Genomic DNA, 57,101 nt, shown 5'->3' with positions numbered 1-57,101 from the left:
CAGGTAATAAACCTTCGTTAGCCATTTTTCTTAAACAAATTCTACATAGACCAAAATCTTTATAAACTGAGTGAGGTCTTCCACAAACAGAACATCTAGTATATGCTCTTACAGCAAATTTAGGTGTTCTTTGTTGTTTAGCGATCATAGATTTCTTTGCCATTACGCTCTTCCTTTTGAAAATGGAATTCCAATTAACTCTAACAATCTATATGATTCAGCATCACTAGTAGCTGTTGTAGCAATAGAGATATTCATTCCGTGTGTTTTAATGATGTTATCATAAACTACTTCTGGGAACATCAACTGCTCATCAAGTCCGAAGTTAAAGTTTCCTCTTCCATCAAATCCATTTCTATTTAAACCTCTAAAGTCTTTAACTCTTGGTAATGCAATAGTGCATAGTTTGTCTAAGAAGTTATACATTTGCTCACCTCTTAAAGTAACTTTAATACCAACAGGCATTCCTTCTCTTACTTTAAATCCAGCAACAGATTGTTTAGCAATAACTTTAACCGCTCTTTGTCCAGCAATTAAAGAGATTGTATCTTGCATATTTTGGATTAACTTAGTATCTTTCATAGCTTCACCAGCACCAACAGAGATAACAACTTTATCAATTTTTGCTGTTAAAGTTTTATTTTTTGGAAACTCTGTTTCAAGAACTGGTTTAATCTCAGCTTTATATTTTTCTAATAATCTTGATGCCATATTTTACCCTTCCACTTTTGCCACATTTGAAATATCAATTGGCATCTCTTTGTTTATAAATCCACCATCTGGATTTTTTTCTTGATCAGGTTTAACAGTTTTTTTAGCAACTTTACAATCTTTTACGATTACTTTGTTTACTTTTGGTAATACTTGTAAAACTTCTCCAGTTTTTCCTTTGTCATCACCAGCGATGATTCTAACTGTATCACCTTTTTTTATTTTTAATTTAATAGCCATTATAGTACCTCCGGTGCAAGTGAAACGATTTTCATAAATCCTGAATATCTAACTTCTCTAGCAACTGGTCCAAAAATTCTTGTTCCAACTGGCTCTCTTTTAGCATCTAAAATAACAGCTGCATTGTCATCAAATCTAATTAATGAACCATTTTCTCTTTGAACTTCTTTATGAGTTCTTACAATTACAGCTTTAACAACTTGACCTTTTTTAATTTTTCCAGTTGGAAGAGCTTTTTTAACAGACGCAACAATAACATCACCAACAGTTGCATATCTTCTTTTAGAACCACCTAAAACTTTGATACACATAATCTCTTTAGCTCCTGTATTGTCTGCTACGTTTAATCTTGTAAAACTTTGAATCATTATTTAACTCCTGTAGCAAGGATCGTTTTTAATCTAAAAGATTTAGTTTTAGATAGTGGTCTGCACTCAACAGCAATAACACTATCACCAACATTTAACTCATTTTTTTCATCATGAACTAAATATTTTTTAAATCTTTTTACAGTTTTATGATACTTTGGGTGTAAAACTGATCTAGTTACTAAAACAGAAGCTGTTTTATCACCTGATCTTTTTACTACTACACCTTGAATCTCTCTTTTATGTGTCATACTTAGATCCTTAGTTAGCATTTAGAGCTGTCATAGCAGTCTGAATTTTAGCAATATCTTTTTTTGCTATTCTTAATTCAGATGTATTTGTTAGCTGCATAGTTTTTAGCTTAGCTTTTAATTCAAAAAGAAGCACCTTTTTTTCTTTTAATAACGCTTGTAATTCACTCAAGCTTTTATCTTTAATTTCAGTATAGTTCATTTTCGCTATCTCTTGTTACAAATTTAGTTTTAAATGGTAGTTTATGCATAGCTAAAGCTAAAGCTTCTCTTGCTAAACTTTCATCTACTCCAGCCATTTCGAAACAAACTCTTCCTGGCTTAATGTTCATTACCCATTTATCAACACTTCCTTTACCTTTACCCATTCTTGTTTCAAGAGGTTTAGCAGTTAGTGGTTTATCAGGGAATACCATAATCCAAACTTTCGCTTGTCTTTTTACTTTTCTTGTCATAGCAACCCTAGAAGCTTCAATTTGTCTTGAATCTATTCGTCCATGCTCAACAGCTTTAATTCCAAAATCTCCGTATGCTAAAGAGTTACCTCTATGAGCTTCACCTCGATTTCTTCCTTTCATCATTTTTCTAAATTTTGTTCTTTTAGGCATTAACATAATTAGTTACCTCTTTTCTTTGCTGGTCTTCTTTTTGGTTTAGACTCAGTAGATTCAGATTTTTCAGTAGGAATTCCTTTTGCAAGAACTTCACCTTTGAATATCCAAACTTTAATACCAATACAACCATAAGCTGTATGAGCCTCTGCAAATCCGTAATCAATTCTAGCTCTTAATGTATGTAAAGGAACTCTTCCTTCTAGGTACCACTCAGTTCTTGCCATTTCAGCACCACCAAGTCTTCCAGAAACAGATACTTTAATACCTTTTGCTCCACCTTTAAGTGCATTTTGCATAACTCTTTTCATAGCTCTTCTAAATGCAACTCTTCTTTCTAATTGTTGAGCAACGTTTTCAGCTGAAAGCAATGCAGAAGTTTGAGGTTTTCTCTCTTCTTTAATATTTACAGCTATCTCTTTCCCTACAAGTTTAGATAAAGAGTTTTTTAGTTTTTCAACATCTGCACCTTTTTTACCAATGATAATTCCAGGTCTAGCAGCTACAACAGTAACTCTAACTTTTTTTGCAGTTCTTTCAATCACAGTTTGAGCAATTCCAGCATAATATAACTCTTTTTTAACAAACTTTCTTATTTTGTCATCTTCAGATACATTTGCAGGCATTGTTTCAAATTTTGGAAACCATCTAGACTCCCAATTTCTATTAATACCTAATCTTAAACCTATTGGATTAACTTTTTGACCCATTACTTGTCTCCTTTTGTAGATGCAGCTACTTCAATCATGATATGCGCAGTTGGTTTATGCTTTGGTGAAGCTGAACCTCTTGCTCTTGGAGTAAATCTTTTAAGAACTGGTCCTTTATCTACTCTAGCACTTGTAATTACTGCATCAGCTGAATCCAACCCTGAGTTTGCAACAGCAGAAGCTATTACTTTAGATATAATTCCAGCAGCTTTGTTTGGAGTAAACTGTAAAGATGCAATTGCATACTCTGCATTCATTCCTTGAACTTCTCTTGCAATTAATCTTGCTTTAATAGGAGAAACTCTAATAAATTTTAATATCGCTCTTGCCATTATTACGCCTTTCTTTGAACAGAACCTTTATGGCCCTTAAATGTTCTAGTTGGTGCAAACTCACCTAATTTATATCCAACATGGTTCTCTGTAACATTTACAGGAACAAAGTTTCTACCATTATGTACATTAAATGTTATTCCAATCATATCTGGAAGAATTGTAGATCTTCTTGACCATGTTTTAATTGGTTTTTTATCTTTTGAACTATTAGCAGCCACAACTTTTTTTAATAAGTGTGCATCTACGAAAGGTCCTTTTTTTATTGATCTTGCCATCTTAAACCCTTACTTCTTTTTTCTTGAAATGATTAGTTTATCACTAGCTTTTTTCTTTCTAGTTTTATAACCTTTAGTTGGCATACCCCATGGAGTAACAGGATGTCTTCCAGAATTCGTTTTACCTTCTCCTCCACCGTGTGGGTGATCAATAGGGTTCATCGCAGATCCTCTTGTTTGAGGTCTAATTCCTAAGTGTCTTGTTCTACCAGCTTTACCAATTACCATATTTATATAATCCCCGTTTCCAACTACACCAATAGTAGCCATACAAACACTAAGGATTTTTCTCATTTCACCAGATGGTAATCTTAAGATAACATACTTATCTTCTCTTCCCATAATTTGTGCATATCCACCAGCTGATCTAGCAAATTGTGCACCTTTTCCTGGTTTCAACTCAATATTATGAACCATTGTTCCAATAGGAATATTTACCAATCTCATTGCATTTCCTGGTAAAATATCAAGTCCTGAAGCAGCAGCTTGAACTTTATCTCCTACTTTTAATCCAGCAGGTTGAATAATATATCTTTTATCTCCATCAGCATAAGAAATTAAGCTAATTCTACAATTTCTATATGGGTCATACTCAATAGTTGCAACAGTACCAACAACATCGAATTTATCTCTTTTGAAATCAATAATTCTGTATAGTTTTTTTGCACCTGCTTCTTTGTGTCTTGAAGTAATTCTTCCGTTATTATTTCTACCAGCATTTGCTTTTACTCTTACAAGTAAAGACTTAACTGTTGGTTTTGAAGTAATATCAGAGCTATCAATAACTGACATAAATCTTCTAGCAGGAGTTATAGGTCTAAATTTTTTAATTGCCATTTTTCACTCCTTATGCTGAAAGGTTCGCAATTGCTGCGCCTTCTGGTAATGTTACATAGAATTTTTTAAAGTCAACTCTTTTTCCAAGTTTCCCTTTAAATCTTTTAACTTTTCCTTCTTGTCTTAAAGAGTTAATTTTTGTTGGAACAACGCCAAAATACTCTTTGAAAACCTCTTTTAAACCCGTTTTAGTCATTCTAGGACTAGTTTGAACAACGATTACACCATTTTCTTGAAGCTCGATTGTTTTTTCTGTATATAAAATTGATTTAATATCTGTTATATCTGCCATCTTAAGCCTCTTTTATTAATGCTTCTAGTACTGATTTTTCAATTAGTACAGAGTGATATACAGCAATTAAGTATGCATTTACTTCTTGCTTTTCAATCATATAACAGTTTTTAATATTTCTAAACGCTAAATAAGTTTTTTCATCAATTGTATCAACAACAATTAATGTATCTCTTTTGTTTAATTTACTTAAAACTGCAACCGCATCTTTAGTTTTACCTGATTCTAATTTAATTGAATCAACAGCAAAAAGTGAACCATTACTAGCTTGTGCATTTAAAGCATATTTAAGTGCTAAAGCTTTTTGTTTTTTATTTACTTTTTGCTCGTAGTTTCTTTTTGTAGGACCAAAAGTAACTCCACCGCCAACAAATAAAGGTGATCTTTTAGATCCCCATCTTGCTGCTCCACTACCTTTTTGTGCTTTAGGTTTTTTACCACCACCACTTACTTGTGCTCTAGTTTTAGCAGCTGCTGTATTAGATCTTAAAGATGATAAATACGATTTTACATATAAGTATAAATTGTGTTTATTTATCTCTTCATAATTAGCAGGTAAAACTACTTCACCACTATTTTCAAATTTTGTATTTAATACTATTGCTTTACTCATTTAGCAACCTTTATTTTTCCTAATGAACCATTTGGACCAGATACTGAACCTTTAAGAACTAAAACTCCAGCCTCCGCATCAAATGATAAAACTTCATTCTTTACAGATACATTCGTATTTCCGTATTGCCCTGGCATTTTCTTACCTGGTTGAACTCTTCCTGGGAACTCACAGTTACCAATTGAACCTGTTCTTCTACCCATTCTATGTCCGTGAGAACCTCTTCCACCAGCAAAATTCCATCTTTTTACAACACCAGTAAAACCTCTACCTTTTGTTTTAAAAGTTGTTTTAACAATTTTTGCTTCACCTAAACCAGCAACATCTAAATCTCCAGCTTCACTATTTGCTACAGTAATTGTTGCAAATCTGTTAAACTCTTTAGATAGGTTATATTTTTTTTGTTGTCCCTCAATAGCTTTGTTAATTTTTTTACCGCTGCTATAAGAAACTAGTGCTACACCATCAGTTACTTGACATACTTTTGTATCAATAACTTTTAAAAGTGTAACCGCTGTACTAGGAACAGATACTGTTCTACTCATACCGATTTTTTGAACTATAAATTCCATCTTGTATTACCCTTTCTACTTATTCTTGACCCATTGATCTTACTTCAACATCAACCTCTGGAGCTAAGTCTAGTTTCATTAATGAATCAACTGTATCAGCTGTTGCTGAAATAATGTCTATAATTCTTGAATGAACTCTAATCTCAAATTGCTCTCTTGAATCTTTGTTTACGTGAGGACCTTTGATAACTGTATATCTTCTGATTTTTGTAGGAAGAGGAATAGGACCTCTTAAATCAGCACCAGTTCTTTTAACAGCTTCAACTATTGAAGCAACACTTCTGTCTAAAACTCTATGATCATAAGCTTTTAGCTTTAATCTGATTTTTTCCATATATTTTTTTCCTTTAAAGAACTCGTTAGACACCAAAAAATGGCTCTAACCACATTAAGTGGACGCGGATTATAACTTATGTACGGTTAAATGTCAATAATTATGGGGCTTTTAGAAATAAATTAATAAATTTATTTCCTTTAATAAAGGAATAGAAGTAGGTTTTTAGCATAAAATAAGTTACTATTAAGAATAGGAATAATCTTCTCATTTAATACTATTTTCAAATAATTACATATTTTATTGTTAAAACATATAGCTATTTGAATCATAAATTTTTGAGTTATTATTTAAAGTATTTCAAAGAATTACCTTTTAGTTTTTCAAAAATATCATTAAAATCAGCTGGATAAACTCTTGTTTGAGCTATTGTTGTAATAAAATTTGTATCTCCAATCCATCTTGGAACTAAATGATAGTGTATATGCTGTTCTATTCCAGCACCTGCTGCTTTCCCCAAGTTCATACCAATATTTACACCTTCACATGGCATAACTTCTTTTAAAAGCCTTACTGCTTGTTGTACTCTAATACTCATTTGTAACCAAATAGTTTCATCCAAATCTTCAACATTACAAGTATGAAAATATGGAATAACCATAATATGTCCAGGGCTATATGGAAATTTATTCATAACTACATAACAATAATCATCACTAAATATTACTTGTAGTTTTTCATCTTTTAAGTTTTCACTAATATGACAAAATATGCACCCTTTGACTTTTTCATCAGTTACATAATTATATCGCCAAGGTGCATAAATATGTTCCACTTTCTTATCCTATATAAAATTTGGTGCATCATTTGCAAACAATATTAAATCACCACTTTTTGTAGTTCTTGCTAAAGTTGTTTCTAACATTGTTTTATCTTTTAGCACAAAAACTTTCTCTTCATTTATATTTGCTTTTAAAATATTTGCATTTAAAGTTCCAGTTATTATTACAAAATCAAAAACTTTGTCTATTTGTTTTGCCAACAAAATATTTGCACTATCAGTAGATTCTACAAGTCCTGGAGTTATTATTACTTTTCTTCCAGTATGATTTGATGAGATATTAATAGCTTCTAACATTCCTTCAAGATTTCCATTAAAAGAGTCATCTATAATGATTTTACCGTTTGCTTCAATTTTTTGAAGTCTGTGTTCTACTTGTGGTAAAGTTGCTAAAGCTTCATTTATCTCTAAAACACTCATTCCTAAATGAGTTGCTACTAAAACAACTGCTGCTAAATTTATAGCATTGAAACTTCCCAAAATTGGAGCATAAAAATGCTCAATTTTTCCATTTAACTCCATATCAAACCAAAGTCCAGCAAGATTACTTTTTACTATATGAAGATTGTTTGGAAACTCCTCTATTTTTTCACTTTGAATAATATTTGCACTGCTATGAACAAATGCTTTTTGTAGTCGAGGGGATAACAAAAGTTCTTTTTTTGTATTTTTAATATTTTCTAAAGTTTTAAAATATTCAATATGTTGTTCTCCAACACTTCCTATAATAGCAATTTGTGGCTCTAAAAAGTTTGCTATCGTTTTTATATCACCTTTTACTCTTGCTCCTGCTTCTGCTATATATATTTGTGTATCTTTTGGTAAATCTCTATTTACATCAAGAACAAGCCCTACAATTGTATTTACACTTCTTGGAGTTTTATATGTTTTGAAATGATTTTTTAAAACATGGTGTAAAAAGTTTTTTATAGATGTTTTTCCATAAGATGCTGTAATTGCAACAATTCTTAAATCTTTATTTTCTAATAATCTGTTTTTTGCCCTACTTTTGAAAATTAAGAAAAATATTTTTTCAATAATATTTGAAAATATCAATGCAATAAAAAGAGTAAAAAATAGAGTTACTTTTGAACAAAAATCATCATCTAAGCATAATGAAATTTGAACAAAAAGAGTTATTAGTAAAATAGCCAAAAATCTTTTTACTCTACTTGTAAGAACTAAACTTCTATCAAGTCTTCTGTTCCATAAAATAAAGCTTACAAAATATAAAAGAAAAAAGTATATATCAAAATATGGACTAGGAATTAGAAAAAACAGAACTATTGGAGAAATAAAAAATGTTAAATGCCATTGCCATTTGTGGTGTTTAAATATAACTCTACTCAATTTATAGTTGTACCACTGCAAGTTAGTAATCAAATACCAACCCAAACTTATAATTAAAACAATTTTAGTAACTATACTAAGATATTCCATTTTCTACTCTTTCACATATATTTTTTGCGTGTTTTAAGAAAAAATAGTGGTCACCACTATATGAAGTAAAAACTGATTTTTTAATCAAACTTGCTATTTTTTCTCCAGATTTTAAAGATGTAGCAATATCATCTTCTCCCCAAAAAATCAAAGCACTATTTTTGAAATTTGAAAAATATAAAGAGAAATCTTCATCTACAACATTTTTAAAAGTAGAATACATATTTTCACTCATTTTATCCACATCTTTACTTCTAAAAACTTTTGTAAAGTTTTTTAAACCTAAACTATTTAAAAGTTTTGCAAAAAATATTTTTATTTTTACCTTTATTGGTTTCTCTTCCAAAATTCCAGCACTACTTAACAAAACTAAGTTTTTTGGATCAATTAAAGTAGCTACTTTTCCACCAAAAGAGTGACCAAAAATAACTTCACAATTTGAATTTATAGATTTTAAAAACTCTTTTGTAATTTTTGAGTAATCATTTGTAGTCAAAACGTAGTTGTTTGGGCTTTTACCAAAACCTGACATATCAAGATAAATATGTCTATAATCTTTTAAATAAGCAGAAAACGCACTTTTCATAATATCTTTATTTGAACCCCACCCATGCAAAAACAAAATATCTTCTGTTTTTGTAGGATTAATCAACTCATAAGATAAATCAAAATTTTTACCATCAACTACGATATTTTTAATAGCCAAATTTATTTTCCTTTTGCAACTTGAATTTTATTTACATATTCAAAATTTATAGGTATATCTTTTTTAGTTGGAAGAGTTGAAGCAACTTTTGAAAATAACTCTTGAAAATCAGAAAACAGATAGTTTGCCATAGATCCTGGAATTGAATTTATTTCATTTAAATAAACCTTATCATCTATTACAAAAAAATCACATCTTATAATTGAACCTTCAAAAAGTGTGTTATATAAATTTTTGAAACTCTCTTTAATTTCTAAATTTAATTTATCACCCAAATCAACCTCTTTTGCTTTTGAAGTTCTTGAGAAATCTAAATATTTTTTATCAAAGTCTAAAAACTCAGCTTTTTGTGGCTCTTCAATAATTGAGAAAACAAACTCTCCATTTACTTTTGTTCCAGCTAAATTATACTCTTTTACTCCACTTATAAATGGCTCAATTATAATAGCATCATCAAATTCAAAAGCAACATCAAGTGCATAAGATAGCTCTTCTTGACTTTTTACTATAGAAACTCCTATAGAACTTCCTAGTTTAACTGGTTTTAAAATAACTGGAAACATATCAACTTTTACGCTGTCTTTTTTTGTAAAATATTTATAATCTAATACATTTACACCAACACTTTTTGCATAACCTTTTGTTATGAATTTGTTTGAACTAACAACACAAGCTTCTGTTCTTGGAGCTATAAAAGGAATATTGTAAAAATCCAAAATAGATGATAAAATTCCATCTTCTCCATCTCCGCCGTGAGATAAATTTAAAACTACATCAAAATCTATATTTTGCTCTTTTTTAAATAATCCAGAAATTTTATAAAAACCGCTTTTTTTGAAGTATACTTTATCAAATTTTTTATACTCTCCACTACTAAAAAGTTTTGAATTTATCTTATTTGTTGGAATTTCATAAATATCTCTTTTTGCATCAATATAAAAATATATCAACTCGTCTTTTAAAACATCTTTCATAGAAATAGAGCTCACTATTGAAATCTCATGTTCAAAACTCAAACCACCAAAAAGTATTGCTATTTTCATAATTATTTCCTTTTATCTATTTTTGTAATTTTCTAAGTGCTTCACGAACTAACTCAGATGTAGTTGTGCTTGTACAAGATTTCAAAATTGTTGTTACAATATCTTTTTTAAATCCTAAACTTTCCAAGGCTAAAGCTGCTTCTATATTTATATTCGTAGCTTCATCACTACTTCCTCCATCTACAATAAACCCACTAAGTTCAACCAAAATTCTACTTGCACCCTTTGGTCCAATTCCAGGAACTCTTTTTAGCATATTTACATCATTTGAAGTAACAATTTGTGCAAATGAACTAGGAGTAAAAGTTGAACAAATTGCAAGTGCTACTTTTGGACCAACTCCATTTATTTTTATAACTGTATCAAATAATTTTTTCTCATTACTATCCAAAAAACCATATAAGTTGTGTGCATCTTCTCTTATTATTTCTGTTATTTCAATAGTTATTTCATCTGAAATAATTTTTGAACTACAATTTAAAGATACAAAAACTTCATATATAACACCACCAACATTTAGTTGAAGTGATGTTGGTTCTTTTTTAACAACTTTACCAACTAATCCTACTATCACTATGTTCTCACTTTATTTTTATTATAATTTTCACAAAGAGTGCTTAATTTAGAAAACTAAACTCTTATTTAATACTTTTTAAATATTTTAAAGTATATAATAATTCCACTTAAAAAATAAGGGTTTTAATATGCTTGATTTTATAACAAAAAAGATTAGCAGCAAGATTATATTTGCACTATTTTTACTAATGTTTATTAGCAGTTCTATTATTGTTTACTCTACAACAACCAAAGTAACAAAAGATTCTATAGCAAATGCAAAAGAGAATTTAGAAATGTTAAATGCATCCATATTTCAAACCTTAAGAAATACAATGAACACTGGAGATCCAGCACTTATACAAAAAGCAGAAGATGAAGCAAGAGAGATAAGAGGTGTGAAAAACCTAACAGTTGCAAAAAGTAAAGAGCTAATGGAGCTCTACGCTGTTACAACTCCATTTACAAATGACCCACAAATATTAAAAAGTTTTGATTCAAAAGAGAATCAAATAATTCAAACAAATGATAAAAATGGTCATACTATAAGAATGATAAAACCAATGATTGCTACACCTGAATGTATGGCTTGTCATGCAAACCAAAATGTAGGAGATGTAATTGGAGTTATGGACCTTACTTTTTCTCTTGAAGAAACAGATAAAAGAATTCAATCACTTCTAAAAGAGATCTCTTTTACTTCTGCTATTTTGGGATTACTTACAATTATTTTAATATTTTTTATTGTAAGAAAAGCAACAAACTCTATAGAGATATTAAAAGAAGGTTTTAGTAATCTACTTCATTCAAATGATACAAATATTACTTTAAAAGTAAAATCTAATGATGAGATAGGAGATGTTGCAGCACTTTTCAACTCTTATATGGATAAAGTAAGAGAAGGTTTAAAACAAGATGAAATTGTAATTGAAGAAGCAAATGATGTAATAGAAAAAACTGCAAATGGATTCTTTGTATATAAAGTTCAAAATACAGCTTCAAATCATCATGTTGAAGATTTAAAAAATAAACTAAATGTTATGATTGAAAAAACAAAAGATACTCTTGACAATATAAATGAAGCATTAAGACAATATGCTGAGTCAAAATATGATTATGTATTAAAAGATGATACTATTTTTGGAAATTTAGGCTCACTTACTAGTGGAATAAATCTAGTAGGAAATAATACATCAGAACTTTTAGCTATTGTTATGAATACTGGAAATAGTTTAAAAAATAGTACTCAAACACTTTCAGATACATCTTTAGAGCTTAAAAGTTCTTCAAGTAAACAAGCTGCTAGTCTTGAAGAAACTGCAGCTGCTCTTGAAGAGATAACAGCAACAATTCAAGCAAATACTCAATCAACAATAAAAATGTCAAAATTGGCTCAAGAGCTAAGTGTTTCAGCACAAAAAGGTCAAGAATTGGCAAATCAAACTGCTAAATCTATGGATGATATTAATAAAGAAGTTAGCTCTATAAATGAAGCTATTGAAGTAATTGACCAAATAGCATTCCAAACAAATATTCTTTCACTAAATGCTGCTGTTGAAGCTGCAACTGCTGGTGAGGCTGGAAAAGGATTTGCTGTTGTTGCACAAGAAGTTAGAAATCTAGCAAATAGAAGTGCTCAAGCTGCAAAAGAGATCAAAGATATAGTTGAAAAAGCAAGTTCAAAAGCAAACAATGGAAAAAATATAGCAAATAATATGATAGATGGTTACTCTGAGTTAAATAGTAGTATTTCAAATACTTTAGTAACTATAGAGAATGTTGCAACTGCTTCAAAAGAGCAAGAAGGTGGTATCTTACAAATAAATGACGCAATTAACTCTTTAGATGCTTCAACACAAAAAAATGCTCAAGTAGCTGAGCAAATATCTAATATGGCAACATCTATTGCCTATACATCTAACTATTTAGTAACTGCTTCTTCAAGAACATCATTTATACAAAATAGTTTAGATAAGGTTGATAATGTTGATTTGGTATATGATACTGCTTTACTAAAAACAAATCTTTTGAAGAAAAAAGATGAAGTTTACTCAAAACTAGGAGATTATAAAAACTTTAATGTTGTTGATGATAACTCGATAAAAGATTGGTTAAATTCAAACGATAATGCAAGCAAAATTTTAGATAAAAATCTTTTAGAAAATATAAAAGTATTGGATACAACATTTTATAAAAATCTTCAAGACTTAGTAAATTCAAATACAAATGGCGATAAACCAGAGATTCTAAATACTAAAGCAAGTGCAGTTGAAAAATGTACAAATGAAATCTTTAAAAGTTTAGATGATATTAAATTTAGTAAAAAAAGCTAATAAAACTAAAAAAGCCTAAGCTTTTTTAGTTATTTTGCATACTTTGTATTAAAGCTGCTAACTCATCTTCACTTAAAGAATCTTCTGTAGCATCTATTGTTTTTGCAGTTGGTGCTAAGTTATATTGAGCTTTATCTATATCATTTTTGTCACAAACAAAATTTACAACTCTTTCTATTTTTTGTCTATGTAAATCTTGTCTTTGTAAAAGCCCGTAAATATTTGATAATAAATCTTTAAGTTTTTCCCTTTTATGAATAGGAATTTTAATATTATCTATAATTTTAGAAATTCCATCAGTATTATCAAAAATTCCCTCTGCATCGTTTTCTGTCTCTTTTATAACTTCGCATAACTCAGTTATTAGTTCTTCGTATCTCATTTTATCCCCTTGTGTAGTCTAAACTTGATACTAGCAAAAAAGCACTTAAAAAAATTAGTGTAAAATCTCAGCAATTAACTCAGTTGCATACGAACCTTTTGGAAGATAAAAATTAAGTTCCATGTGATTTTTATCCTCTTTATAATTACTTTGCAAATTTTCTGGAAAAACAAAAGCAAATCTTCTAGCTCCATCTTCACTCATTTGTACTTCAAAATCTTTTTCAATATCATATGCAAGACCTTCTGATCTTTTTACTCTTTTTCCAGATAAAAGACCTGTTGGTACTCTATCTTTTTCAAAAAACTTTTGACTTTCTGTTTCTAAATCATCTATTATAAAAATCTTCCCAAATGGATAATGACTTAATAAATCACCAGTTAGTATTTTAAAAGGATGTGGTTGTTTTTTAGCTCTTTTTACCTCATCAAGTGGAAGATTTAGTTTTTCACAAATCTCTTTTGGCTCAAAAGCTTCAATCAACTTTGATATTTCTATTCTTTTAGATAACCATGAATTAAAAAGATAGCTTTGATAAGCATTTATAAACATCTGCTTTAAATTTCTATTTCTCTCTTTTAAAGTTCCTTCAACTATCTCTTTTCCTTTTTTATAATTCTCTCCATCTATTCCAAATCTTTGGAAACCAAAATAATTTGGCATTCCAAAAACTGCAATTCGTGAAAATGCCTCTTCTATTTTTTGTTTTTCAACAAGTCCAACTCTTTTTAATCTTATAAAAAAGTTGTTTCCTTTTAAATGCCCTATTTTTATCTTATTATTATGATAAGTTGTTTCAAGAATTTTAATATTTTCATGACTAAAACTTTTCAAAGCATCTTCATATTTTCTGTGTACAGAAATATGTTGAACAGTCATTGCATTTTTATCTTTAAGACCTGCATATCCAAACTCTCTAGTGCTACATTTTAGATAATTTGCCAAAATTTCTATGGCATCCCAAGTAGCTAAATCTTTTTTTCTAAGTTTTAAAATAAGGTGCTCACCCTCATTGCTAAAATCATAAAGTGGTACTTCATTTACAACAAAATCATCTTTACTTTGTTTAAAATATACATCAATTTGTGAGTGATTTAGAAATCTTTGTGGTTTCAATTATTATCCTTTTATTAAGTTTTATATCTTTTTTAATCTTTAAAATGATGGTTTGAAAAACTACTTTTGTAGCTTCCTGTTACTGCTTTTGCAAAAATATTTAATTTTATTTCATATTTTTTTGCAATATCTGCTATCTTTTTTAAATTTTTTTGATTACAAGAAAAAAGTATCTCATACTCTTCGCCTGAAATTCCAACTTCTTCTTTTATCTCTTTAAAAAATTCAAATCCAATATTTGAAGAGTTTGAAAGTTTTTCTAAATCCAAAAAAAGACCATCTGAAATATCCATTGAAGCATTTATATATTTTGATGCTTCATAAAAAAAATCTGATCTTAAAGTTGGTTTTATAAATTTTGAAGATTTTTTTATCTTTTTTCCAGATAAAAGAGTCTCTAAATCTTTTTTACTCTCTCCTAGTTTCCCAGTATAACAAAGATAATCACCCTCTTTTACACCATTTCTAAAAATAGGATTTTTTGTCTTTGAAACTATTGTTATACTAATATCTAGTTTTGAATTTTCAATAGTATCCCCACCAATAATCTCGAAGTTAAAATCTCGAGCAGCTTTTTTAAAACCACTTGCAAGCTCTTCTAAATCTTCATTTGTATAACTTTTTGGAATTGCTATTGAAATAAGTGCATATTTTGGTTTTGCATTCATAGCTACTGCATCTGAAATATTCACAAGCATTGACTTATAAGCTATTTGCTTTAAGCTCATAATTTTTTTATCTATCCACTCTTTTTTGAAGTGCACATTTTCAAAAAAAGCATCCATTGAGTAAACATACCCATCTACAAATGCTCCATCATCGCCATTGTATTTGCTATTTGATATCTGTTTTATAAAAAAATCTTCTTTATTCATAAGGCGAAGTGTATCAAAGTTTTGCAAAATATATTTAGATATTAAAATTTAACTAGGCTTGAAACTACTTTTTGTTTTGCAAACTTGTGGGAAGTAGCATTTATCACAATCAGGTTTAATAGCTTTGCAAATATATCTTCCAAACAAAACCATAGCTTGATGAAAAATATGTAAATCATCACCCTTTAGTTTTTTTACTAAATCAGCTTCAGTTTTTTCTACATTTTTTGCATCACTTAGACCTAGACGGTGGGAAACTCTAAAAACATGTGTATCAACAGCCATAAGATTTTCTTGTTTATATTCAATCATAAAAACATTTGCTGTTTTGTTTCCTACACCTGCCAGTTTCATTAGCTCTTTTTGAACATGTGGAATATTTCCTTCATAATTTTCTACAACACTTCTTGCCATTTTGATAATATTTTGTGCTTTGTTATTAAAAAACGAGCAAGAGTTTATGAGTTTTTTTACATCATCAAGATTTGCAAGGCTTAAATCAAAAACAGTTGGATATTTTTCAAATAAAGCTGGAGTTATTATATTTACTCTTTTATCTGTACATTGAGCTGATAAAATTATGGCTATTAAAAGTTCATAATCATTTTTATAATTAAGCTCTGTAACAGCATCACTATAATTCTCTATAAATGCTTTTTTAATAATCTCTATATCATCCTTTGTTGCTTTTTTCACTTTTTAAAGCACTCTTCTTTTAAGCTATTAAAGTTTACAAAAATATACTCATTTTTTATTTTATTAATTTCAACATTGTTTAGAGTACATAAAAATTCGTTCTCTTCTTTTAAAACTGTGTAGGTAAATTTATATACAAATTTATCTTTACTACTTACAACTTTATTGTTTAAAAGCTCATAATCTAGGCTTTTTATTGTAGTTTTGTACTCTTGTTCATATTTTTCAACAAACATATTTGGCAAATAATTCTCTTGTTTATTTTCATAGTATAAAAAGCCAATTGTTGCCAAAAAAATTGTTGATAAAAATATAATAAACTCTTTTTTTTCAAATTTATCATTTACTTTATAAATAATAACTGTAGCAATTATAAGTAAAAGTGAAATCGTAATAATAATCTGCATTTTAAACCTTTTTTTCTAAATAATTTGTAATGAAATACGATTATATCAAAGCTTTGCAAAATTTATAAATAATTAATAAAAAATTAACACATCTTTGCAATACTTCTAAAATTTTTAAAAAGGGAAAAATTATGAAAGTAAAAAAAATTACTCTATTATCGTTTGTGGTTGCTACAGTTTTAAATGCAAATGAAGCAACAACTTTAAATGAAATAACGATAGTTGAAAAATCAAACTCAAAACTTATAAAAGATATAAATAGTGAAGAGTTAAAAAGTGCTGATTTAGCTGAAGCTTTAATGAAAAACTCTCCAAATATTTCAATTGTAAGAAGAAATGGTATTGCAAATGATATTATTTTACGAGGGCAAAAAAAAGATAATATTAATATCTTAATTGATGGTGCAAAAATCTATGGAGCTTGTCCAAATAGAATGGATCCACCAACTTCTCATGTGGTTACAAATAATATTAAAAGTGTAAAAATTATTGAAGGTCCTTTTGATGTTGAGAATTTTGGAACTTTAAGTGGCTTAGTAAAAGTTGAAACAAAAGATCCAAAAGAGGGTTTTCATGGTGAATTAAATTTAAATGCTGGAAGTTTTAACTATAAAAAAGCGAGTGCAACAATTGAGGGTGGAAATGATAAAGTTAAAGCTTTAATCTCAGCTTCAACAGAAGAGAGTAAAGCCTATAAAGATGGAAATGGTGATAACTTTTTAGAACAACAAAGAAAAAGAGGAGTTCCTCTTGCAACTCAATATAGAGATGGGAATATTGATGCATTTGAAAAAAAGAGTGTTTTAACAAAACTTCAATTTAATATTACAGATGATCAAGATTTAAGACTATCTTACACTGCAAATAGAAGTGATGGTATTTTATATCCAGCAGGTCCCATGGATGCAGATTGGGATGATAGCGATATTTATACTTTAGGTTATACAATAAGAGATTTAGGTGCTTTTTCAAAACAGTTAGATTTGGATTATTACTACTCAAAAGTTGATCACCCTATGAGTGGAAAACTAAGAAATGGAAATGGAACTTCATATATGACAAACCATTTAAAAACTTCAATTTGGGGAACAACTGTTAAAAACTCTTTAGAAGTTGCAGATAGTTTAGTAACAGTTGGGCTTGATACAAGTGTAAGAAACTGGAGAGGACAAATGCACTCTACAAATATAGCGACAGGTGTTATTACTCCAAATCCTACAATGAATAGAATGTATGATACAGATACTAAAAATAAAGCAATTTTTACGAAAGTTGAAAAAACTATTGGAAACTTAGATATTGAAACAGGTATTAGATATGACAATACAAATATAGATACACAAAGACCAAATGTAGATGATAAAAAATATATAGGAATAAATGGATATCTGTTTACAGCATATAATTTTGATGAGAAGAATAAGGTTTTTGCAGGTATTGGAAAATCTTCAAGAGTTCCAGATGCAAGAGAGTTATATCAACAAACAACTTCATCAAATCCAAACTTAGATCAAACAAAAAACTATGAGGTAGATTTAGGATTTGAAAAAACTATTGGAAACTTTAATATCAAACCAAAAATATTTTACTCTGAGCTAAAAGATTATATTTATAATAGTTCAAAATTTGAAAATATAGATGCAAAAATTTATGGAGCAGATGTAAGTGGTTACTACTACTTTACAGATGATTTATCACTTGATTTTGCACTTGCTTATTTAAAAGGGGGAAAAGATGGCAACTATAGTGGAAATGATAAAGATTTAGCAGAAATTCCACCACTTAAAGCAAATTTTGCTTTAAACTATGAGTATAAAAAAGCAAAATTTAAAGCAGAAGTAATTGCTGTTGATAGATGGGATAGTTATGATTCAAGTGCAAAAGAGCAGGAAATTGCTGGATATGCTGTTACAAATTTAAAATATACTCAAGAGCTATTTAAACATTTTGAAATAACTTTAGGAGTTGATAATTTGTTTGATAAAGTTTATAACTCTACAAATACTTATCAAGATGTTAGATATGTTGAAGTTGGAGGGGAGCAAATACTATTTAATGACCCAGGAAGATATGGATATGTAAATTTGAAATATAGTTTTTAATTAAACAATAAAAAAGCTAGAAATTCTAGCTTTTTTTAATAAATTTTTGATTATCTAAGAAGAAGCTTATTTGTAATATTATATAAAGCATTTATATCTGTTTTTCCAACAAATCCATCTATTCCTACTCTAGTCATTTTACCTTTTACTGCATCTGTTGTCATTGAAGAGTTTACAACAACTGGAATATGCTGATATTTACTACTGTTTTTTACAAAAGAAGCAACCTGATATCCATCAGTTCCTGGCATCTCTATATCTGTTATTATCAAACCTATTTTTTCAGGATCAAGCTCTTCTATCCTATCTATAAGCTCTCCACCATTTGGATATATTTCATACTCAACTTCTATTTGACTAAAAAATTTGTGTAAAACTTCTCTTGCAACTGCTGAATCTTCAGCTGCAAGTATTTTTTTAGAAGAATGGATTTTCCCCTCAACATATTTTTTAATATCTCTTCCACCATCATCTGTCCACTTAATATCTCTTAAAAGTTGCTCCGCATTAAAAACTGTACAAAGTTCGTCTTTGTTGTTTACTTTTACATATGTTGTGTAAGTTATTTTTGAGTTTGTCTCTTCTGTATGTCTTAATTCTTGAGTCGTTTTTTCAACAATATCAAGCATATCTCTTACTAAAAAACCTATTTTTTTATGGTTGAATTCACAAAAAATGATAAGCTTGTACTCTTGAGTATCAAATGGTTTAAGCCCTAACCATGCATCAAGATTTATTAAAGTAACTGGTTCCCCTCTTATTGTAGCAATTCCTGCAATTATATTTGTATCTTTTGGAGTATCATTTATAGCAACCTCTTCAGTTATTATAAAAGCTTTAACTTTAGCTATGTTTATTGCATAAATATTATTATGACCAGTGTAAAATACTGCTAACTGTTGAACATTTCGTAAATGTCCCTGTGTCATTTGTTCAACACTACCACCAATACCGCTCATGAAAATCCTTTTTTAGTGTAAAGTCAATTATTATATATCTTTTTAACTTTGACTATCTTTAACTAAACTTAGCTTTTTTACAATTTTTTGAATAGTCACAGATGCCATCATAAGCCCAAAACTTGCAGTTACTCCTTCAAAACTACCTTTGTCTATACAAAGAGGAACTTCACTTGAATATATAACTTTAAATTTCTTTTTAAAACCTTGTTTTTTAAGTTCTTCTCTTACTTTTTTGATAAATTTATCATTGTAGGTTTCCCAAATCGAACTATATTTTATCTGTAAAGGATCAATTCTTTTTGCCCCTCCTCCTGTACTTATTATTTTTGTAAAATGTTTTTTTATGAGATGAACTTTTGGTTTTACATCATCTATTGCATCTAAAATATAATCATATGATGAAAAATCAAAATTATCAATCCATTCAGGTGTTATTTTGACACAAATTGGTGTTACATTTGGATATCTCTCTTTTAAAACTTCAACCTTTTTTCTTCCAATATTTCCATGACTTCCAAGCTGTCTATTTTGATTTGAATCTTCATATTCATCAAAATCAACTATTGTGATATTTGTAACGCCTGTGTTATACAAAGCATCTAGTGCAAAGCTTCCTATTCCACCAACTCCAAAAAGTATTATTTTTGTATCTTGAAACTTTTTAAAGGCATCTTCTCCAAAAAGTATTTTAGTCCTACTATATTGCATATTTACATCTTCTTTACAAATTTTTAGATATTATAACACAAAAATATTTATGGGAGATGTTATGGACAAAGAACCAATGACACTTGTAGGTTACAATAAAGTAACAAATGATTTAGAGTTTTTAAAAAGCGTTGAGAGACCAGAAACTGTAATTGCACTCGATGAAGCAAGACAACTAGGTGATTTAAAAGAGAATGCTGAGTATCACAGTGCAAAAGAAAAATTAAAATTTATAGATGTTCAAATAGCAGAATTAAGTAACACAATTTCAAAAGCAGTTATAGTAGATCCATCATCTTTACCACACGATAGAGTAAGTTTTGGTTCAACTGTAAAACTAGTAGATGCTGAAACAGACGATGAATTTACTTATACAGTAGTTGGTGGAGTTGAGTCAAATGTTGAAAAAGGGCTAATATCTTTTAACTCACCTTTAGCAAAACAGCTTATGGGAAAAGTTGAAGGAGATGAATTTATTGCAACACTTCCAGGTGGGAATAAAACTTTTGAAATTTTAAAAGTATATTACAAAGAGTTAGAGCTATAAATTTGGGTTTTATTTTGAAAGATGAGGCTATTTTTATAGCCGATTCTCACTACAATAAAAAAAATCAAGAGTTTAAAATAATCTTAGAAAAAATAAAAAATGGTGAAATATTTTGTAGCCAAATTTTTTTAATGGGTGATAATTTTGACTTTATATCAGGTGAGTCAAGATATTTTGTAAAAAAATATCAAAATTTAATAGATAATATAAACACTCTTTCAATAAGCCATGAAATTTTCTATTTAGAGGGAAATCATGACTATAATTTACAAACACTTTTTCCAAATATAAGAGTTCTAAAAAGAGAGAAACAACCTTTACTTTTGGAATATGAAGATAAAAAAATAGCTCTATCGCATGGTGATAATTTTATAAATTGGCACTATAATTTGTATTGTAAAATTATAAGAAATAGCTATTTTCTTTATTTTCTAAATCTTTTGGATATAAATTTTTTTATAAGTAAAAAAATAGAAAAATCTTTAGAAAATAAAAATATTTGTCATAATTTAACTTATTTTGAAGAACTTGTAAATAAAAGGGTGAAAAACTATAAAGAAGATATTGTTATTGAAGGGCACTATCATCAAGCAAAATCCTATAAAATAGGAAATCAAGATTATATAAATATTCCATCTTTAGCTTGTCAAAAGAGTTTTACAAGATTTAAAAATGGTAAATTTTTAAATGAAAAATTAGAAAATTAAAAGGATATTTTATTTTGGCAAAATTTGAAGTAGTAAGTGAGTATAAACCAGATGGAGACCAACCAAAGGCTATTGAGGTTTTATCTAAAAGTATAGAAGAAGGTAACCAGTACAATACACTTTTAGGGGTTACTGGAAGTGGAAAGACTTTTACTATTGCAAAAGTGATTGAAAGAGTTCAAAAACCAACTTTAATTATGACTCATAATAAAACTTTAGCAGCACAATTATACTCAGAATTTAAACAATTTTTTCCAAATAATCATGTTGAATATTTTATCTCTTATTATGATTATTATCAACCCGAAGCTTATATTCCAAGAAGTGATTTGTTTATTGAAAAAGATAGTTCAATTAATGAAGAGTTAGAAAGATTAAGACTTAGTACAACTGCATCACTTCTATCTTTTGATGATGTAATTGTAATTGCATCCGTATCTGCAAACTATGGACTTGGAAATCCAAGTGAATATAAAGCAATGGTTCAAAGAGTTGAAGTTGGTTTTTCTTACTCTCAAAAAGAGTTTTTATTAAAACTTATAGAGATGGGTTATAAAAGAAATGATAAGTTTTTTGATAGAGCTGATTTTAGAGTAAATGGCGATGTTATAGATATTTTTCCTGCATATTATGAAGATGAGTTTATAAGAGTTGAGTTTTTTGGGGATGAAGTTGAAACTATATCAAAACACGAATATTTAACAAATGATAAAATTAAAGAATTAAAAGAGGTAATTATCTACTCTGTTAATCCATTTGTTGTAACACAAGGTAATCTAGCTCGTGCAGTTAAAGAGATAGAAGAAGATCTTGAAAAAAGATTAAACTATTTTAAAAGTGAAGATAAACTTGTGGAGTATCAAAGACTTAAACAAAGAGTTGAATTTGATTTAGAGATGATTGAAGCAACTGGAATGTGCAAGGGAATTGAAAACTATGCAAGACATCTAACAGGACAAAAACCAGGAGAAACTCCATACTCTTTACTTGATTATTTTGCTCAAATGGACAAAGATTTTTTACTAGTTGTTGATGAATCTCATGTTTCCTTACCACAATTTAGAGGAATGCATGCAGCTGATAGAAGTAGAAAAGAGGTTTTAGTTGAGTATGGATTTAGGCTTCCAAGTGCGCTTGATAATAGACCTTTAAAATTTGATGAATTTATAAATAAAGCTCCAAATTACATATTTGTAAGTGCAACACCAAATGAGCTTGAACTAGAGCTAAGCTCTGCTGTTGCAGAACAAATTATAAGGCCAACTGGGCTTCTTGATCCAGTTATTGATATAGTAGATAGTGAATTTCAAGTTGAAAAACTTCACGATGAAATAAAAAAAGTGGTAGCTTTAAATGAAAGAGTTTTGGTAACCGTTTTAACTAAAAAAATGGCTGAAGAGTTGGCAAGTTATTATGCTGATTTAGGAATAAAAGTAAAATATATGCATAGTGAAATTGATGCAATTGAGCGAAATCAAATAATAAGAGAACTAAGACTTGGAACTTTTGATGTTTTAATTGGAATAAATCTTTTAAGAGAAGGTCTTGATATTCCTGAAACTTCACTTGTTGCAATTTTAGATGCTGATAAAGAAGGGTTTTTAAGAAGTCGTACTTCTTTAATTCAAACTATAGGAAGAGCTGCAAGAAATGAAAAAGGAAGAGTTATATTGTTTGCAAAAAGAGTTACAGCTTCTATGCAGTTTGCAATAGATGAGACAAATAGAAGAAGAAAAATCCAAGAAGAGCACAATATTTTACATGGAATTACTCCAAAATCAACTACAAGAAAACTAGACAAGAATTTGAAAGTTGAAGAGTACGATACGGTTGCTCTAAAAAAACAGCGACTTGAAAAAATGCCAGCAAGTGAGCGAAAAAAACTATTAGTTGAGCTAAATAAACAGATGAAAAAAGCTTCAAGTGAGTTAAACTTTGAAGAGGCTATTAGAATTAGAGATGAGATTGCAAAAATTAAAGAGCTATAATCAATAAAAAGTGTAGTCTTAATTAACTACACTTTTTTCTTATCAAGCCTTTGATAACCACTCTTTAAAATAATCAATTTGAACTTTAGTCTGTTTTGTAGAAGTTCCACCAAATGAATTTCTACTATTCATAGAGTTTTCTAAGCTTAAATACGAAACTATCTCTTCATCTATATTTTCAAGCTCTTTTGCCGAACTTCTAATCTCAGATATATTTAACTCGCTTATATCTTTGTTTAGACTATTTGCTTTTTGTACAACTTCTTTTGTAATATAGTAAGCTGTCCTAAATGGCATATTTTGTTTTGCAACCAAATAATCAGCCAAGTCAGTAGCTGTCAAATGCCCTATTTTAGAAGCATTTTCCATGTTTTCTTCTTTTACAATCATAGTTTTTATAACTTCATTTAAAATATTAAGTGAGATTTCAATAGTTTCAACAGAATCAAAAACTCCCTCTTTATCCTCTTGTGTATCTTTATTATAAGCTAGTGGAAGTGATTTCATAATTGTTAAAAGTGAGATTAAGTTTCCATATACACGACCTGTTTTTCCTCTTAAAAGTTCTGGCACATCTGGATTTTTCTTTTGAGGCATAATTGAGCTTGTTGTTGCATACTCATCACTTATTTGTATAAATCTAAACTCGTAAGAACTCCATAAAACAAGCTCTTCTGAAATACGGCTAATATGCATCATTATTGTAGATATATTAAAAAGCAATTCCAAAGCAAAATCTCTATTTGAAACACTATCCATAGCATTTTGTGTTGGAGCATAAAATCCTAAAAGTTCTGCTGTTTTAAATCTATCAATATTATGTGGAGTTCCTGCCATTGCAGCACTTCCAAGAGGTGAGTAATTATTTCTTATATATGAGCTTTCAAATCTTTCAAAATCTCTTTTAAACATATTTGCATATGCCATCATATGAAAACCAAAATTAATTGGTTGGGCATGTTGCAAGTGTGTCATTCCTGGCATTATAGTTGTTGTATGTTTTGAAGCAATTTCAACAAAAGTAGATATTAACTCTTTTATTTGCTCTTGAATAGATTTTGTTTTTTCTTGCACATAAAGAGTGAAATCTGTACAAACTTGGTCATTTCTACTTCTTGCTGTATGCACTTTTTTTCCAGCTTCTCCAATAATTTGAGTAAGTCTATTTTCAACTGCCATATGAATATCTTCATACTCTAAAGAAAATTCGAATTCACCACTTTGTATCTCTTCTAAAACTTGCAAAAGACCTTTTTCTATACTTTTTTGTTCATCATTTGTAATAATATTTTGTAAAGCCAACATCTTAGAGTGTGCAATTGAACCTTTTATATCTTGAGAATATAGTTTTTTATCAAACATTATAGAAGCATTAAACAAATCAAGTAGCTTTGAATTTGTATTTTTTAAAATCTGATTATTTGTATTTTGCATAAAAATTTCCTTTAAAGATTAAGTAAATATTATATCATAAGTGATATAATATTTTCAAAAAACTTAAGGCACTTTTATGAATGAAAATCTAAAAGAGATTACAAAAAATACTTTAGAGAAATTAAGACAAAAGAACCTTCCAACAACCCCTGAAAACTACTTTTTAGAGTTTAAGGAACAAGCTAAGATTTTTAAAACTGAATATAGTGATGTAACCATACTAAACCAAGCATTAATAAATCTAACAAATGATGAAAAAAAAGTTCTGCACAATAACTCAATTTTCGAAATAATACCTATTTTATTAAAAAGAGCAAATAATGATGAATTAAAATCACTAATTGCTACTTTTAGTGACCTTTTAGCTCCTTCAGTAAATTTTGAGTTAAAAGAAGAAATTGAAGATTTTATTCTTGATTGTCTTAAAAATCCAATAAATGTAACATCAAAAGAGTCTATATTAAAAATAAAAAACTTTGCAAAAAATAGAATTGAAGCTGATAGAAGAGTTTTAAAAGAGAAAACAAATGATATTATAAAACTAACTTCTTTAATGAGTAGATACTATGATAAAACACTAAATGATAGCAATAGTTCAAATGAAGATATAAAAAAAATAAAAAAAGATTTAGAATCTTTAGAAATTTCTGATTTTTCACAAAGAGAGCTAACAGCTGTTCAAAAAAGGTTAATTAATACTATTTACAAACTTGAGGACTCTTTGCTTGAAAACAATAGAATTTTGTCATCAAATATTGATAGATTTAAACAACTAAATAAGCAAATTGAAGAGCTTGAAAGAGAGCTACAAATTACAAAAGAGGATTATTTATATGACTTTTTAACTTCTGTATTAAATAGAAGAGCTTATGAGGTTGAAGCAAAAAAGACTGAAAAACAGTTTTTTATATTTGAAACAAATTTTGCAATTGTATTTTTTGATATTGACCACTTTAAGAAGATAAATGATAGTTATGGTCATGCTTGTGGTGATGAAATTTTAAAATCTTTTGCAAAAATCTTAAAAGAACTTACAAGAAAAGAAGATATTGTAGCTCGTTATGGCGGAGAAGAGTTTGTTGCATTAATAAACTTTAGAGATAAAATAGAAGTAATAAGATATATAAAAAGAGTAAAAAATGCTTTTTTAAATAGCACATTTATATATAAAGAGCATAAAATAAATATTGCTTTTTCAGCTGGTGTTACTTTTAGAAATAATTACAACTGTATTGCAGATGCACAAGCAAAAGCAGATGAACTACTTTATGAAGCAAAAAACCAAGGAAGAGATAAAGTTATTTTTGATGATGGAACAGTTTTATAAATAAAAAGTTATATTTATCAAGACCAAAGCTGAAGCTTTGGTAAATTTGCAACGGCTTTTAAAATATCTGTTTTTGATATAATCCCCATCAAAATATCGCTATCATCAACTATGGGAATTGCATCTAACTTTAAATCCAACATTACTTTAACAACATCTCTAACATCTGAATCTGGATCAGCTGTTAAAACTTCTGGTAAATAAACATCATCGATTTTTCTTTTTAAAATAGTTTGTGTATCATCTAAATGATTCATAAGTAAAGTTAAAATTATTTTTTTGTTTACAATACCAATTATCTTTTTTCCAAAGCCAGTAATTGGGATTTGTGATACTTTTTTTTCTTTTATTAAATAGTATATATCTTCAATTGTAGAGTCATTTCTAGCATATATAACATCATGTGTCATAATATCTCTTGCTTTATAAACTGGTTCAAGATTATCTAAAGTTGCAACTTTTTTATAAGAGTTTAAGAATTGATCTTTTTTCTCTTTATTTAATTCATTTGAAAAATTTTGAATCAAACCCTCTTTTGGCTCAAACCTAGCAGATTCTAATTCCTCAACATTTTTCAAAGCATATAAATTGTCACTTGTACTTCTAAATCCTACAGTTCCATTATTGTATATAGCAAACATCAAAATTCCTAAAAAAGTTTATTTTATTGTATCAAAATAACTAATCTTTTATCTTAAATTGGTAAAACTCTAATATTTTCATTAACTTTACTTTGTAAAATAGACTCAATAGCATATAAAGTTCCCATACTTCCAGAACTACACCCACTACAAGCACCTAAATATCTAATATATAAATCATGATGTGGAGATGATTCTACAATATCTAAAATTTCCATATTCCCACCATCCATAACAAGCATTGGTCTTACATCATCATCTAAAACATCTTCTATTAACTCTATTTTTTGCTCTTTTGTCATAGCTTCAAAATTTGTATTAATATACGATGGTTCATCTTTTTGTTTTTCATTTTCAATTTGTGCTCTTGTTTGCTCCAAAATATCACTTAGATATATCTCTTTTTCTTCTAAACCGCCCTCTTTTTGACAAGATTTACAAAATATTCCAGCTTTTGTAACATTTCCAATATCTTCAATAGTTAATAAATCAAAGTTTTTGATAGCATCTTTTATAGTTTTTAAATTTGTTCTTGCACAATCACAAACAATATAATCATCATCAAAATCGTTCATATCTCTTTTTTCAGAATTTAATGCAACTTTTTTTAATATCACAAAATTTAAAAAACTATTATGTAACTCTTCAATACTAAGAGCTGGTATTTGTGGCTCATCTCTTAGAGCAAATTCAACATCAGTTTTAAACAAATTTGCTACTTTTTCAATACTCTTTCCAATACATAACTCAATCATCATATCGTTTAAAGCAACTATTAAACCAGTTGCGAATGATTTAAATTTTGCATTAAAAACTATTTTATCTTTTGTAATTGCAAAATATACTCTTAAAGTATCATTTCCATTTGATTCAAAGTCTGCAACAACTAGTTTACAGCCCAAACTTTGTGCCTCTTGTTTTGTTATTTCTCCAAAATTCTTTGGATTATTAATTCTTTCATCTATTTTTTTTGAATAATTTTTCATCTAAATTCCATACTTTATAATATTTTTTTATTTTTATAATAAATTTTTTTGTATCTTATTTAAAATAGGATAAATTTTATCTTAATTTTAAATACGATTTAATAGGCAATAAATTGCTTTTTTATAAATTACTTCTACTTTATTAGTATTTATGTCTTTACATTATATACTTATTTTGATATTATTCAAATCGGACAATATTAGTCTTAATTAAAAATAAATAAATTTAACGGAGAAGTCATGAGTGAAAATCAACAAATACATGACATTATAAACACAGATTATAAATTAGGTTTTGAAACTTTGGTTCAAAGCGATACCTTTGCAAAAGGTTTAAATGAAGATGTTATAAGAGCAATTAGTGCAAAAAAAGATGAGCCTGAGTTTTTACTAGATTTTAGGTTAAAAGCATATGAAAAATGGTTAAAAATGGAAGAACCAACTTGGACAAATTTACAATATCCAAAAATAGATTATCAAGATTATGCATACTATTCAGCACCAAAAAAAGCTTTAAACTCTTTAGATGAAGTTGATCCTGAGATTTTAAAAACTTACGAAAAACTCGGAATTCCTCTTGAAGAGCAAAAAATGCTTGCTGGTGTTGCAGTTGATGCTGTTTTTGATTCTGTTTCAATAAAAACTACATATCAAGATGAACTTGAAAAACTAGGAATTATATTTTGCTCAATTAGTGAAGCATCACACAGATTTCCAGAACTTGTAAAAGAGTATATAGCAAGCGTTGTTCCTGTAACTGATAATTATTTTGCTTGTTTAAATAGTGCTGTTTTTACAGATGGAAGTTTTGTTTATATTCCAAAAAACACAAGATGTCCAATGGAACTTTCAACTTATTTTAGAATTAATGCTCTAAATACAGGACAATTTGAAAGAACTTTGATTATCTGCGATGAAGGATCTTATGTTTCATACAATGAAGGGTGTTCAGCTCCAAGTAGAGATGATAGACAACTTCACGCAGCAGTTGTTGAATTAGTTGCACTTAAAAATGCTCATATAAAATATTCAACTATTCAAAACTGGTATCCAGGAGATGACACAGGAAAAGGTGGGATTTTAAACTTTGTTACAAAAAGAGCATTATGTAAAGGTGATAACTCAAAAGTATCTTGGACACAAGTAGAAACGGGTTCAAGTATCACTTGGAAATATCCATCTTGTGTTCTTCAAGGTGATAATAGCGTAGGAGAGTTTTACTCTGTTGCCTTAACATCAAGAGCACAACAAGCAGATACTGGTACAAAAATGATACATTTAGGTAAAAATACAAAATCAACAATTATATCAAAAGGTATCTCTGCTATGAAAGGTATAAATGCCTATAGAGGATTGGTTAGAGTTGGTAAAAATGCTATAAATGCAAGAAATATCTCTGAGTGTGATTCTCTTTTGATTGGTCATAAATGTCAAGCACATACATATCCGTATCATGAGATTAGAAATAGTAGTGCAAACATAGAGCATGAAGCAACAACTTCAAAAATTTCAGATGAACAACTATTTTATTTAAATCAAAGAGGAATAGATGAAGAAGATGCAATTGCTATGATTGTAAATGGTTTTTGTAAAGAGGTTTTAAAAGAGTTACCAATGGAGTTTGCTGCTGAAGCAAAAGAGTTATTAAATATTTCATTAGAAGGAAGTGTGGGTTAATTATGAGTACAAAAAATACATTATTAAAAATTGAAGATTTAAAAGTTAATATAAATGGAAATGAGATTTTAAAAGGATTAAATCTAGAGATTAAAGAGGGTGAAATTCATGCACTAATGGGTGTAAATGGAGCTGGAAAATCTACTTTAGTTAAAACACTTGCAGCTCACTATGACTGTGAAGTATCAAGTGGAAAAGTTACATTTAAAAAGAAAGATTTACTACAAATGGATGTAACAACAAGAGCAAATGAAGGTATTTTTATGAGTTTTCAAAGTCCTGTTGAAGTTCCTGGAGTAAACAACAGCTACTTTTTAAGAACTGCTATGAACGCAAAAAGAGCTTATGAAGGCAAAGAAGAACTTGATGCAATGCAGTTTTTAAAGCTTGTGAAAGAAGAGACAAATAAATTTGAAATTGATAGAAAACTATTACAAAGAGATTTAAACGATGGCTTTAGCGGTGGAGAGAAAAAAAGAAATGAACTTGTACAACTTCTAATGCTAAATCCAGATTTAGTAATGCTAGATGAAATAGATAGTGGACTTGATGTTGATGCTATCAAAATTGTTGCAAATGTTATAAATTCAATGCTTGATGGTAAAAAATCTATTCTTATGATTACTCACTATGATAGACTTTTAGAGCTTATCAAACCTGATTTTGTGCATATTTTAAGTGATGGAAAAATTGCTAAAACTGGAGATTATAGTTTGGCTTTAGAACTAGATGAGAAAGGTTTTGAAGCATTAGGAATAAATAATGCAAATAGCTAATCTAAATATAAATCTTCCACAAAAAAAAGAAGAAGAGTTTTTAAAAATAGATTTTACTTCACTTTTTAATTTTGATTTTAAAGAGCATAAAACTTTGGATTTTGCACTTGATTTGAAATCTATAAAAGATGATGAGATTTATGATTCAAAACTATTTTCTATAGCAAATAGTTTCGATAACAATAAAAAGATTTTAACAATATCAGAAGATTTAGAAAATCCTTTGATTATTGTAAATAATACAAAAAATAGCGAAACTCTATATACAAATAATCTTTTAATTAATGTAAAAGAAGGTGTAAAAGCAACTGTTATTGAAGTTTTTACTTCTAACTTAAACAGTTCAACAATTTTGGCAAATAGAACAATAGAAGTTGAAAAAAATGCCTCTTTAGAGTATGTAAAAATTCAAGATATGAGTTTTTCTAACTCTTTAATTTTCTCTTGTAAAGTAAAACAAGATGATAAATCAAATTTAGAAATATCAAACTTTGAGTTTGGAGATGGATTTTGTGTAAATAGTTTTGAAAATAAAATTGACAGCTTGGAAGTAAACTATGAGTTAAATGGTTTAAATAAACTAAGAAATAGTGCAAATATATCAACTTTGGTAAAAACAACTCACAACAATCAAAGCTCAAGAAGTAATATAAATTATAAAAATTCACTTCTTCACAAAAGCCGAGCAGTTGTAAAAATAAGATCAATAGTTACACAAACTGGACTTTATTCAAAAGCTTTCCAAAACTGTAATTCAATACTTTTAAGTGATGATGCAGTTATTTTTGCTCAACCATTTTTGGAAATATTTATAGATGAACTTGAAGCTAGCCATGGAACAACAACAGGAACTTTAAATAAAGAGCAACTTTTATATCTTCAAGCAAGAGGAATAAGCAAAGAGAAATCATATGAAATGCTACTTGAAGCTTTTGAAAACTCAATAAAAAATAATATCAAAGATGAAAAAATAAAAGAGTTCTTAGAAGAGTATAAAAAAGAGAGTTTTATTTAATATGTATAAAAAAGATTTTCCATACTTTACAAATTCAAAAACTGTATATTTGGATAGTGGAGCTACAACTCAAAAACCACAAAGTGTAATTGATGCAACAGTTGAATACTATACAAAATACTGTTCAAATACTCATAGAAGTAGTTTTGGAGATGCAAATAAAGCCACAACTGAGTTTGAAAATACAAGAGAAGTTTTACAAAAATTTATAAATGCAAACAAAAAAGAGGAGATAATTTTTACAAAAGGTGTAACTGAAAGTATAAATTTCATAGCTTCATCTTTTGCATATATGTTTAAAACAATTATTATCTCAAGCCTTGAGCATCATGCAAATATTGTACCTTGGCATATGCAAGGTAGATTTTTAAACTCTGGACTTGAAGTTGTAAACTGTAACGAAAACTTAGATTTTGATTTTGAGCATTTTGAAGAGATTTTAAAAAAGAATCCAAACTCTTTTGTAAGTATTGCTCATGTTACAAATGCTTTTGGAAAAGTTCACGATATCAAAAAAATAATCTCTTTAGCACATGATTATGGTTGTGTTGTCTTAATTGATGGAGCTCAAAGTTTAAGTAGTTTTAAAATAGATGTACAAGAGCTTGATTGTGATTTTTTTGCAATCTCAGGACACAAAACTTTTGGTCCAACAGGAGTTGGAGCTATTTATATAAAAGAGAAATTTTTTGAAAGTGTAAAACCTTATCAAACAGGTGGAGCTGTTATAAACAGTGTTGATTTTAAAGAGGGAACTACTTTTTTGAACTCTCCATATAAGTTTGAAGCAGGAACACAAAATATTGCTGGAGTTATAGCTTTTAAAGAAGCTTTGCATTATATTCAAAATATTGGATATGAAAATATAGAAAAAAGAAAAAATGAGCTTTTAAAATATCTAGATGATGAGTTGAAAAAACTTCCAGATATAATTTTTTATAACAATTTAAAAGATTGTAGCAGTACTCGAAGCTTTAATTTCAAAGGTATTATGCATGATGATATTTCAATACTTCTTGATAAATTACAAGTTGCCCTTAGAGTTGGTCATCATTGTGCTCAACCAATTATGAAAAAACTTGGAATAAAAGGAACTATTAGAGTAAGTCTTGCACTTTACAATGATTTTGAAGATATAAATAAGCTTATTGCTGCACTAAAAAAAGCATTAAGTATGTTGAAGGATTAAAAAATGAGTATAAAAAAAAGATTAGAAAATATAAAAGAAGATTTAGAATTTTTTGATGAAGAGTTGGCTAAATATGAATATATTATTGATTTAGGAAAAAAACTACCACCTTTTGATGAAAAAAACCAAATTCCTGAAAATTTAGTTCACGGTTGTACTTCTCAAGTTTGGTTAATTTGTGAAAAAAAAGATGATAAACTATTTTTTTATGGAACAAGTGATGCGATAATTGTAAAAGGTTTAGTTTATATTATTTTAGAGATTTTCTCAAACTCTACAATAGAAGAGTTAAAAGATGTTGATATGGACATAGTAAGAGAGCTAGGACTTAGCGAAGTTATAACTCCAAATAGACAAAGTGGTGTTATTGGAATGATTAAAAAAATAAAAGAGTATGCTTTAAAAGCTTAAGCAAAAGGATAAATTATGAGTGGAATTTTTAATAAAGATGAAATAAAAGAGAGAATTATAGAGAATTTAAAAAAGGTTTATGACCCTGAAATCCCTGTGGATATTTATAGTTTAGGGCTTATTTACAATATAGAACTAGAAGAGAGAGAAAACTATCTGTTTTGTGAAATAGATATGACTCTTACAAGCCCAGCTTGTCCAGTTGCAGATAGTTTACTTGAGCAAGTAAGATATGTTGCTATGGCTGTTGATGAAGTTGATGAAGCAAAAGTAAACTTAGTGTTTGAACCTGTTTGGGAAATGCATATGATGAGCGAAGAAGCAAAAGAAGTTATGGGAGCTAGTGGAGCTGCTATTTCTTGGTAATATAAATAAACTATTAAATAAAAAAATCTTTAGCTGTATAAACTAAAGATTTTTTTATTCAACAATATTGGCAATATTAGCAATATCCAACTATTATATTGACAATAATTAAGAAGAATAAATCAAAAAAATACCCTAAAATCTCAGTATAAAATTTTAAAAGGTGAGTATATGAAAAAAATCAATAAAGTACTTATTGCAAATAGAGGAGAGATTGCACTACGAATAATAAGAGCTTGTAAAGAGCTTGAAATTAAAAGTGTTGCAGTATTTTCTGAAGTAGATATTGAAGGTATTTGGGTAAGAAAAGCAGATGAGTGTTATCCAATTATGGGAGATGTTGTTCAAGCATATTTGGACTATGAAAAAATTATATCAATAGCTAAAAAATCTGATTGTGATGCAATTCACCCTGGATATGGATTTTTAAGTGAAAATGCTGATTTTGCAAGAGCTTGTGAAGAAAATGGGCTTATATTTATTGGTCCAAAACCAGAACATATAGAACTTTTTGGTGATAAAATGGCATCTAAAGTAGCTATGAAAAAAGTTGGAGTTCCTGTTTTAGAGGGTACTGATGAGCCAATTACTGATATTGAAGAGGGTGCAAGAATTGCAAAAGAGATTGGTTTTCCTGTAATTATCAAAGCTGCATTTGGTGGTGGTGGAAGAGGAATGAGAATAGTAAGAGAAGAAAAAGACTTCAAAGAACTATTTGAAAGTGCTTCAAATGAAGCAAAAAAATATTTCGGTCGTGGTGAAGCATTTATTGAAAAATATGTTGAAAATCCAAGACATATAGAAATTCAAATTATCGCTGATAAATATGGAAATGTTTTACACCTAGGTGAAAGAGATTGTAGTATTCAAAGAAGACACCAAAAAGTTATTGAAATTGCTCCATCACCACTTCTAAACAATGAAGCAAGAAAAGAGTTGTATAGAATTGCTACAAAAGCTATGTTCAAACTAGGATACGAAAGTGTTGGAACTGTTGAATTCTTACTTGATCCAGATGACAATATCTACTTTATTGAGATGAATACAAGAGTTCAAGTTGAGCATCCTGTAACTGAAACTATTACAGGAGTTGATATTATTCAAAGAATGATTCAAATTGCTGAGGGTAGTAAAATGATTTTCTTACAAGAAGAGATTAATTTTAGAGGTTACTCTATAGAATTTAGAATAAATGCTGAAAATCCTCTAAAAGGATTTATGCCATCTGTTGGAACTGTTGAAAAATATTTAACACCAGGAGGTCCTGGTGTTAGACTTGATTCTGCACTTTATACAGGATATAAAGTTCCACCAAACTATGATTCAATGGTTGGAAAACTAATTGTTTGGGCAATAGACTGGGAAGGTTGTGTTAAAAAAGCAAAAAGAGCTTTAGATGAGTTCTATATTGAAGGTTTCCCAACAAATATTCCACTTCATAGAGAAATAGTTAGAGATCAAGATTTTAAAGATGGTAAATTTACTACAAATTACCTTGATAAAAAAATGGATATTTTCACTTTAAATAGTCAAGACAATATCCAAGAAGAAGAAGGAAAAATTGAAAATCTTAAAAAACTAATAGCTACAATTAACTCAAAAAATATAGCAACAAGATAGTAATTTATTGATATTAAGAGCTAAAAGCTCTTAGTATCTACATCTAAAGCTTCAATAATATATAATTGCAAAAAATTAATTCGAGGCTATGTTTTGTCAATCTTTTTTACTCTATTAGGAAAAATAATCCCTTTATACATAAGTATTATTTTAGGATTTTTAAGTACATATTTACTTAAATGTGACAAAGAAACTGTTGCAAAAATTTTACTTTTTTTATTATCTCCACTAATAATTTTTACAGCAACTATAAATATAAATTTAAGTGCAGCAACTTTATCTTTACCACTATTTTTCTTTATTTTTAGTTCAATTTTAAGTTTTACTCTTTTAGCATATTTTAAAAGAATTTATAACGATAACACTGCAAATCTGCTAGCTTTTAGTACTTCAACAGGAAACACAGGAAATATAGGAATTCCACTTGCAATACTCTTTTTAGAACCAAATATGGTTGATGTTTTTATATTTACAGTTTTAGCTTCACTTTTATATCAAAACTCAGTTGGATACTATATTACTGCTAAAGGTAATTTTAGTGCAAAACAAAGCCTTTTAAAAATGCTTAAACTTCCAGTATTATATGCATTTATTTTAGGAGTTATATTTAATTTATGCGAAATAAAACTGCCTGAAATATTTGTGAACTATAATGAATATATAAAAGGTGCTTATACGATTTTAGGTATGATGATTGTAGGTATGGGACTTGAAAAAGTTCGATTTGATAGCTCTTTTGATATAAAATTCATCTCTTATGCTATGTTTATAAAATTTGTTGTGTGGCCAGTTTGTATCCTAATATTTATATTTATAGATAAAAACTATATTCATTTTTTAAATGATGGTTTATATACTGTTATGTTTCTGTTTTCTATTGTACCTCTTGCTGGAAATACTGTAACGGTAGCCACTTTACTAAATGTAAAACCACAAATTATGAGTGTGGCTTTGTTTATCTCAACTGTTATATCGCTGTTTTATATTCCATTAGTTTTATATTTTTATATAAATTAAGTTTTTCTTTTTTTATATAAAGCTATAAAAATTCCTAAAAGTATAACAATAGTAGAAATAAAAAGTTCAAAAGTAAAAGTTTCATTAAGAAAAATAATACTTAAAACTATAGCTATTATTGGTACTATTAACTGAACTATACTTGCAGTCATAATCTGCATTTTTGGTAAAATTGAATACCAAATAAATACTCCAAAAGCAGTTGTTATTGAACCTGAAATAGTTGCTAAAATTGAAGTATAAAAATCTATTTTAAGACTATTTTCAAAAAAGAAAAGATAAAAAATAGCAAACAATATTGAAAAAATAAAAGCTTTAACAAAGCTATCGCTTGCATTTAAAATTGCATTATTTGATTTTTTTCCAAGGACACTAAATATTGCCCAAGCAATTCCTGATAAAAGCATCAAAAAAGTATGAAAATATGAGATTGTGAAATCAGCTTTTGGATACAAAAGATATATTAATCCAACAAAAGCTATGGTTATTCCGAGAATTTTATTTAAAGTTAATTTCTCACTTAAAAATAGAGCTAAAATAATCATAGATAATTGCACAACCGCAAATAAAATCAAAGTTCCAATACCAGCTGGCATATTTATATATGAGTATGAAAAACAAATTGCATATAAAAAAAACATAAATCCACTAAGATAGTTGGTTTTTAGAGATATTTTTATGTTTTTATTTTTATAAAAATAAATCACTAAAAGAACAAACATAGCAGATATAATTCTTACAAAAGTAAAAGAAAAGGCATCAATATTTTGTGTGAAAATAGCCATTCTAGCCAAAATCGAATTTGAAGCAAAAAATAGTAAAACTATAAAAATTAATCCTATAAGTTTTAAATCAAAACTCAAAATTTTCATAGTTTACCTCTAAATTTAATTGTATTTAAAATCTATCTACTCTTTTATGACTTTTACAACAACTTTTTTTACAAATGGAGCAACAAAGGATATTATAGGAATTGCACAAACAGCTGCTTTAAAAAAAGCTTCCATCCACTTTATGAAAAAACCATCAATAAATCCTAAATTTATAAATGAGATTATAAAGCTCATTATAAAACTCATAATAGTACCCATAATAAGGGCAAAAATATATCTTTCATACTTTTTATCTATCATTTTCAACCTTCATATAATGTATTTATATAATTAATTTTATGTTATTTTAAACATGTCACTTGTATTGATTTTTTATCTATAAGATATTAAAGGGAAAAATCTTTTTTCAATAATTGCATACACAAACCCAACAAAAAGACCTATAAAGTGAGCATACCAAGCAATTGGAAGTCCTATTAAAAGAGGAGCAACGGAGATTAATAAAATCCAAGTTATTATTCCATTTCTTTGATACTTATCAAAATATGCAATATAACCTAAAATAGCACATATAGCACCACTTGCTCCTACTAAGTTTACTTGAATATCAATATAAAAAATATATAAAAACGATAAAAGAGAAGTTAAAATACCTGTAAACAAATATAATATTATAAATCTTTTTTTACCACGAGCTTTTTCTATAAGATTTCCAAATTGCCATAAAACAAACATATTCATTCCAAGGTGAGCAATCCCGCCATGAGAAAAGATTGAAGTAAGTGGTTGCCAATAAAATCCACCAACCAAAAAATATAGGTTTAATCCCATAAAAAGTGAGCCATTTTGTATATTAATTTGAATAATATAGGCTACAAGAGTGATAAAAATTATCACATTTGTAACACTAAAATCTTTTTTAGCTACAAAACTCATTAAAGTAGTGCCTCTTTTAAAACATCTTCTATATTATTTACAAATTTTATCTCTAAAGCCTCTTTTACTTCAAGTGGTATTTCTTCTAAATCTCTTTCAAAATTCTTTTTAGGGATTAAAACCTTTTTGATTTTTGCTTTATAAGCAGCTATTAATTTCTCTTTTAAACCACCAATTGGAAGAACTTTTCCACTTAAAGTAAGCTCTCCCGTCATTGCAACATCTGCTTTTATTTTTCTATTACTTAAAACTGAAGCCAAAGCTAAAGCCATTGTTATTCCAGCACTTGGTCCATCTTTTGGAGTTGCACCTTCAGGAATATGTAAGTGAATATCATATCTTTTGTAAATTTCACTACAATCAACTAACTCTTTTTCATCTTTTTCTTTAAAAGTTTTTGGAATATCTTTTTCATCTATTTTCAAAATTTTGTTATCTATTAGATGTTTTACAACAGAATATGAGATAATTGAAGACTCTTTCATAACATCACCTAAGTTTCCAGTTACTTTTAAATCACCTTTTCCTTTTAGTTTTATCGCTTCTATTTTTAAAATATCTCCACCAACAGCTGTCCAAGCTAAACCATTTGAAACTCCAACAACATCTATTTTATCAGCTGGTTCTATCTCAAAAATCGGATTATCTAAATACTCTTTTAAATCTTTTGTACCAATTGTTACTTTTGTAATAGTCTCATCTTCTAATATCTTTTTTACAACTTTTCTAAATATTTTTGAAAATACTCTTCGTAAATTTCTCACTCCTGCTTCTCTTGTATATTTTGCAATAATTAGCTCAATAGTTCCTTTATTTATACTCACCTCATCTTTTTTAAGTCCATGTTTTTCAAGTTCTTGAGGAATTAAATAATCTTTTGCAATATGATATTTTTCATTTGGAGTATAAGAATTTAGCTCTATAAACTCCATTCTATCTTTAAGCGGAGCTGGAATTTTTCTAATATCATTTGCAGTTGAAACAAAAATAACTTGTGACAAATCAACTGGAAAATTAAGATATAAATCTCTAAACTCATGATTTTGTTCAGGGTCTAAGATTTCTAGCATAACAGCAGAAGGGTCACCTCTGTGGTTACTTCCTAATTTATCAATCTCATCAAGAACAATAACTGGATTCATTTTTTTTGCATCAATCAAACCTTTGATTAATCTTCCTGGCATTGCTCCAACATAAGTTCGTCTATGACCTCTTAGTTCATTTACATCTTCCATTCCACCTAAAGCAACTCTTACAAGTGGTCTAGCAAGAGCTTTTGCTATTGAATTTGCTAGTGAAGTTTTACCAACACCTGGAGGTCCTACAAAACAAAGAACTGTACCTTTTGCTTTTAAATCTTCAATATTTCTTTGTTCTAAAAGCTGTTTTACTGCAAAATACTCTGCTATTCTCTCTTTTGCTTTTTCTAAGCAATAATGGTCTTTATTTAGTTGCTTCTCTACACTAGAAACTGAGAATTTAGAATTTGCAAACTCTCCAAAAGGAATATCCAAAACCATCTCAACATAAGTTTGAAGAAGTGAAGCATCTGGTGAGTCTGCATTCATTCTGCTTAGTTTTTCTACTTGCTTTTTTGTCTCTTTATAAGCTTCTTTACCCATAAAGCATTTTTTAGCTTTTAATCTTTTTTTGAAAGATTTTATATCTTCCTCTTTTTGATTATCAGCTCCTAACTCTTTTTGAATAGCCTTAATTTGCTCTTTTAGAAAATAATCTTTATGACTTTTTTCTATTTTTGAATTTACTTTTTGAGTTATCTCTTTTTGTATTTTGTATGACTCTATCTCATTTTTTACAATCTCAATAATTCCTATAATTCTTTGTTCCAAATTTATATTTGAAAAAATCTTATATGCTTCATCTTTTTTTATTTTTAAAACAGAAGATACCAAATCAGCAACTCTACTTGGTACATCGTTTTCTTCTATTGCTTTTATTAAGTCACTTGGGAATTTGTTATTTAGTCTTGATAATTTTTTGATATTGTCAATCAAAATATTTATTAATGATTTCAACTCAATATCATTTTGTGTCTCTTCTGCAAGAATATCAACAGTAGCGAATATACTAGAAGTTGGTTCAAAATCTATTATTTTTGCTTTTGAAACACCTTGAAAAAGAACTTTTACCTTACCATCTGGTAAAGATATTTTTCGCATAACATTTCCAACTACACCAACATCATAAAAACTATCTTTTTCTCTAACACCTTCTTTTCCTGCTTTTGAAACTGCTATCATAACAAGTCTATTAAACTCTATTGCATTTTCAACCGCTTTTATATTCTCTTGATTTTCTAAAAACAAAGGTGTAATCATAAATGGATATAAAAAAATCTCATCTTCTATAATCAATGGTATTGTTTGTGGAAAATTACCATAATTTTCTAATTGCATATCTTACTCTAACTCCCTTATTTTATACATTTTTTATATAATTTTTATTCAAAAATTGCTCTGTAAAATGGTACTTCTACTGGTTTTATTTCATTTGGATCTACCCAAGAATTTTTTGCTTTATCCATATAAAGCTCTGCTGCTTTTGGTTTATCTCTTCTCTCATACAAACCAGCTATTTCTTTATCCATAGAAGCTTTTGCCATAAATAATCTTGCATTCATAGTATCAACAAGTGGCATATATGGTGAATTTGGATACTTGTATTTAAAATCTATAATATGTGATAAAGTATCATCTATTAGCTGTTGATCTCTAAATTGTTGTTTGAATCCCATAAAATTTGCTTTAATTTTCATATATCTTGCATAATCAATATCTTTACTCAAGCTAAATCTTTTCATATATTCATCTAAATAAAAATTTGCCAAAGCATACTGTTCATCAGCCATGTGTGCATTTACAAGTATAAGTATAGCTGTTGGAATATATGGTGAATTTCTATGTTCACTCTCTAAAGATGTGTAAGTATCATCTGCTTCATCTAAATCATTCATTCCTATTTGCATCATCATTTTATTGTACCAATAAAGTGCTGGTTTGTTGTACTCTTGCTCACTTTTAGATGCACAAGCACCAAATACAATAGCTGCTGTAAAAATCAGTAACAGGTTTTTGATTTTTAGGTTTTTTAACATTTTTGTCTCCATTATCTAGCGTAAAGCAATATATTACCTAAAAAATACTTTATTTTTTAATTAAAAGAATTTAAGATTATACTTTGTGATACAAAAAATAGTATTTTTTATAATATTTTAAAGCAATACTTATAATTATAAATTAAAAATGGCTATAATCTAAAAAAATATTTAAGGTGAACTATGAAATTAACACTTATAGGAAATGGAATTATGGCTCAATCTTTGGCTATTGGGCTTGTAAAAAAGCATGAAGTTGAGATGATAGGAAGAGAGATAGAGAAATTAAAACTTATCAAAGAAAAAATCCCTGAACTACAAATAAAAGAGTTAAGCGACAAAGAGGATATTAGTGGAAAAAATATAATCTTTTGTGTAAAACCTTATGCACTAGAGAGTGTTTCGATAAGACTTGTAGGAACTGCAAATTCTTTAATCTCTATTTTAGCTGGTACAAAATTGGATTATTTAAGAAAACAAATTAGTGCAAAACACTATGCAAGAACAATGCCAAATATAGCAGCAAGTGTACAAAATTCTATGACAACAGCTACAGGAGATATTGAGATAAAAGATTTAACTCTTGAAGCTTTTGGAGCTATTGGTGAAGCTATTTGGGTGAATAATGAAAATCAATTAGATATCGCTAGTGCAATTACAGCTTCTGGACCTGCTTTTTTAGCTTTAGTTGCTGAAGCTATAGCAGATGGAGCAGTTAAAGTTGGTCTTGAGCGACATTTAGCTCAGCATTTAGTTCAAGGGCTTTTTAGTGGAACTTCTTCGCTTTTAAAACACTCTCACTCAGCTATTATAAAAGATAGCGTAATGAGTCCAGGTGGAACAACAGCAGCTGGATATGCAAAACTTGAAGAAGGAAGAGTTAGAGATGCTTTTATTAAAGCTATCGAAGGCTCATTTCAAAAATCAAAAAATATTGCTGAAAAGTAGTATAACTCTTTTTGAGACAATAATTAGCCTTTTAATCCTCATGGTAATTGTAGGTGGATTTTTGAAAATTCCATATAATAACTATGAAGATGAAGAGCTTTTTAATAGCTTAAATGAACTTGAAAATAGTTTTGCTACAAAAGATTATCGATATTTTTTAAAACAAGAAGAGTTTTTGCTTATCACAAAAGATGAGCAAAAAGAGAGCATAAATGTAAGCAAATATATCTTCAAAACTGACAAAATAAATGTTTTTAAATATGAAAAATAGCTTCTCTTTATTTGAACTAATATTAACTCTAGCAATTTCAACAAGCATAATAATATACTCTACTTTACTTGTAAAAGATTTGATTATCCTAAATAAAATATCACTTTCAAAAGAGTTAGCAAGACTTGAATTAAACTCTACAAAAATATTTATTGAAAAAAACAAAAATGAGTTAAATAAATTTGGTTTAAATAATAAAATACTCTATTTTGATAACAATATTTTACTAAAAAATGTAAATGAATTTAATATTTACATAAGCGATGAAGTAGCAACTATTAATATTTCTTTAGAAAATAGTTCTAAACAAGTATGGAAAATTGCACTATGAAAAAATCCTATGTACTTTTTATAACTTTGATTTTGGTAGTTGTTTTTTCTGTTTTAGCAAATTTTATTTTGGAGACAAATTCTCTAAAAAATGAGGCGTTTACACAAAAATACCTATATTTACAAGCAAAAAATCATATTTTATTTCTAGAAGAGTATATTTTAAAAACAGATTTAGAAGATACAAAAATAATCAAAATAGATGATGATTTATTTGAGATAATAGCAAAAAAATATGGTGAAGAACAAAGCAAACTCTTTTTTTTGAGTGTCCAAAATAAAAAGTTTGCAATAAGAATAAGATTAACGAAGCAAATTGTTAAAGAATAACTTCTAAAACTTTTTTTGCCAATTTTAATGCCCTATTTCTATGTGAAAACTCTTGCTTTACTTCAAAATCTAACTCTCCTAAAGTTTTATCAAAACCATCTGGAATAAAAAGTGGGTCATATCCAAAACCATTTGTTCCTAACTCTTTATTTATAGCCATTCCATGCATAAAACCGTGAACAGTGTATATTAAATCATTATATATTATTGCTATGCAAGCTGTATAAAAAGCTAGTGTTTTATCTAAATTCAACTCATCTAATTTTGATATTAGTTTTGTATTGTTCTCTTTATCACTTGCACCAACTTTAGCATATCTTGCACTAAAAACACCAGGAGCATTTTGTAAAATAGGAAGAGAAATTCCACTATCATCGGAGATTACTACAAAATCTTTTTCTCCTATTTGTTTTAATTTTTCATTTACCTCACTAGCTTTTATTATTGCATTTTCTTTAAAACTAGATCCTGTTTCATCTATATCAAATTTTCCTAAAATATCGCTATATGCAAAGACATTATTATTAGGAAGAAGATTTTTAAACTCTTCTATTTTACCTCTATTTGCACTTGCTAAAATAATTTTCATTTTTTGCCTTTAAAAAATAGTTCCTATTTAAAAGGAACCTTAGTATATAATCAATACTCAAATTATAATATATTTAGGATTATGTATGATTAAATCAGTTTTGCCTTTGAGTTTTATTATATCTTTACGATTTTTTGGACTTTTTATAGTTCTTCCTGTTATTTCTGTGTATGCTTTTAGCCTAGAAGGTGCAAATGCTACACTTGTGGGAATTGTTGTTGGTGGTTATGCCTTGACTCAAGTAATTTTTCAAACTCCTTTTGGAATTATGAGTGATAAACTTGGAAGAAAAGGGACTATTATTTTAGGATTGGTTCTTTTTGCTATTGGTTCACTTATTTGTGCCCTAGCAACGGATATTTTGGCTCTTCTTCTAGGAAGACTTTTACAAGGTGCTGGAGCTATTGGAGCTGTTGTAACTGCTATGATTAGTGATGTTGTAAAAGAAGAACAAAGATCAAAAGCTATGGCAATTATGGGTGGATTTATTGGTATTTCATTTGCTCTTGCTATGGGATTGGGTCCAATTATTGGTGGATATGCAGGTGTTCCAGCACTTTTTTATATTACTATGGTTTTATCTTTGATTGCTATTTTTGTACTAGTTAAAAAAGTACCAAATCCACCAAAAATAACTCATACATATAATGACAAATTAAATATAAAAGATGTTTTAGGAAATGCAAACATAAATAAAATGCATATTACAAACTTTTTACAAAAAGCTTTGATGACTTTTGCATTTTTAGTTATTCCAATAATTCTTACAAAAATATACAACTGGGATATAAAAGATTTATGGCAAGTATATGTTCCATCTATGATTTTGGGGCTTCTTGCAATGGGACCAGCTTCAATTTTAGCGGAGAAAAAAGGCAAATATAGAGAAGTTTTAGTTATAGGAATTTTATTATTTATAATCTCTTATTTATTGATGGGATTTAGTAGTAGTTCTATGATATTTTGTATTGGTGTTGTTCTATTTTTTATAGGGTTTAATATGCATGAACCAATTATGCAATCTCTTACATCTAAGTTTGCAAAGGTTCACCAAAGAGGAAGTGTTTTGGGAGTATTTAACTCTTTTGGATATTTAGGAACATTTGTTGGTGGAGTTTTTGGAGGTATTTTATTAGATAAATTAGACTCTTATGAGATAGAAAGTTTCACTTTAGGAGTTGCTGTTGTTTGTATTTTATGGGCTATTTTAATAATTTTAATGAAAAATCCATCAAAAACAAAAAATTTATATTTAAGTTTAGATGAATATAAGCTTGAAAATAGTGGAAAACTAAACGATAATTCAAATATCGATGAATGGTATATAAATAATACAGAAAATATTTTAGTAGTAAAATATAGCCAAGATAAAATAAATGAAGATGATATTAAATTAATTTTAAAGTGATTTGAAATGTTAAGATTTGTAGTTTACTTTTTTTTAATATCTGTTTTATTCATAGGATTTGGATTTTCATTTTTAAACAACTTTGAAAAACAAAAAGAGCAAATTCTTACAAAATACCAATTAGAGACAAAAACTACATCTCTTTTTATAAAAGAGAATTTAAAAAAATATCTACAAAACAAAGATATTGAGATATTAAACACAATAAATTCTGTTTTTAATAACAACTTTTCATCAATATCTATTCAAAAAGCTCTTTTTTCAATAAAAGAAAAAGAGCTTATAGATCTTACAAATAACCTAGATAAAACTTTATCTTGGGAGATATCAAATATAAAAATAGATGATAATTTGGGGCAAATTATTCTATCTACTCAAAGTGATGATTTACAAAAAGAGCTTTTGACTATTGAAGGTTCTATTCCAAATGAGATAAATAAAAACATTACTCCTAGTAGTGATATTTATACATTTGTTCCTAGTAAAAATTTTAGAAATTTATCGACTTTAGTAATAAACTTTGATGCAACAAACCAATTTGATGAAACAAAAACTTCAAGTACCCTTATAAGTTTTGAAAAAGATATTAGCTCATTTACAAATAATCAAAATGAAAATATAGCACCAGTTTGGTTTAAACAATTAGTTCCTATATATTTCAATGAAGAGGAAAGTAAAGTAAACAATAGTTTACAAAATGATGCAATATTTTATCTAAATACAAATATTGAAAAAATATATTTTGAACTATACAAAGAAGCAAAAACTGAGTTTTTAAACTACTTTTTCTGGTTTTTTATATCTTTTATCTCTGTATTATTTATTGATATTTTATATAGAGTTATAAAATCAAAATCTTAAGATTTTAATAAGAATAAAAAGATTTTTTAATGTATAATTAAATTTTCAAGGGGAGATTAACAAATGTTTTTTAAAAATAAAAATGACAAGATTTTAAGTGAAGCTATAAATAAAAACTATGCAGTTATTTATTTTAAACCAGATGGTACAGTAATAAAGGCAAATGAAGTTTTTTTGAAAACTATGGGATATTCTTTAGAGGAAATTGTAGGAAAACATCACTCTATTTTTTGTGAAGATAAATTTACAAATACTCAAGAATATAAAGATGGTTGGAATGATCTAAGAGCAGGAAAAACTTTAACAGCAGAGTTTCAAAGAGTAAAAAAAGATAAAAGTTTAGTATTTTTAAGAGCTTCATATATGCCAGTTATAGAAAATGGAAAAGTTTTAGAAGTTATAAAATTAGCTCAAGATATTACAAAAAATAGATTAAAAAATCTATTTTTTATAGGACAAGTAAAAGCTATAAATAAATCAAATGCGGTTATCGAATTTGATATGAATGGAAACATTTTAAATGCAAATGATAATTTTTTAAATACTTTAGGATATAAAAAAGAGGATATTATAGGGAAACATCACTCTATTTTTTGTGAAGAGAACTATAAAAATTCAAATGAATATAAAGAGTTCTGGAAAAAACTAAATAGTGGAGAGTTTGATAGTGGCGAATACCTAAGAATTGCTAAAAATGGTAACCACGTTTGGATACAAGCAAGCTATAATCCAATATTTGATATGGATGGTAAAGCTTTTAGAGTTGTAAAATATGCAACAGATATTACACATAGAAAAAATACAATGTTTGAAGTTGAAAAAGAGATAAAAGAGTTTTCAAACTCTTTAAATACTCTTTTAAGTACTTCAATAAATATGTTAAAAGATGCAAAATTTTCAAACGAAAATTCTCAAAATGCTACTAACTCTTCACAAAATATAAACTCTTTAATTCAAGATTTATCAAATAAAATAGATGAGATGCAACAAGCAATAGTCGATATTGCTTCAAAAACTTCTAAAAATGAGCAAATAGCACAAGAAGCGAATATTCAATCAAAACAAACAGCAACTGCAATGATAAAATTAAATGAAGAGAGCCAAAAAATAGGTGAAACAGTAAATATAATTTCTCAAATAGCATTTCAAACAAATATTTTAAGTCTAAATGCAGCAGTTGAAGCAGCAACAGCAGGAGAAGCTGGAAAAGGGTTTGCAGTAGTTGCTCAAGAAGTAAGAAATTTAGCTTCAAGATCAGATGATGCTGCAAAGAATATAACAGAAAGAATTGCACTTATTCAAAATTTAGTTAAAAATTCTCTTGATTCGATTCATGAGATAGATGATACAATATCTAATATTAGCAATATTTCAAAAGAGATTTCAGTATCTATGAGTGAGCAAAAACAAAACTCTTCTATGGTTTCACAAAATGCGAAAGATGGTTCTAAAAGTTTAAATGAAGTTACAAGAAATATGAAAGATGTTGTTTTAAGTACTGAAAATACTCTAATTGAAGCACAAAAAACACAAGATAGCTCAAATTCTTTAGTTGAGATTTCAAATAAACTTATAAAAACTCTTCAAGAGCTAAAATAAGAATTAGAATAATCTTCCAATTTTGGAAGATTATTTAACTATTTTTTTAGCTTAAACTCTTAAGCTCGTCTTCTATTTTTTTAAGCCTAGATTTAACATCTTCAAGAGCTTTTGTATTCTCTTCTATTACATTTGCTGGAGCATTTGCTACAAATCTCTCATTTGATAACATTGTGTTTAATTTATCAAACTCTTTTTGTGCTTTCTCTTTTTGTTTCTCAAGCTTTTCAATAATTGGTTTCATATCAATTGCACTTGTTGGAATATAAACCTCAAGATTGTTTGAAACATCTGTTATAGAGTTTTCAACTTTTGCATTTACAAATTCAACACTATCAACTTTTGCTAATTTTTCAATAAATGGTTTTGCAATATCTTCATCAATTTTAACATCAAGCTTTAGATATGCTTTTTCAATTTTACTATTTCCCATATCAATTAGAGTTTTTGCTCTTCTTATACTTATAATTGCTTCTTCAATAATCAAGAACATATTTTCAATATTTTCATCTTTTTTAATATCTTTTGGGAAGTTCATAATCATTAATGAATCACCATTTTCAAGTGTTGTTCCACTTAATTTGTGATATAAATAATCTGAAATAAAAGGCATAAATGGACTAACCATTTTTAATGTCTCTTTAAAAATTGCTCCAAGTTCTACTATGCTATCTTTACTAGCTTTTGAGTACTCAATTCCCCAATCACAAAACTCCATCCAAACAAATCTATATAAAGTACTTGCAGCTTCATTGAATTTATAAGTTTCAAGTGAATTTCTTACCTCATCAACTGCATGGCTAAGACGACTTTGCATATAAAGTCCAAGAGGAGTTTGAATATTTATATCTTTTAAATCAGGGAATGTTTCAACATTTAAAGTTAAAAAGTTTGAAGCATTATAAAGTTTATTTGTAAAGTTTCTAAACTGCTCAAGATTTTTTTCACCAAGTTTTATATCTCTTCCTTGAATTGCAAGATATGCCAAAGTAAATCTAATAATATCAGCACTATGAGTTTCAACCATATCAAGAGGATCAATTACATTTCCTTTTGATTTACTCATTTTTGCACCATGCTCATCTCGAACTAGTGCATGCATATAGATATCTTTAAATGGAAGTTGTCCCATAAAATGCTCACCCATCATCATCATTCTAGCAACCCAGAAAAACATAATATCAAATCCAGTTATTAAAAGTGAGTTTGGATAAAAATCTTTTAAATCGTTTGCACCAAATGTTTTTTCCATTTGACCATTATTTCCCCAACCAAGTGGTGAAAATGCCCATAAAGCACTACTAAACCAAGTATCAAGCACATCTGGGTCTTGATGAATATGGTCTCCACATTTTGGACAAGCTTTTGGCTCATCCTCTTTTGTAGCCCACTGATGATTACAACTATCACAATAAAATACTGGAATTCTATGTCCCCACCAAAGTTGTCTAGAAATACACCAAGGTCTTAACTCATCCATCCAAGCTCTATAAGAGTTTAGCCAGTGAGAAGGATGAAATTTAGATTCTCCTTCGTATGTTTTTCTAATAGATTCAGCAGCAACCTCTTTTTTTACAAACCACTGTTTTGAAATATATGGTTCAACAATATTTTTACATCTATAGCAGTGCCCTACTTGATGATTATGGTCTTCTATTTTTACAATAAATCCATCATCTTGAAGTTTTTTAACAATCAAAGGTCTAGCTTCTAATCTTTCAAGTCCTTTAAACTCTCCACAATAATCATTTAAAATACCTTTTTCATCAAAGCATTTTATAAACTCTAAATTGTGTCTAAGCCCTACTTCATAGTCATTTGTATCGTGAGCTGGAGTTACTTTTACAACACCTGTTCCAAAACTCATATCTACATGAGAATCAGAAATTACTTTTATTTTTCTATTTGTTAAAGGTAAAACTACCTCACGTCCAACAATATTTGTGTATCTCTCATCATCGGGATGAACCATTATTGCAGTATCACCAAAATATGTTTCAGGTCTTGTTGTTGCAACTGTTACAAAGCCTGAACCATCAGCAAAGAGATAGTTCATATGATAAAACTTACCATTTACCTCTTCGTGCTCAACTTCAATATCACTTAGTGCTCCATCGTGAGTACACCAATTTACCATATAGTTATTTTGAGTAATCATACCCTCATCATAAAGTTTAACAAAAGCCTCTTTTACAGCCTCTTTTAAACCCTCATCCATAGTAAATCTCTCTCTTGACCAAGCAGGACTAACTCCTAGTTTTCTCATTTGATGAACAATAGTTCCACCACTAAACTCTTTCCATTTCCAAACTCTCTCTAAAAAAGCCTCTCTTCCTAAAGCCTCTTTTGTAGTTCCCTCTTTTAATAATTGTTTTTCAACTACATTTTGAGTTGCAATTCCAGCATGGTCAGTTCCTGGTTGCCAAAGAGTTTTAAACCCATCCATTCTTTTATATCTTGTAATAATATCTTGCAAAGTAAATGTAAGTGCATGACCAATGTGTAAACTTCCTGTTACATTTGGAGGTGGCATCATAATTGCAAAATTTTTATTTGGCTCTTGAATTGATTTATTTCCATCAATTTCAAAATAACCTCTATCTTCCCAAATTTTATAAAAACTATCTTCTACCTTTGATGGCTCGTACTTTTCACTCATAAATAATCCTAATTGTGTTACTAAAATAACTTAGATTTTACCTAAATTTCACTTAAGTCCCTGATAGTTGCCATTTTAAAAAGTTTTTGATAAAATCAAACTCGATACAATTTTAAAACAAGGAGAGTTTATGTTTAAAATAATTTTAGGAAGTTTGCTTGTAGCAACTTCGTTATTTAGCGCTGATTTACAAAGTTCTGGAGTTGAAGTAACTTTAGAAAATGGTAAAAAAGCAACTATAAAAAGAGAAGCTAAACCAAAAGAGTGTGAAAGTGTTGCATTTGACCCAAAAGATATTTTTGGTGGGAAACATGAAGCAGCTCCAACAGTAAATGAAGACTGCAAAAGAAATTTTGTTACATATTTTGGAAAAATTGCACCAATAAAAGCATCAGATAAAATAGAGACTTATGGAGAATTAGAAGTTTTAGAGTTTATAGAGAAATCAAAAACAGATAAAAATCTTCTTTTAATTGATAGTAGAACTGAAAACTGGTACAACCATGAAACTATTGCAACAGCTATAAATGTTCCATATGTTTACACAAAAAAATCTCAATACCCAGATGAGTTTGAAGAGGCTTTAGAGACTTTTGGAGTAGTTGAAAAAAATGGAAAATATGACTTTACAAATGCAAAAACTCTTTTGATGTTTTGTAATGCAATTTGGTGTGGACAATCGCCTGAAGCTATGAAAGAACTAATAGCTATTGGATATCCTGAAGAGAAAATGAAATGGTACAGAGGTGGTATGCAATCTTGGCTTAGTGTTGGATTATCAACGATTAAACCATAGTTTTTAGCTCAAATAAAAAAATCCAACAAAGAAAATTTGTTGGATTTTTAAATCTTTATAACTCTTAAATTAAATCAAGCTTTCCATTTAGAATTATCTTCTACCTTTTTATCATTTTCCAATAAAATAGAAACATACTTATAAGACCAAATAATTAGTGCAACTATTAATAAAATAGCACTTAGCTCTATAAAAAAGATATAATTTAATCCAAAATTCAGACAAATAGATGCAAATATTCTAACTATAGCTAAAATCTGAACACTTATAAATATAGAAAGTGCAAAGAGTTTTGTCTCTATTTTTCTTCCAGAGTGACCAAGAACTACTCTAGTACCAAAGCCTATCAAAACAGTAACAAAATATCCAATAGCCAAAGTATGAATTACAACTTTTTCAAAGTAAAAATTTGGATAAATAAAAGAAAAAATACCCTCAACAATAGATATAAAAAATGCTACAACAATCCAATATAAACCAAGGTGCAAAATCCAAACTATTGGTGGTGTTCTAAATGTTGGCATTTTCCAACGAACTAGCTCTTTTACTATAAATAAAAATATCGGAATATCTGCAAAAAGATTTAGTTTTGGATTATCAAAAGATAATAAAATAACTTTTAAAAGAAGTAGAAAAAATATAGTATCCAAAAGCTTTGGACTCTTATTTATAATATATTCAGGAACCATAACTCTTGTAAAAAATGGAATCATTCTTTGAGATATTATAAAAATAATCATAAATAAAAATAGATAAAATCCACTATTTATCGCAATTTTTGAAACCAAAAAAGATGAATTAAAATCAAATTCTGAAACTATATATAAAAAATGAGAAACAATTCCTGTACTAAATGCCATTAAAACCCATTTTGTATCATTTTTATCTTTCATAATACTTTTTTTATGAATACTATAAAGAAGTCTAAAACTCAAGATTTGAGCAAAAAGCATTAGAAGTTGGAATAAAATCGTAATCTTAGAGTAAAAAATAAGCGAAAGAAAAATACCTAAACTAGATATAAAATATAGAAAAAATTGTCCCATATAATCTTTTGAAGCTATTTCACTTTGCATCAAAAATTTTGGAAAAACAACAAATAAAAACCCCAAAAAAAACTGAATAAATACTACAAAAATAAGAGTATATGCATGATATGTTAAAAGTGATGTATCTAATTTTATACTATTTGAATAAGCAAAAGCAAATAGAGTTATAAAAAGTATAAAAAATATTATACCATTTGTAAAAAATGGTTGATGTGGTTGCGAGGCAAACTTTTTGTACCACGAAGTCATTAAAATCTCCTAATATAAATTAAGAGATTTTAACTATTTTTTTTATAAATTAGCTTGATTTCAAACAATAATTCAAAGTTTTCCTAACTCTTTGCATGCATTACTATAGCCAAGGTTGCAAGATTTTTCAAAATACTCTTTTGCTTTTGTTTTATTTATAGCCAAAAAATCACCTTCAAGATACATAACTCCAAGATTATAACAAGCTTTTTGATGATTCATTTCACAAGCTTTTGTATAAAAATCAACTGCTCTAAAATCATCTTTTTCCACACCATTTCCATTTTTATACATAATTGCTAAATTAAAACAAGAAGAACTTAAACCATTTTTACAAGTTTTTATATATAAATCAACAGCTTTAAAGTTATCTTTTTCTACACCTAAACCTTTTTCATACATATTTGCTAAATTATAACAAGCATTTTGATGACCTTGCACACAAGCTTTTGAAAAATACTCTTCTGCTTTTATATAATTTTTAGCAATATGCTCACCCTTAAGATACATTAAACCTAAATTATAACATCCAGCAAATGCACCTTTTTCACAAGAATTTTTAAATATATTTGCAGCTTCTAAAACATTTCCTTTTTCAAGCTCAATATATCCATCTTCAACCAGTGAAGCATTTGAAAAAGAGAAACTCAACATCAACACAAATATAGTTTTAATTATTTTTTTCATAGGATAACCTTTTTTTAGTATTTAAAATATTACAATTTTTTGGTTAATAGTAAACAAGGTAGTATTAAAAGCAAGAAAAATCTTGCTTTTAATTTTTTATTTTTAGTGACAACTTCCACAACAAGAAGTAGAAGAGGCTTCAGTTATTGCTGCTAAAACAGCATCATAATTTGGCTCTTGTGTTATTTCAGAAACAATCTCTTTATATGTAATTTTTCCAGATGGATTTACTATAAATACAGCACGAGCTGTTAAACCTGCTAATGGTCCATTTGCTTGTAAAACACCATAAGATTTTGCAAATGCTTTTGCTCTAAAATCAGATGCAACTTTTAGGTTTTCAATTCCTTCCGTTGTACAAAATCTATTCATAGCAAATGGTAAATCCATAGATACAATAACAACCTCTACGTGATCTAATTTTGAAGCTTCAACATTAAATCTTCTTGCTTCCGCAGCACAAACACCAGTATCAAGTGATGGAACTGCAATAATAACTTGAGCCATTCCACGTTGTCCACCTATTGTAATATCACTTAAATCTGCTCCAACACCAGTTACAACAGGAGCTATATCTCCAACATTTAACTCTGTTCCGCTTAAATTTACTTCTAATTCACCTTTAAATTTTACTGTTGCCATTTTATTTCCTTTTTATATAAATTTCAATCAATTAAAAAATCTTATTTAAGATATTTAACTGAAATTATATTCAATTAGGATAAGATTTGTCTTAATTTAAATCAAACAAATTCTATCATCTTCCAAGTTTATTTTTTTCTCATCAATTAGCTTTGTCAAAGTCGCCTTAAAAGCTTTTTTACTAATAGCAAACATATTTTTTATATCTTCAGAATCACTTTTATACGTAAAGTTCAAAACTCCACCATTTGCTTTTAAAATCTCTAAAACTTTATTAAAATCTACTTTCTCACCTATTTTTTGTAATGAAATATCTAGCTTTTTATCAACTCTAAGATTTTTTATATAGGCTCTTTTTTTATCCCCTATTTTTAAATTTTCAAAAATTTCAGAATGGAAAATCATACCTTCGTAACTGTTATTTACAATTACTTTAAATCCAAGTGGAGTTTTTGAATATAAAATAATTTCTACTTCATCACCTTGCTTTAGATTTTTTGGCTCTTCTTCTAGTGTATATTTTTCACTTGCTATTAATCTACTTGTTTTTTCATCAAACTGCATTTGTAAAACTTTATAAGAACCTTCAAAATAAGTCCCTTTTTGTCTATTTTTAGGAACTAACAAATCTTTTGGTAAACCAATATCTACAAAATAACCAAATTTTGCACTATCAACAATCTTTAAATTTGCAAATTCATTTAAGTACAAATATGGTTTTAAAGTAGTAGCAACTAGTCTATCTTCACTATCTGTATATATAAAAACATCAAGTAAACTATCAATTGCCATATCTTTTTTTACATAAGCATTTGGCAATAAAACTTCTGTTTCATCACCACTTATTAGATAAATTCCAGGCTCACTAACTCTATTTACTCTTAAAGTATTTATAACACCTTGTTTTATTTTTTCATCTATTTTTTTCATTGGTTTTTCCGTTCTTTCTTTTTTATTTTTTATATTTAATTAGCTTTACAACTCCTAAAGCAACAACTGCGACCATTATTATACTTGCTCCTGAACTTATATCATAAAAATATGAAACTGCAAGTCCAGATATTGTAAACATTGTAGCTAAAATTGAGCTAATTATCATCATTGAAGATAATTTTGTAGCAAAAGTTTCAGCTAAATATGTAGGAATTGTAAGAAGTGCAATTACCAAAATAAGTCCAACAGCTTTTATAGCAGCAACTACACATAAAGCCGATAATATAAGAATTAGTGTATAAAAAAACTTAACATTTATTCCTCTTAAACTTGCAAATTCACTATCATAAGATACAGATAAAATCTCTTTATAAAAATAGACAACAATTGCAATAATAAAAATATCTAAAAGAGTCATATAAATAATATCTTCACTTGAAACAGCAATAATACTTCCAAACAAATAACTCATTAAATCTACATTGTATCCAGGAGTTAAATCCACAAATATAATTCCGATTGCCATTCCACTTGCCCACATCATTCCAATGATTGCATCTATTCGGCTTCTATTTTTCAAAGTAATAATAGCAATTATTATTGCAGTTAAAACTGCAAAAACTGTTGCTCCAAATAAAACTGGAATTCCTAAAAATATCGCTATTCCTATTCCTCCATAAGCACTGTGAGCTATTCCACCTGTAAGAAAAGTAATCTTGTTTACCACTACCAAAGTTCCAATTATTCCAGCTGCTATTGAGATTAAAACCCCAGCTATCAAAGCATTTTGAATAAAATCATATTGTAAAATTTCAAACATTATATTTTTACCTTTTTAATGTACATGGTTACAGCAAATTTGTGTTTTACCTAAAGCTGATAAAAGTTCAACCTCACACAAATGATCATCAGCTAAAGTAACATTTTTTTGAACTTCAGCAAGGCTGTGATAAACCAAACCTCTATTTATATGAGCTACATTTTTTGCATAATTTAAAAGAATTGATAAATCATGACTTACAACAACTATACAAATAGATTTGTTTAGCTCTCTTAAAAGTTCATAAATCTCTTGCTGTCCTTTTACATCTATACTTGCTGTTGGTTCATCCAAAAGCATAATTTTTGGATTTGAGCAAAGAGCTCTTGCAATAAAGACTCTTTGCCTTTGCCCTCCACTTAAATCACCTATTTTTTTATTTGCAAAATCTTTCATTCCAACTTGATTTAAAGACTCTAATGCACAAGAAATTTCATCTTTTGAATAACCAAATAATCTTTTTTTAGAACTTATATGACCCATTAAAACTACTTCTAAAGAAGTAATTGGAAAATCAATATTTAAATTTGTATTTTGTGGAACATAACCAACTTCACTATTTTTTATATTTTTTATTAATTTTCCACTTTGAAGAGGAAGTAACTCTAAAATAAGTTTGAAAAGTGTAGATTTTCCACCACCATTTGGTCCAATAATAGCTAAAAAATCATCACTTTTAATTTCAAGATTTATATTATCTAAAGCTTTTGTATTAGTATACGAGTAAGATAAGTTCTCTATTTGTATTAAATTCATATTAACCTTTATTTGCAACTTGGTTGCAATGTTATCCAAATATGAATTAATTTCTATTTATATAAATTTATTTTTGTAAGTCATTTCAAATATTCTTATTTTTAATAAAAATAAGCAGAGATTAAGAGGAGCCAAAAAATAAAGCTCATCTTAGTTTTATGTGTATTAATTGTCAGATTTAGAGTTTTTCATTTTCTTTGACTCTTTGTTATCTTCACTCTTTGATTTTTCATCTTTTTTATTTTTTTTAGGTTTTTCTTTTACATTGTTTTTTACATTGTTTATAATAGAATCACCAAAGCCTTTTATGTTTTTTAAATCGTCAGCAGACTTTATAGTGTTTGTTTTTCTGTACTCAATAATGGCATCAGCTTTTTTATCACCTACTCCCTTAATTTCCATTAACTCACTTTTTGAAGCAGTTTGAAGATCCATAGCCCCTAAAAATAAAGTAGTAAAAATTGCTAAAATAGCAACAAATTTTTTCATGTTCTCTCCTTTAAATTGTAATGTAAAAAATTATATCATAAAAAAAACAAAAATGTACATTAAATTATTTATTAAAAACTAAACTAAAAAAGAGGAGCGAATAAAGAAAGAGATTGATATGCATGGGGAATAAAGCAATAAAAAAGCTTACCTTGACCTACTATTGTTTTTTTAGTAAGACAAGATAAGCTCTTGGGGTAATTGTAAAACTCAATGAGCTGGCAGCGACCTACGTTTCCACAGGGGGACCCTGCAGTATTATCGGCGATGAAGTGCTTGACTACCAGGTTCGGAATGGGACTGGGTATTTCCACTTCTCTTTAGCCACCAACAAGTTGAGTGAAAAAAGTAAATAATAAATACTCTTTGCACTCAACTCAATTAGAGTTAAGAAAAAATAATGTTAAAGTCTTAGCGCTTAAAAAAATTTGCATTTTTTCAAGGTAACGCCTTTTTTTCTTTCTAAAAAAATATACACAATTGTATATTAAACATAAATAATATGCTTAATAAGATAGTAAACCAAAGAATTTGTTAAAATAAGCCAAACGTTCTATTAGTACTGGTCAGCTAAAGGGCTTACACCCATTACACATCCAGCCTATCAACCAGCTAGTCTTGCTGGGAACTTCAGGGAAAGTTCATCTTAGAGTTGGCTTCGAGCTTAGATGCTTTCAGCTCTTATCACATCCCAACGTGGCTACCCAACGATGCTCTTGGCAGAACAATTGGTACACCAGTGGTTGGTTCATCCCGGTCCTCTCGTACTAGGGACAAATCTCTTCAACTTTCCTACGCCCACGGAAGATAGGGACCGAACTGTCTCACGACGTTCTGAACCCAGC

Annotated in this window: 66 protein-coding genes and 2 rRNA genes (1 of these 68 running past the window's edge); 22 read left to right on the top strand and 46 right to left on the bottom strand. The window is 28.3% G+C overall.

From position 1 onward, the window contains the following. The 20 genes from CJ670_RS08775 to ruvA all read right to left on the bottom strand — a co-directional run. A protein-coding gene (locus tag CJ670_RS08775; RefSeq protein ID WP_105912160.1) for a type Z 30S ribosomal protein S14 crosses the window boundary here: on the bottom strand, positions 1-163 show its 5' portion. 23 nt of this gene lie to the left of the window's left edge; only the first 163 of its 186 coding nucleotides appear in the window; its start codon is at positions 161-163; its stop codon lies off the left edge, out of view. After that, positions 163-711, bottom strand: coding sequence for a 50S ribosomal protein L5 (rplE, locus tag CJ670_RS08770; protein ID WP_105939684.1), 549 nt, complete (start codon positions 709-711; stop codon positions 163-165). Before rplE ends, CJ670_RS08775 begins: the two co-directional genes overlap by 1 nt. Before the next feature lie 3 nt (positions 712-714). After that, complete coding sequence (gene rplX, locus CJ670_RS08765) at positions 715-951, bottom strand: 50S ribosomal protein L24 (protein ID WP_066154625.1); 237 nt, start codon at positions 949-951, stop codon at positions 715-717. Next, positions 951-1,319 (bottom strand): 50S ribosomal protein L14, encoded by a 369-nt coding sequence (gene rplN / locus CJ670_RS08760; RefSeq protein WP_024776088.1) that lies wholly within the window; start codon positions 1,317-1,319, stop codon positions 951-953. Before rplN ends, rplX begins: the two co-directional genes overlap by 1 nt. Then, a complete protein-coding gene (gene rpsQ / locus CJ670_RS08755; protein ID WP_105912162.1) occupies positions 1,319-1,570 on the bottom strand; it encodes a 30S ribosomal protein S17 in 252 nt (83 codons plus the stop codon). The genes rplN and rpsQ overlap by 1 nt, the downstream gene beginning before the upstream one ends. Before the next feature lie 10 nt (positions 1,571-1,580). Beyond that, positions 1,581-1,772, bottom strand: coding sequence for a 50S ribosomal protein L29 (gene rpmC / locus CJ670_RS08750; protein ID WP_105912163.1), 192 nt, complete (start codon positions 1,770-1,772; stop codon positions 1,581-1,583). Then, entirely contained in the window at positions 1,759-2,184 is a 426-nt protein-coding gene (rplP, locus tag CJ670_RS08745) for a 50S ribosomal protein L16 (RefSeq protein WP_105912164.1), read from the bottom strand. The genes rpmC and rplP overlap by 14 nt, the downstream gene beginning before the upstream one ends. A 2-nt stretch (positions 2,185-2,186) precedes the next feature. After that, a complete protein-coding gene (rpsC, locus tag CJ670_RS08740) occupies positions 2,187-2,891 on the bottom strand; it encodes a 30S ribosomal protein S3 (RefSeq protein ID WP_105912165.1) in 705 nt (234 codons plus the stop codon). Further along, positions 2,891-3,223, bottom strand: coding sequence for a 50S ribosomal protein L22 (gene rplV / locus CJ670_RS08735; RefSeq protein WP_066154612.1), 333 nt, complete (start codon positions 3,221-3,223; stop codon positions 2,891-2,893). The genes rpsC and rplV overlap by 1 nt, the downstream gene beginning before the upstream one ends. Positions 3,224-3,225: 2 nt before the next feature. Next, positions 3,226-3,501 carry a 30S ribosomal protein S19 gene (gene rpsS / locus CJ670_RS08730; protein WP_105912166.1) on the bottom strand — a complete coding sequence of 92 codons (276 nt, stop codon included), beginning with the start codon at positions 3,499-3,501 and terminating at the stop codon, positions 3,226-3,228. A gap of 9 nt (positions 3,502-3,510) precedes the next feature. After that, the gene (gene rplB / locus CJ670_RS08725; protein ID WP_105912167.1) at positions 3,511-4,338 is read right to left on the bottom strand and encodes a 50S ribosomal protein L2; all 828 of its coding nucleotides are present in this window, start codon (positions 4,336-4,338) and stop codon (positions 3,511-3,513) included. A gap of 10 nt (positions 4,339-4,348) precedes the next feature. Further along, the gene (locus tag CJ670_RS08720) at positions 4,349-4,630 is read right to left on the bottom strand and encodes a 50S ribosomal protein L23 (RefSeq protein ID WP_105912168.1); all 282 of its coding nucleotides are present in this window, start codon (positions 4,628-4,630) and stop codon (positions 4,349-4,351) included. A gap of 1 nt (position 4,631) precedes the next feature. Next, on the bottom strand, positions 4,632-5,243 hold the full coding sequence (gene rplD, locus CJ670_RS08715) for a 50S ribosomal protein L4 (RefSeq protein ID WP_105939683.1): 612 nt from the start codon (positions 5,241-5,243) through the stop codon (positions 4,632-4,634). Further along, positions 5,240-5,815, bottom strand: coding sequence for a 50S ribosomal protein L3 (gene rplC, locus CJ670_RS08710; protein ID WP_105912170.1), 576 nt, complete (start codon positions 5,813-5,815; stop codon positions 5,240-5,242). Before rplC ends, rplD begins: the two co-directional genes overlap by 4 nt. Before the next feature lie 19 nt (positions 5,816-5,834). Next, positions 5,835-6,149, bottom strand: a complete 315-nt coding sequence (gene rpsJ / locus CJ670_RS08705; RefSeq protein WP_066154595.1) for a 30S ribosomal protein S10 — start codon at positions 6,147-6,149, stop codon at positions 5,835-5,837. Between the two features lie 286 nt (positions 6,150-6,435). Further along, a complete protein-coding gene (locus tag CJ670_RS08700) occupies positions 6,436-6,924 on the bottom strand; it encodes an HIT family protein (RefSeq protein ID WP_105939682.1) in 489 nt (162 codons plus the stop codon). A gap of 9 nt (positions 6,925-6,933) precedes the next feature. Then, positions 6,934-8,370: a Mur ligase family protein gene (locus CJ670_RS08695; protein WP_105939681.1), complete on the bottom strand. Its 1,437-nt coding sequence runs from the start codon at positions 8,368-8,370 to the stop codon at positions 6,934-6,936. Further along, on the bottom strand, positions 8,357-9,076 hold the full coding sequence (locus CJ670_RS08690; RefSeq protein WP_105939680.1) for an EstV family lipase: 720 nt from the start codon (positions 9,074-9,076) through the stop codon (positions 8,357-8,359). The genes CJ670_RS08695 and CJ670_RS08690 overlap by 14 nt, the downstream gene beginning before the upstream one ends. 2 nt (positions 9,077-9,078) lie before the next feature. After that, complete coding sequence (locus CJ670_RS08685) at positions 9,079-10,119, bottom strand: D-alanine--D-alanine ligase (protein ID WP_105939679.1); 1,041 nt, start codon at positions 10,117-10,119, stop codon at positions 9,079-9,081. A gap of 16 nt (positions 10,120-10,135) precedes the next feature. Continuing rightward, entirely contained in the window at positions 10,136-10,693 is a 558-nt protein-coding gene (gene ruvA, locus CJ670_RS08680; RefSeq protein ID WP_105939678.1) for a Holliday junction branch migration protein RuvA, read from the bottom strand. Positions 10,694-10,823: 130 nt separating this feature from the next. On the opposite strand from ruvA, the gene CJ670_RS08675 reads away from it, so the two are divergent. Beyond that, complete coding sequence (locus tag CJ670_RS08675; RefSeq protein ID WP_105939677.1) at positions 10,824-13,007, top strand: methyl-accepting chemotaxis protein; 2,184 nt, start codon at positions 10,824-10,826, stop codon at positions 13,005-13,007. A gap of 25 nt (positions 13,008-13,032) precedes the next feature. Here the strand turns inward: CJ670_RS08675 and CJ670_RS08670 are convergent, their stop codons facing one another. From CJ670_RS08670 to CJ670_RS08650, 5 genes are read right to left on the bottom strand one after another with little or no spacing between them, the layout of a single operon-like run. Further along, positions 13,033-13,389, bottom strand: a complete 357-nt coding sequence (locus CJ670_RS08670; protein WP_105939676.1) for a hypothetical protein — start codon at positions 13,387-13,389, stop codon at positions 13,033-13,035. A gap of 54 nt (positions 13,390-13,443) precedes the next feature. Continuing rightward, a complete protein-coding gene (gene truD / locus CJ670_RS08665; protein WP_105912178.1) occupies positions 13,444-14,505 on the bottom strand; it encodes a tRNA pseudouridine(13) synthase TruD in 1,062 nt (353 codons plus the stop codon). Between the two features lie 32 nt (positions 14,506-14,537). After that, the gene (locus tag CJ670_RS08660) at positions 14,538-15,380 is read right to left on the bottom strand and encodes a thiamine-phosphate kinase (protein WP_105939675.1); all 843 of its coding nucleotides are present in this window, start codon (positions 15,378-15,380) and stop codon (positions 14,538-14,540) included. Between the two features lie 48 nt (positions 15,381-15,428). After that, the gene (gene nth / locus CJ670_RS08655; RefSeq protein ID WP_105939674.1) at positions 15,429-16,076 is read right to left on the bottom strand and encodes an endonuclease III; all 648 of its coding nucleotides are present in this window, start codon (positions 16,074-16,076) and stop codon (positions 15,429-15,431) included. Then, entirely contained in the window at positions 16,073-16,483 is a 411-nt protein-coding gene (locus tag CJ670_RS08650) for a hypothetical protein (protein ID WP_105939673.1), read from the bottom strand. Before CJ670_RS08650 ends, nth begins: the two co-directional genes overlap by 4 nt. Before the next feature lie 131 nt (positions 16,484-16,614). Between CJ670_RS08650 and CJ670_RS08645 the strand changes: the two genes are divergently transcribed. Next, positions 16,615-18,585, top strand: coding sequence for a TonB-dependent receptor (locus tag CJ670_RS08645; protein ID WP_105939672.1), 1,971 nt, complete (start codon positions 16,615-16,617; stop codon positions 18,583-18,585). A gap of 50 nt (positions 18,586-18,635) precedes the next feature. Here CJ670_RS08645 and CJ670_RS08640 read toward each other — a convergent pair whose 3' ends face one another. After that, positions 18,636-19,544, bottom strand: coding sequence for a chemotaxis protein CheV (locus CJ670_RS08640; RefSeq protein WP_105939671.1), 909 nt, complete (start codon positions 19,542-19,544; stop codon positions 18,636-18,638). A 42-nt stretch (positions 19,545-19,586) separates the two neighbouring features. Further along, positions 19,587-20,255 (bottom strand): tRNA threonylcarbamoyladenosine dehydratase, encoded by a 669-nt coding sequence (locus CJ670_RS08635; protein WP_105912056.1) that lies wholly within the window; start codon positions 20,253-20,255, stop codon positions 19,587-19,589. Positions 20,256-20,316: 61 nt separating this feature from the next. Here CJ670_RS08635 and greA point away from each other — a divergent pair, with 61 nt between their 5' ends. Genes greA through uvrB form a run of 3 tightly spaced genes read left to right on the top strand, consistent with a single transcriptional unit; the run spans position 20,317 to position 23,497 of the window. After that, positions 20,317-20,802, top strand: a complete 486-nt coding sequence (gene greA, locus CJ670_RS08630) for a transcription elongation factor GreA (RefSeq protein ID WP_105939670.1) — start codon at positions 20,317-20,319, stop codon at positions 20,800-20,802. Positions 20,803-20,804: 2 nt separating this feature from the next. Next, positions 20,805-21,509 carry a UDP-2,3-diacylglucosamine diphosphatase gene (locus CJ670_RS08625; RefSeq protein ID WP_105939669.1) on the top strand — a complete coding sequence of 235 codons (705 nt, stop codon included), beginning with the start codon at positions 20,805-20,807 and terminating at the stop codon, positions 21,507-21,509. Between the two features lie 14 nt (positions 21,510-21,523). Next, positions 21,524-23,497: an excinuclease ABC subunit UvrB gene (gene uvrB, locus CJ670_RS08620; RefSeq protein WP_105939668.1), complete on the top strand. Its 1,974-nt coding sequence runs from the start codon at positions 21,524-21,526 to the stop codon at positions 23,495-23,497. 42 nt (positions 23,498-23,539) lie between these two features. Here uvrB and argH read toward each other — a convergent pair whose 3' ends face one another. Next, complete coding sequence (argH, locus tag CJ670_RS08615; RefSeq protein WP_105912052.1) at positions 23,540-24,931, bottom strand: argininosuccinate lyase; 1,392 nt, start codon at positions 24,929-24,931, stop codon at positions 23,540-23,542. A gap of 76 nt (positions 24,932-25,007) precedes the next feature. On the opposite strand from argH, the gene CJ670_RS08610 reads away from it, so the two are divergent. Next, positions 25,008-26,258, top strand: a complete 1,251-nt coding sequence (locus CJ670_RS08610; RefSeq protein WP_105939667.1) for a GGDEF domain-containing protein — start codon at positions 25,008-25,010, stop codon at positions 26,256-26,258. Positions 26,259-26,275: 17 nt separating this feature from the next. Here the strand turns inward: CJ670_RS08610 and CJ670_RS08605 are convergent, their stop codons facing one another. Further along, positions 26,276-26,899, bottom strand: a complete 624-nt coding sequence (locus tag CJ670_RS08605) for a CBS domain-containing protein (RefSeq protein ID WP_105939666.1) — start codon at positions 26,897-26,899, stop codon at positions 26,276-26,278. Positions 26,900-26,952: 53 nt separating this feature from the next. After that, positions 26,953-27,885, bottom strand: coding sequence for a NifU family protein (locus tag CJ670_RS08600; protein WP_105939665.1), 933 nt, complete (start codon positions 27,883-27,885; stop codon positions 26,953-26,955). Between the two features lie 240 nt (positions 27,886-28,125). Between CJ670_RS08600 and sufB the strand changes: the two genes are divergently transcribed. The 8 genes from sufB (at position 28,126) to CJ670_RS08560 (ending at position 35,956) form a co-directional block, all read left to right on the top strand. Beyond that, positions 28,126-29,562 carry a Fe-S cluster assembly protein SufB gene (gene sufB, locus CJ670_RS08595; protein ID WP_105939664.1) on the top strand — a complete coding sequence of 479 codons (1,437 nt, stop codon included), beginning with the start codon at positions 28,126-28,128 and terminating at the stop codon, positions 29,560-29,562. A gap of 2 nt (positions 29,563-29,564) precedes the next feature. Next, positions 29,565-30,338: a Fe-S cluster assembly ATPase SufC gene (gene sufC / locus CJ670_RS08590; protein WP_105912047.1), complete on the top strand. Its 774-nt coding sequence runs from the start codon at positions 29,565-29,567 to the stop codon at positions 30,336-30,338. Beyond that, positions 30,325-31,353: a SufD family Fe-S cluster assembly protein gene (locus CJ670_RS08585; protein WP_105939663.1), complete on the top strand. Its 1,029-nt coding sequence runs from the start codon at positions 30,325-30,327 to the stop codon at positions 31,351-31,353. The genes sufC and CJ670_RS08585 overlap by 14 nt, the downstream gene beginning before the upstream one ends. Position 31,354: 1 nt before the next feature. Then, positions 31,355-32,542: an aminotransferase class V-fold PLP-dependent enzyme gene (locus CJ670_RS08580; RefSeq protein ID WP_105939662.1), complete on the top strand. Its 1,188-nt coding sequence runs from the start codon at positions 31,355-31,357 to the stop codon at positions 32,540-32,542. Positions 32,543-32,545: 3 nt separating this feature from the next. Continuing rightward, the gene (locus CJ670_RS08575) at positions 32,546-32,953 is read left to right on the top strand and encodes a SufE family protein (RefSeq protein WP_105939661.1); all 408 of its coding nucleotides are present in this window, start codon (positions 32,546-32,548) and stop codon (positions 32,951-32,953) included. 15 nt (positions 32,954-32,968) lie between these two features. Next, positions 32,969-33,319 (top strand): metal-sulfur cluster assembly factor, encoded by a 351-nt coding sequence (locus CJ670_RS08570; protein WP_165785204.1) that lies wholly within the window; start codon positions 32,969-32,971, stop codon positions 33,317-33,319. Between the two features lie 171 nt (positions 33,320-33,490). Then, entirely contained in the window at positions 33,491-34,939 is a 1,449-nt protein-coding gene (locus tag CJ670_RS08565; RefSeq protein WP_105912042.1) for an acetyl-CoA carboxylase biotin carboxylase subunit, read from the top strand. 93 nt (positions 34,940-35,032) lie between these two features. Beyond that, positions 35,033-35,956, top strand: coding sequence for an AEC family transporter (locus CJ670_RS08560; protein ID WP_105912041.1), 924 nt, complete (start codon positions 35,033-35,035; stop codon positions 35,954-35,956). Here the strand turns inward: CJ670_RS08560 and CJ670_RS08555 are convergent. The 5 genes from CJ670_RS08555 to CJ670_RS08535 all read right to left on the bottom strand — a co-directional run bounded on the left by CJ670_RS08555 (position 35,953) and on the right by CJ670_RS08535 (position 40,840). Beyond that, positions 35,953-36,828 carry a DMT family transporter gene (locus tag CJ670_RS08555; RefSeq protein ID WP_105939660.1) on the bottom strand — a complete coding sequence of 292 codons (876 nt, stop codon included), beginning with the start codon at positions 36,826-36,828 and terminating at the stop codon, positions 35,953-35,955. The two genes, CJ670_RS08560 and CJ670_RS08555, sit on opposite strands and share 4 nt — an antisense overlap. A gap of 36 nt (positions 36,829-36,864) precedes the next feature. Further along, positions 36,865-37,089, bottom strand: a complete 225-nt coding sequence (locus CJ670_RS08550; protein WP_105939659.1) for a DUF2798 domain-containing protein — start codon at positions 37,087-37,089, stop codon at positions 36,865-36,867. 72 nt (positions 37,090-37,161) lie between these two features. After that, positions 37,162-37,725 carry a rhomboid family intramembrane serine protease gene (locus CJ670_RS08545; protein WP_105939658.1) on the bottom strand — a complete coding sequence of 188 codons (564 nt, stop codon included), beginning with the start codon at positions 37,723-37,725 and terminating at the stop codon, positions 37,162-37,164. Next, complete coding sequence (gene lon / locus CJ670_RS08540; RefSeq protein WP_105939657.1) at positions 37,725-40,142, bottom strand: endopeptidase La; 2,418 nt, start codon at positions 40,140-40,142, stop codon at positions 37,725-37,727. The genes CJ670_RS08545 and lon overlap by 1 nt, the downstream gene beginning before the upstream one ends. Before the next feature lie 44 nt (positions 40,143-40,186). Then, positions 40,187-40,840: an outer membrane protein assembly factor BamD gene (locus CJ670_RS08535; RefSeq protein WP_105909730.1), complete on the bottom strand. Its 654-nt coding sequence runs from the start codon at positions 40,838-40,840 to the stop codon at positions 40,187-40,189. Between the two features lie 183 nt (positions 40,841-41,023). Here CJ670_RS08535 and CJ670_RS08530 point away from each other — a divergent pair, with 183 nt between their 5' ends. The 4 genes from CJ670_RS08530 to CJ670_RS08515 all read left to right on the top strand — a co-directional run bounded on the left by CJ670_RS08530 (position 41,024) and on the right by CJ670_RS08515 (position 42,719). After that, positions 41,024-41,788: a pyrroline-5-carboxylate reductase gene (locus CJ670_RS08530; protein WP_105916425.1), complete on the top strand. Its 765-nt coding sequence runs from the start codon at positions 41,024-41,026 to the stop codon at positions 41,786-41,788. Between the two features lie 61 nt (positions 41,789-41,849). Beyond that, positions 41,850-42,059, top strand: a complete 210-nt coding sequence (locus CJ670_RS08525) for a hypothetical protein (protein WP_105939656.1) — start codon at positions 41,850-41,852, stop codon at positions 42,057-42,059. Beyond that, positions 42,037-42,390 carry a hypothetical protein gene (locus tag CJ670_RS08520; protein WP_207763624.1) on the top strand — a complete coding sequence of 118 codons (354 nt, stop codon included), beginning with the start codon at positions 42,037-42,039 and terminating at the stop codon, positions 42,388-42,390. Before CJ670_RS08525 ends, CJ670_RS08520 begins: the two co-directional genes overlap by 23 nt. Further along, positions 42,387-42,719, top strand: coding sequence for a hypothetical protein (locus CJ670_RS08515; protein WP_105939655.1), 333 nt, complete (start codon positions 42,387-42,389; stop codon positions 42,717-42,719). The genes CJ670_RS08520 and CJ670_RS08515 overlap by 4 nt, the downstream gene beginning before the upstream one ends. Here CJ670_RS08515 and CJ670_RS08510 read toward each other — a convergent pair. Continuing rightward, positions 42,709-43,308, bottom strand: coding sequence for a non-canonical purine NTP pyrophosphatase (locus CJ670_RS08510; RefSeq protein WP_105939654.1), 600 nt, complete (start codon positions 43,306-43,308; stop codon positions 42,709-42,711). The two genes, CJ670_RS08515 and CJ670_RS08510, sit on opposite strands and share 11 nt — an antisense overlap. A gap of 85 nt (positions 43,309-43,393) precedes the next feature. On the opposite strand from CJ670_RS08510, the gene CJ670_RS08505 reads away from it, so the two are divergent. From CJ670_RS08505 to CJ670_RS08495, 3 genes are all read left to right on the top strand, one after another. Further along, positions 43,394-44,716, top strand: a complete 1,323-nt coding sequence (locus tag CJ670_RS08505; RefSeq protein ID WP_105939653.1) for an MFS transporter — start codon at positions 43,394-43,396, stop codon at positions 44,714-44,716. Between the two features lie 6 nt (positions 44,717-44,722). After that, positions 44,723-45,577: a hypothetical protein gene (locus CJ670_RS08500; protein WP_105939652.1), complete on the top strand. Its 855-nt coding sequence runs from the start codon at positions 44,723-44,725 to the stop codon at positions 45,575-45,577. A gap of 63 nt (positions 45,578-45,640) precedes the next feature. Beyond that, positions 45,641-47,176 carry a methyl-accepting chemotaxis protein gene (locus CJ670_RS08495; protein WP_105939651.1) on the top strand — a complete coding sequence of 512 codons (1,536 nt, stop codon included), beginning with the start codon at positions 45,641-45,643 and terminating at the stop codon, positions 47,174-47,176. Positions 47,177-47,222: 46 nt separating this feature from the next. On the opposite strand, the gene CJ670_RS08490 is transcribed toward CJ670_RS08495, so the two are convergent. Next, a complete protein-coding gene (locus tag CJ670_RS08490; RefSeq protein WP_105939650.1) occupies positions 47,223-49,835 on the bottom strand; it encodes a valine--tRNA ligase in 2,613 nt (870 codons plus the stop codon). Between the two features lie 130 nt (positions 49,836-49,965). Here CJ670_RS08490 and CJ670_RS08485 point away from each other — a divergent pair, with 130 nt between their 5' ends. After that, entirely contained in the window at positions 49,966-50,631 is a 666-nt protein-coding gene (locus CJ670_RS08485; RefSeq protein WP_105939649.1) for a rhodanese-like domain-containing protein, read from the top strand. Between the two features lie 74 nt (positions 50,632-50,705). Here the strand turns inward: CJ670_RS08485 and CJ670_RS08480 are convergent, their stop codons facing one another. The 9 genes from CJ670_RS08480 to CJ670_RS08440 form a co-directional block, all read right to left on the bottom strand. Beyond that, positions 50,706-51,929 (bottom strand): NnrS family protein, encoded by a 1,224-nt coding sequence (locus tag CJ670_RS08480; RefSeq protein ID WP_105939648.1) that lies wholly within the window; start codon positions 51,927-51,929, stop codon positions 50,706-50,708. A gap of 72 nt (positions 51,930-52,001) precedes the next feature. Then, positions 52,002-52,616, bottom strand: coding sequence for a tetratricopeptide repeat protein (locus CJ670_RS08475; protein WP_105939647.1), 615 nt, complete (start codon positions 52,614-52,616; stop codon positions 52,002-52,004). A gap of 102 nt (positions 52,617-52,718) precedes the next feature. After that, positions 52,719-53,258, bottom strand: a complete 540-nt coding sequence (gene prx-suh / locus CJ670_RS08470; RefSeq protein ID WP_105939646.1) for a thiol peroxidase Prx-SUH — start codon at positions 53,256-53,258, stop codon at positions 52,719-52,721. Positions 53,259-53,354: 96 nt separating this feature from the next. Then, on the bottom strand, positions 53,355-54,179 hold the full coding sequence (locus CJ670_RS08465) for a CvfB family protein (protein WP_105939729.1): 825 nt from the start codon (positions 54,177-54,179) through the stop codon (positions 53,355-53,357). A gap of 31 nt (positions 54,180-54,210) precedes the next feature. Further along, entirely contained in the window at positions 54,211-55,011 is an 801-nt protein-coding gene (locus CJ670_RS08460; RefSeq protein WP_105912024.1) for a metal ABC transporter permease, read from the bottom strand. Positions 55,012-55,026: 15 nt separating this feature from the next. Further along, positions 55,027-55,767: a metal ABC transporter ATP-binding protein gene (locus tag CJ670_RS08455; protein ID WP_105939645.1), complete on the bottom strand. Its 741-nt coding sequence runs from the start codon at positions 55,765-55,767 to the stop codon at positions 55,027-55,029. Between the two features lie 165 nt (positions 55,768-55,932). After that, positions 55,933-56,256: a ComEA family DNA-binding protein gene (locus CJ670_RS08450; protein ID WP_105939644.1), complete on the bottom strand. Its 324-nt coding sequence runs from the start codon at positions 56,254-56,256 to the stop codon at positions 55,933-55,935. A 216-nt stretch (positions 56,257-56,472) separates the two neighbouring features. Further along, positions 56,473-56,588: ribosomal RNA gene (rrf, locus tag CJ670_RS08445) — 5S ribosomal RNA — on the bottom strand. Positions 56,589-56,791: 203 nt separating this feature from the next. After that, positions 56,792-57,101, bottom strand: a 23S ribosomal RNA gene (locus CJ670_RS08440); the annotation flags it as partial.

The sequence above is a fragment of the Arcobacter cryaerophilus gv. crypticus genome, assembly GCF_002993025.1.
GTDB classification, from domain to species: domain Bacteria; phylum Campylobacterota; class Campylobacteria; order Campylobacterales; family Arcobacteraceae; genus Aliarcobacter; species Aliarcobacter cryaerophilus_B.
The sequence above is the reverse complement of the archived record's forward strand: the minus strand, read 5'-3'. Positions and strand labels throughout refer to the sequence as shown.

What these genes read in the sequence shown, in the direction of transcription:
- rplE (WP_105939684.1), bottom strand. Translation starts at nt 711, where the DNA reads ATGGCATCAAGATTATTAGAAAAATATAAAGCTGAGATTAAACCAGTT.
- rplX (WP_066154625.1), bottom strand. Translation starts at nt 951, where the DNA reads ATGGCTATTAAATTAAAAATAAAAAAAGGTGATACAGTTAGAATCATC.
- rplN (WP_024776088.1), bottom strand. Translation starts at nt 1,319, where the DNA reads ATGATTCAAAGTTTTACAAGATTAAACGTAGCAGACAATACAGGAGCT.
- rpsQ (WP_105912162.1), bottom strand. Translation starts at nt 1,570, where the DNA reads ATGACACATAAAAGAGAGATTCAAGGTGTAGTAGTAAAAAGATCAGGT.
- rpmC (WP_105912163.1), bottom strand. Translation starts at nt 1,772, where the DNA reads ATGAACTATACTGAAATTAAAGATAAAAGCTTGAGTGAATTACAAGCG.
- rplP (WP_105912164.1), bottom strand. Translation starts at nt 2,184, where the DNA reads ATGTTAATGCCTAAAAGAACAAAATTTAGAAAAATGATGAAAGGAAGA.
- rpsC (WP_105912165.1), bottom strand. Translation starts at nt 2,891, where the DNA reads ATGGGTCAAAAAGTTAATCCAATAGGTTTAAGATTAGGTATTAATAGA.
- rplV (WP_066154612.1), bottom strand. Translation starts at nt 3,223, where the DNA reads ATGGCAAGAGCGATATTAAAATTTATTAGAGTTTCTCCTATTAAAGCA.
- rpsS (WP_105912166.1), bottom strand. Translation starts at nt 3,501, where the DNA reads ATGGCAAGATCAATAAAAAAAGGACCTTTCGTAGATGCACACTTATTA.
- rplB (WP_105912167.1), bottom strand. Translation starts at nt 4,338, where the DNA reads ATGGCAATTAAAAAATTTAGACCTATAACTCCTGCTAGAAGATTTATG.
- CJ670_RS08720 (WP_105912168.1), bottom strand. Translation starts at nt 4,630, where the DNA reads ATGGCAGATATAACAGATATTAAATCAATTTTATATACAGAAAAAACA.
- rplD (WP_105939683.1), bottom strand. Translation starts at nt 5,243, where the DNA reads ATGAGTAAAGCAATAGTATTAAATACAAAATTTGAAAATAGTGGTGAA.
- rplC (WP_105912170.1), bottom strand. Translation starts at nt 5,815, where the DNA reads ATGGAATTTATAGTTCAAAAAATCGGTATGAGTAGAACAGTATCTGTT.
- rpsJ (WP_066154595.1), bottom strand. Translation starts at nt 6,149, where the DNA reads ATGGAAAAAATCAGATTAAAGCTAAAAGCTTATGATCATAGAGTTTTA.
- CJ670_RS08695 (WP_105939681.1), bottom strand. Translation starts at nt 8,370, where the DNA reads ATGGAATATCTTAGTATAGTTACTAAAATTGTTTTAATTATAAGTTTG.
- CJ670_RS08685 (WP_105939679.1), bottom strand. Translation starts at nt 10,119, where the DNA reads ATGAAAATAGCAATACTTTTTGGTGGTTTGAGTTTTGAACATGAGATT.
- CJ670_RS08675 (WP_105939677.1), top strand. Translation starts at nt 10,824, where the DNA reads ATGCTTGATTTTATAACAAAAAAGATTAGCAGCAAGATTATATTTGCA.
- CJ670_RS08670 (WP_105939676.1), bottom strand. Translation starts at nt 13,389, where the DNA reads ATGAGATACGAAGAACTAATAACTGAGTTATGCGAAGTTATAAAAGAG.
- CJ670_RS08660 (WP_105939675.1), bottom strand. Translation starts at nt 15,380, where the DNA reads ATGAATAAAGAAGATTTTTTTATAAAACAGATATCAAATAGCAAATAC.
- CJ670_RS08650 (WP_105939673.1), bottom strand. Translation starts at nt 16,483, where the DNA reads ATGCAGATTATTATTACGATTTCACTTTTACTTATAATTGCTACAGTT.
- CJ670_RS08645 (WP_105939672.1), top strand. Translation starts at nt 16,615, where the DNA reads ATGAAAGTAAAAAAAATTACTCTATTATCGTTTGTGGTTGCTACAGTT.
- CJ670_RS08640 (WP_105939671.1), bottom strand. Translation starts at nt 19,544, where the DNA reads ATGAGCGGTATTGGTGGTAGTGTTGAACAAATGACACAGGGACATTTA.
- CJ670_RS08635 (WP_105912056.1), bottom strand. Translation starts at nt 20,255, where the DNA reads ATGCAATATAGTAGGACTAAAATACTTTTTGGAGAAGATGCCTTTAAA.
- greA (WP_105939670.1), top strand. Translation starts at nt 20,317, where the DNA reads ATGGACAAAGAACCAATGACACTTGTAGGTTACAATAAAGTAACAAAT.
- argH (WP_105912052.1), bottom strand. Translation starts at nt 24,931, where the DNA reads ATGCAAAATACAAATAATCAGATTTTAAAAAATACAAATTCAAAGCTA.
- CJ670_RS08610 (WP_105939667.1), top strand. Translation starts at nt 25,008, where the DNA reads ATGAATGAAAATCTAAAAGAGATTACAAAAAATACTTTAGAGAAATTA.
- CJ670_RS08605 (WP_105939666.1), bottom strand. Translation starts at nt 26,899, where the DNA reads ATGTTTGCTATATACAATAATGGAACTGTAGGATTTAGAAGTACAAGT.
- CJ670_RS08600 (WP_105939665.1), bottom strand. Translation starts at nt 27,885, where the DNA reads ATGAAAAATTATTCAAAAAAAATAGATGAAAGAATTAATAATCCAAAG.
- sufB (WP_105939664.1), top strand. Translation starts at nt 28,126, where the DNA reads ATGAGTGAAAATCAACAAATACATGACATTATAAACACAGATTATAAA.
- sufC (WP_105912047.1), top strand. Translation starts at nt 29,565, where the DNA reads ATGAGTACAAAAAATACATTATTAAAAATTGAAGATTTAAAAGTTAAT.
- CJ670_RS08585 (WP_105939663.1), top strand. Translation starts at nt 30,325, where the DNA reads ATGCAAATAGCTAATCTAAATATAAATCTTCCACAAAAAAAAGAAGAA.
- CJ670_RS08580 (WP_105939662.1), top strand. Translation starts at nt 31,355, where the DNA reads ATGTATAAAAAAGATTTTCCATACTTTACAAATTCAAAAACTGTATAT.
- CJ670_RS08575 (WP_105939661.1), top strand. Translation starts at nt 32,546, where the DNA reads ATGAGTATAAAAAAAAGATTAGAAAATATAAAAGAAGATTTAGAATTT.
- CJ670_RS08570 (WP_165785204.1), top strand. Translation starts at nt 32,969, where the DNA reads ATGAGTGGAATTTTTAATAAAGATGAAATAAAAGAGAGAATTATAGAG.
- CJ670_RS08565 (WP_105912042.1), top strand. Translation starts at nt 33,491, where the DNA reads ATGAAAAAAATCAATAAAGTACTTATTGCAAATAGAGGAGAGATTGCA.
- CJ670_RS08555 (WP_105939660.1), bottom strand. Translation starts at nt 36,828, where the DNA reads ATGAAAATTTTGAGTTTTGATTTAAAACTTATAGGATTAATTTTTATA.
- CJ670_RS08550 (WP_105939659.1), bottom strand. Translation starts at nt 37,089, where the DNA reads ATGATAGATAAAAAGTATGAAAGATATATTTTTGCCCTTATTATGGGT.
- CJ670_RS08545 (WP_105939658.1), bottom strand. Translation starts at nt 37,725, where the DNA reads ATGAGTTTTGTAGCTAAAAAAGATTTTAGTGTTACAAATGTGATAATT.
- lon (WP_105939657.1), bottom strand. Translation starts at nt 40,142, where the DNA reads ATGCAATTAGAAAATTATGGTAATTTTCCACAAACAATACCATTGATT.
- CJ670_RS08535 (WP_105909730.1), bottom strand. Translation starts at nt 40,840, where the DNA reads ATGTTAAAAAACCTAAAAATCAAAAACCTGTTACTGATTTTTACAGCA.
- CJ670_RS08530 (WP_105916425.1), top strand. Translation starts at nt 41,024, where the DNA reads ATGAAATTAACACTTATAGGAAATGGAATTATGGCTCAATCTTTGGCT.
- CJ670_RS08520 (WP_207763624.1), top strand. Translation starts at nt 42,037, where the DNA reads ATGTTTTTAAATATGAAAAATAGCTTCTCTTTATTTGAACTAATATTA.
- CJ670_RS08515 (WP_105939655.1), top strand. Translation starts at nt 42,387, where the DNA reads ATGAAAAAATCCTATGTACTTTTTATAACTTTGATTTTGGTAGTTGTT.
- CJ670_RS08510 (WP_105939654.1), bottom strand. Translation starts at nt 43,308, where the DNA reads ATGAAAATTATTTTAGCAAGTGCAAATAGAGGTAAAATAGAAGAGTTT.
- CJ670_RS08505 (WP_105939653.1), top strand. Translation starts at nt 43,394, where the DNA reads ATGATTAAATCAGTTTTGCCTTTGAGTTTTATTATATCTTTACGATTT.
- CJ670_RS08500 (WP_105939652.1), top strand. Translation starts at nt 44,723, where the DNA reads ATGTTAAGATTTGTAGTTTACTTTTTTTTAATATCTGTTTTATTCATA.
- CJ670_RS08495 (WP_105939651.1), top strand. Translation starts at nt 45,641, where the DNA reads ATGTTTTTTAAAAATAAAAATGACAAGATTTTAAGTGAAGCTATAAAT.
- CJ670_RS08490 (WP_105939650.1), bottom strand. Translation starts at nt 49,835, where the DNA reads ATGAGTGAAAAGTACGAGCCATCAAAGGTAGAAGATAGTTTTTATAAA.
- CJ670_RS08485 (WP_105939649.1), top strand. Translation starts at nt 49,966, where the DNA reads ATGTTTAAAATAATTTTAGGAAGTTTGCTTGTAGCAACTTCGTTATTT.
- CJ670_RS08480 (WP_105939648.1), bottom strand. Translation starts at nt 51,929, where the DNA reads ATGACTTCGTGGTACAAAAAGTTTGCCTCGCAACCACATCAACCATTT.
- CJ670_RS08475 (WP_105939647.1), bottom strand. Translation starts at nt 52,616, where the DNA reads ATGAAAAAAATAATTAAAACTATATTTGTGTTGATGTTGAGTTTCTCT.
- prx-suh (WP_105939646.1), bottom strand. Translation starts at nt 53,258, where the DNA reads ATGGCAACAGTAAAATTTAAAGGTGAATTAGAAGTAAATTTAAGCGGA.
- CJ670_RS08460 (WP_105912024.1), bottom strand. Translation starts at nt 55,011, where the DNA reads ATGTTTGAAATTTTACAATATGATTTTATTCAAAATGCTTTGATAGCT.
- CJ670_RS08455 (WP_105939645.1), bottom strand. Translation starts at nt 55,767, where the DNA reads ATGAATTTAATACAAATAGAGAACTTATCTTACTCGTATACTAATACA.
- CJ670_RS08450 (WP_105939644.1), bottom strand. Translation starts at nt 56,256, where the DNA reads ATGAAAAAATTTGTTGCTATTTTAGCAATTTTTACTACTTTATTTTTA.